This window comes from Pseudomonas sp. MF06569, from assembly GCF_059862735.1.
The window spans coordinates 57,672-115,342 of the sequence record NZ_JCBCUZ010000008.1 but is presented as its reverse complement, the minus strand read 5'-3'; the positions used below and the strand labels follow the sequence as shown (position 1 = coordinate 115,342).

Genomic DNA, 57,671 nt, shown 5'->3' with positions numbered 1-57,671 from the left:
TTGGCCGCACGTAAACGGGCAGCCAGAGGCTGGGCAATCGGGGCACTTCGAAACAGATCCATGGGCAGCGCTTGAAACCTCTTCCAGGGCTTATTCCTGGATGACATCAGCCCCTTTCGGGATATCGAACTTGAATTTGGACGCAGGAATCGGCTCGTTGACCTTGACCCCGGTGAACAGGATGTTGGTGCGCTGACCCACGCTGTCGATCAACTGCATGTCGTTGATCTTGCCGCCGCGAAAGGACAGGCGCAGGGAGTCGAACAGGGTGTCCTTGGTCTTGGGCTTGAGGGTGAAGTCCATGACGTCACCGGCCTGTTTGGAGGTGATGTCAAAGCTGTCACTGATTTTCGACACATCACCCGACAGCAACAAGGCTGGGGTCTGGGTCAGGCGCTGATCCAGCTTTTTGATCGTGACCTGCTCCAGATCCGGGTCCCAGAGCGAGACTTTCTGGCCATCGGAGACCATCAGTTGTTCTTGCGGTGCGTCGGTGTGCCAGTAGAACAAGCCCGGACGCTTTACCGACATTTCACCGGCAGTTTCCTGCAACTGGGTGCCGCTACCGTCAAGGGTCAGCTGGGAAAAACGGGCGGTGATGGTGTCGGAGCCCAACAGTTGGCCAAGACGTTTCACACTCTCGGCGTCGGCATGGGCCGACAGCGAAGAAAAAGCCAGTACCGGTAGCAACAGCATGCTGACAAAACGCATGGAGATCCTCATTGATTAGTTAGATGCCGTGGGGCAGATCAATCGCGCATCGGGGCTGGCGCCAGTACTTCGCGCGAGCCATTAGTGTTCATCGAGGTCACGACCCCGGCCATTTCCATGGACTCAATCATTCGCGCAGCGCGGTTGTAACCGATCTTCAACTTGCGTTGTACCGCAGAAATAGAGGCACGACGGCTTTCGAGTACAAACTGTACGGCCTCGTCATAGAGCGCATCGGTTTCAGCGTCATCGCTGCCTTCGCTGCCACCATCAAAACCGCTGCCAGGCTCTTCGACGCCGGCAAGGATGTCTTCGTTGTAGTCCGGGGAGCCTCGCAGCTTCCAGGCTTCGACCACACGGTGTACTTCGTCGTCGGAAACAAACGCGCCGTGCACCCGAATCGGCAGGCTGGTGCCGGGCGGCATATACAGCATGTCACCGTGGCCCAGCAGTTGCTCGGCGCCACCCTGGTCGATGATGGTGCGCGAGTCGATCTTGCTCGATACCTGGAACGCCATACGGGTCGGGATGTTGGCCTTGATCAGGCCGGTAATCACGTCCACCGACGGGCGCTGGGTAGCGAGGATCAAGTGGATACCCGCCGCCCGTGCTTTCTGGGCAATACGGGCGATCAGCTCTTCAACCTTCTTGCCGACGATCATCATCATGTCGGCAAATTCGTCGACCACTACCACGATGGTTGGCAACTTCACCAACAGCGGGGCTTCGTCGTGAATGCTTTCACGCTTGTAAAGCGGGTCAACCAGGGGCTCGCCAGCGTCCTGGGCGTCCTTGACCTTCTGGTTGAAGCCGGCGAGGTTACGCACGCCCATCTTGGCCATCAGCTTGTAGCGGCGTTCCATCTCGGCAACGCTCCAGCGCAGGGCGTTGGCGGCATCCTTCATGTCCGTCACTACCGGGCACAGCAGATGCGGGATGCCTTCGTAGATCGACAATTCAAGCATCTTCGGGTCGATCATGATCAATTTGGCGTCTTCAGGGCCAGACTTGAACAGAATCGACAGGATCATGGCGTTAACGCCTACAGACTTACCGGAACCGGTTGTACCGGCCACCAGCAAGTGCGGCATTTTCGCCAGATCGGTGATCACCGGACGCCCGCCGATATCATGGCCCAGGGCCAGGGCCACTGGAGACTTGGCATTGTCGTATTCAGGGGTCGACAGCACTTCGGAGAAGCGCACGATCTGACGATCCTCGTTGGGAATCTCGATACCGACCGTGGTCTTGCCCGGAATAACCTCAACCACCCGCACGCTGGTCACAGCCAGAGAACGCGCCAGGTCTTTGGCCAGGTTTGAAATGCGGCTGACCTTTACCCCGGCAGCAGGCTGGATTTCGTAGCGGGTAATGACCGGGCCGGGGTGAATGGAGTCCACCGTGACCTCAACCCCGAACTCCTTGAGCTTGATTTCAAGCAAATGGCCAACGGCCGCCAGGGATTCAGGGGAATAATTGAGTTGCTTCTTTTCAGCAGGGTCAAGAATCGAGATCGGCGGCAACGTGCCTTCAACCGCGCTGTCCACAAACAGCGGCGCCTGCTTCTCTTTCTGTACACGCTTGCTCGGTTCAGGTGCCTTGGGCGGCGCTGGCGCGATAACTGCCGGTACGTGCTTTTCACGCTCGGACATGTGCTTGGTCAGCGCCTGCTCACGTTCAATCAGACGCTCTTTGGCCTTGGCCTGCTCCCGCTTGTCGGAAACGCTTGGGGCAACCACTTCATTGACCCGGCTGTCGACTTCGCGCAGTTGGGCAGCAAGCTGTTTGCGCTCGTTGCGCTCGGACCACCAGCGATTGGCCGCACCCTGGATGAGTTCAAACAGGTCAAGGGTGATCTTGCCCGTCACATCCATGACCTTGAACCATGAAAGGTCCGTAAAGACCGTCAGGCCAAACAGGAACAACGCAATCAGCAACAGGGTACTGCCCTGGATATTCAGCGCATTCTTGGCCAGATCACCCAGGCTTTCGCCCAGCGCACCGCCCGCGCCTGCAGGCAGGGCCACGGCAGAGTGAAAATGAATATGGGCAAGGGCTGCGCCCGAGATCACCAGGAACACCAGACCAACCAGGCGCCACGAGAACAGCCACCCGCTCCACTGCCAGGGCTGATGCCGCTCGCGGAAGATCTGGTACGCCTTGACCGCCAGCAGCAACGGAAAGATGTAGGCAAAATAGCCAAGCACCATAAACAGGATGTCTGCACTGTAGGAGCCGGCTGGCCCACCAAAGTTCTGCACATCCACGACACGGCTGTTATGGCTCCAGCCGGGATCGTCCTTGCCGTAGGTCAACAGGGCCATGATCAGGAACAGGCACAGGGCGCCGATAGCGATCAATGCACCTTCCTTGAGTCGGTAGTGCAATTGCTGACGCCAGAGAGGAACTGCTTTGGGTGCTGCTGTGGATTTCTTCAAAACGGGTCTTTTCCTGCGCCTGTGGCGCGCCCAACTATTAATTGACTAATGTGACTGCAAAATACTGTTCGTATCGAACAGGCGACACGCTCAAACGTGAAATGAAACCAGCCTTGTATTATTTTGCCAGCAGTAACCTGCTGCAAGGTGGGTGTAGCTTAGATCAGCTCAAACAGGCCAGCCATTGTACGGGTTTGAGCCGTTGATGCCATGCTGGCTCAAGGTGCGGTCCGATTCGTCCCGAAACTGGCCGGGAAGCGCCAATTTGAGCATGTATTACCTTTTGTGACAAAGACTTATACCACCGTCAAAACAGAGCTCGCATTTCATTGGCAGATCGACTGAGACCGCACTTGCGCGACAGAGTTGCAGCCGCCCTTCCCTTCTTCTGTAAGACTGATTGCCATGCTGACCTGGTTAAAACGCGACACCCTGACATTTCCGCCCTTGGCAAAAGCCATGCGCGAACCCAATGGCCTTCTGGCCGCAGGTGGCGACCTGTCGGCAGACCGACTGATCCAGGCCTACCGTCACGGCTGCTTTCCGTGGTTCAGCGAAGGCCAGCCGATCCTCTGGTGGTCACCTGACCCGCGCACAGTGCTGTTTCCTGAAGAGCTGCACGTGTCCCGCAGCCTGGGCAAGCTGTTGCGCCAGCAGCGCTATCAAGTCAGCTTTGACCGTGACTTTGCCGCCGTGATTCAAGCCTGTGCAGCACCGCGCGACTATGCGGACGGCACGTGGATTACCGACAACATGCAAAACGCCTACATCGAACTTCACGCTCGCGGCCATGCCCATTCGGTTGAGGTCTGGGATGACGGCGAACTGGTGGGCGGGCTGTACGGCCTGGCAATGGGCCAGTTGTTTTTTGGCGAGTCCATGTTCAGCCGTGCCGACAACGCGTCAAAGTTCGGATTTGCAACTCTGGTCAAACACCTCAAGGCCTGGGGCTTTGTGCTGATTGACTGCCAGATGCCGACTGATCACCTGCAGAGCCTGGGCGCACGTTCAATCCCGAGTCAGCAATTCGCCGATTATTTGCACCAGCACCTGGATCAACCCACAACTGCACAGTGGGTTTTATAGGCGACTTTTACACACTGGCTTACACTTAATTTAAAGATTTCCCGAGGGCCCATCATGACCGAGCTGGCGCGTCTGAAGTTTTATGCCACTCAACCTCACGCTTGCAGCTACTTGCCTGACGAACAGGCCACCACGCTGTTCCTCGACCCCAGTCAGCCGATGGATGTGCAGGTTTATGCCGATTTGTCCGAAATGGGTTTTCGGCGCAGTGGCGACCATCTGTATCGCCCCCATTGCCTGAAGTGCGATGCCTGCACCCCCGCGCGCATTCCTGTCGTCCGGTTCAAGCCCAATCGTCAGCAAAAACGCATTTTCAAGCGCAACGCCGATTTACAGGTCCGACCGGTAAAACCTGGTTTCAGCGAAGAGAACTTTGACCTTTACCAGCGCTATATCGAGCAACGGCATGCCGACGGCGACATGTACCCACCCAGCCGCGATCAATTTTCGACATTCCTGGTACGCGACCTCGCATTCTCCAAGTTCTACGAGTTCCGCCTGGACGGGCGCTTGCTGGCTGTTGCCGTCACGGACGTGCTCCCCAACGGCCTGTCTGCCGTATACACCTTCTACGACCCTGACGAAGAGCGGCGCAGCCTGGGGCGTTACGGCATTCTCTGGCAAATTGCAGAAGCGCAGCGCCTGGGGCTGGATGCGCTGTACCTGGGGTACTGGATCAAGAACTGCAAAAAGATGAATTACAAGACCGAATACAGGCCCATTGAGCTGCTGATTAATCAGAGATGGAGCTCTCTTGATTGAACCCTTGGCTTAAACCCCATTTTTCGGGCACAATGCACGCCGCTTTTGCCTGGCGCAGTTGCACCGGGCCATTCATTGGACACCGAGGGCTTTACTGCATGTCGAAAGAAGACAGCTTCGAAATGGAAGGCACTGTCGTCGACACCCTGCCCAACACCATGTTTCGTGTGGAGTTGGAAAATGGGCACGTCGTAACCGCGCATATTTCCGGCAAGATGCGCAAGAACTACATTCGTATTCTTACCGGTGACAAAGTGCGCGTCGAGCTGACGCCCTATGACTTGAGCAAAGGGCGCATCACTTACCGCGCTCGCTAATCAAGTCAATACAAAACGCCCGGCTCTGCCGGGCGTTTTTGTTTGTCTGCGATTTGAGTCTGTACCCAGGACCTGTGGGAGCGGGCTTGCCCGCGATGCAAGCGGCGCGATATTCCAGCTTAACCGCAAAGCCCGCTCCCACAAGGTGTGTGTGGCCAGGCGAATATCCCGTACCCACAATGAGTGCTGCACACTTCAAACTTCTAAACCTGTAACTTCCCTGTCATATTAATGACCTGCCCGGCGAACCACTCCAATAACTTTCAAACTTCCTGAACCGATGCTGTACCAGCCACACTTATCGGGTTTTAAAGTTGACGCGCCACCACCCACTGAGTAGATTGCACAGGTCGGTCATTCAGGCCGCCTATAAACTTCACAAAAGAAGCCAATGGACACAGTATCTAGTCGCTGTCCGGTCACTGTTAAAACGGAGATCCGGACGCCCAACCCAGACATTGACGGGACTCGCCTGCACGGCGGGGTCAACTGCGCTAGAGCCTGACGCTCCAACGTAACGACCTCACCGGCAGCAGTCCGGTCACGAGGTGTGTTATGACCTTTAAAACCCATGTTCTACCCGGCGTTCGCGCCTTTGCCTCCAGCATGCGCGTGAAACTGTCCCGCGAGCCCACCTATGCTCGCTCGGCAAAATCCCCCTTCTCCATCCCCGTAACCGGTGTAAAACCTGCGCACCGCCAGGTGCAATGGCGCGTCAGTCCGGCCACCGGCCAACTGGAACAGCGCTGGAGCATGGCCGACTCTCAGGACCCGCAGAGTCGCTTTTTGCGCTAAGTTCCACCCCATTAAAACAGTTGTTAATGAACTGGAGTTCCTTATGGAAGAAGCCAGTAGTTACCCGCTGCGCGAGTATTAATTACCTCGCCGCCGCGGGAATATAAAGCGCACTTAACACTTCAACTAAACCGATTGCGAAGTTTGCGACTCGGCATATATTGGCTCGCCTCTTAAAAGGCAAATCAACATATGCTTGGTCAAGAGTTGGCGACAGGAGTACTCATCATGAGCGCCGTAAAAAACACTGAAGTTCGGGACAAGAACAACGCCAGCGACAATAACAAACTGTCCATGCGTGCCGCTCGGGAAGCCCAGAACGGTCTCTCTGCCACCCTGGCCAATGTACGCGCCACCACCGCAGGCCTGATCGAGCAGGACGCCGCCGAACGCCTGCAAAGCGATGGCTACAACGAGGTGGCTCACGACAAGCCACCTCACGCCCTGGTGCAATTTCTGCTGGCCCTGCACAACCCCTTCATCTATGTGCTGCTGACCCTGGGCGTTATCAGCTTTGTCACCGACTACTGGCTGCCGGAGCGCGATGGCGAAGAAGGCGACCTGACCAAAGTCATCATCATTGGCTTGATGGTCGGCCTCAGCAGCCTGCTGCGTTTTTGGCAGGAACACCGCTCTGCCAAGAGCGCCGAAGCTCTCAAGGCCATGGTCCGCACCACCGCCACCGTCGTTCGGCGGGACACAGCCAGCGGCAAAACCTCTGTCCATGAGGTGCCGATGCGCGAATTGGTCGCCGGGGATATCGTGCAGCTGTCAGCGGGCGACATGATCCCGGCGGACATCCGCCTGATCGAGTCCCGGGACCTGTTTATCAGCCAGGCCGTGCTCACCGGCGAAGCCTTGCCCGTGGAGAAATACGACACCCTGGGGGATGTGACACAAAAGTCCGCCTCCAGCACCGCGGCCGACCAGAGCAATCTGCTGGACTTGCCCAACATTTGCTTCATGGGCACCAACGTGGTCAGCGGCACCGCCCGGGCCGTAGTGGTGGCCACCGGTCCGCGCACCTACTTCGGCTCGCTGGCCAAAGCAATCGTCGGCTCTCGCACCCAAACCGCGTTCGACCGCGGGGTCAACAGCGTCAGCTGGCTGCTGATCCGCTTCATGCTGGTCATGGTGCCCATCGTGTTTTTTCTCAATGGGTTCTCAAAGGGCGATTGGGGCGATGCCTTCCTGTTTGCCCTGGCAGTGGCGGTTGGCCTGACTCCGGAAATGCTGCCAATGATTGTCAGCGCCAACCTGGCCAAGGGTGCGACCGCCATGGCCAAGCGCAAAGTGGTGGTCAAGCGTCTGAATGCAATCCAGAACCTGGGCTCGATGGACGTGCTGTGCACCGACAAGACCGGCACCCTGACCCAGGACCACATCATCCTTGAGCATCACGTTGATCCAAGCGGCCAACGCGATGAGTCGGTACTGGCTCTGGCCTGGCTCAACAGCCATCACCAAAGCGGCATTCGCAACCTGATGGATCAGGCCGTGGTGCAGTTTTCACGGCAGGATCCCAAGTTCAATGCGCCGCTCAACTACAGCAAAGTCGATGAGCTGCCTTTTGACTTCGTGCGTCGGCGCCTGTCGATCATCGTCAAGGACACCCGAGGGGACCACCTGCTGGTGTGCAAGGGCGCCGTCGAAGAAATGCTCGGCATCGCCACCCATGTCATGGAAGGCGACACCCGCGTTGCACTGGATGCCACACGCCGCGAGCAATTGCTGGCACTGGCCACCGAGTACAATGAGGATGGCTTCCGCGTACTGCTGATAGCCACCCGCGAAATCCCCGAGGCCCAGGCGCAAAAGCAATACAACACTGCAGACGAGCGGGATCTGGTGATCCGCGGCTTGCTGACCTTTCTCGATCCACCAAAAGAGACGGCCGGCCCGGCAATTGCCGCCCTGCAAGATATTGGTGTAGCGGTCAAGGTGCTGACCGGTGACAACGCGGTTGTCACCAGCAAGATCTGCCGTCAGGTGGGCCTGGAACCCGGCACACCGCTGCTGGGCCCGCAGATCGAGACGATGGACGACGCCGCACTCCAACTGGAGGTCGAACAGCGCACGGTGTTCGCCAAGCTCACCCCACTGCAGAAATCCCGGGTGCTCAAAGCCCTGCAAGCCAACGGCCACACCGTGGGCTTCCTTGGCGACGGCATCAACGACGCCCCCGCCCTGCGCGACGCCGATGTTGGCATCTCGGTGGACAGCGGCACGGACATCGCCAAAGAGTCGGCTGACATCATCCTCCTGGAAAAGAGCCTGATGGTGCTCGAGGAAGGCGTGCTCAAAGGACGTGAGACCTTCGGCAATATCATGAAGTACCTGAACATGACTGCCAGCTCCAACTTCGGCAACGTGTTCTCGGTGCTGGTGGCCAGCGCCTTCATCCCTTTTCTGCCGATGCTGTCGATCCACCTGCTGCTGCAAAACCTGATGTACGACATCTCTCAGCTGGCCTTGCCGTGGGACAAGATGGACAAGGAATACCTGCAAAAACCACGCAAGTGGGACGCCAAGAACATCGGGCGCTTCATGATCTGGATCGGGCCAACTTCGTCGATCTTCGACATCACCACGTTCGCCCTGATGTGGTACGTGTTCTCGGCCAACAGCGTGGAAATGCAGACCCTGTTCCAGTCCGGCTGGTTTATCGAGGGGTTGCTGTCGCAAACCCTGGTGGTCCACATGCTGCGTACCCGCAAGATCCCGTTCTTCCAGAGCACTGCCGCATGGCCTGTCACCATGATGACCATCATTGTGATAGTGCTCGGGATCTACGTGCCGTTCTCGCCATTGGGCACCATGGTCGGCCTGGAGCCGCTGCCGCTGTCGTACTTCCCTTGGCTGGTTGCCACCCTGTTCAGCTATTGCTGCGTCGCGCAACTGATGAAAACCATCTACATCCGTCGTTTCAAGCAGTGGTACTGACTTGAACCGCCATGGGCTGGCGCAACACTGCGCCAGCCCATGCCTTCGTATTACGACCTCGTAAAACCTGACTATTTGTACTGTGGAGATTCCTCATGTCGGGAACCACTCTGTTACTCAACCTCGCGGGCGCCATCGCACTTTTGCTATGGGGCACCCACATGATTTCTACAGCCCTGCTGCGCGGTTTCGGCACCCAACTGCGCAACTGGATGGGGCGCAATCTGAATAACCGCTGGATGGCGCTGATTTCCGGAATGGGTATCACCGGCGTATTGCAAAGCAGTACGGCAGTCAGCCTGATGGCAACCTCGTTTACCGCCGCAGGCACCTTGAGCCTGGCGCCAGCCCTGGCCGTGATGCTGGGGGCCAACATCGGCTCGACCCTGGTGGTGCAGCTGCTGAGCTTCGATACCTCCCTGGCGATGCCTGTCATTTTGCTGGTGGGCTTTATCATCTTTCGCCTGCGCGATGATTCGCGCCATGAAAGCGTTGGCTGCGCATTGATTGGTCTGGGCCTGATGCTGCTGGCCCTGGGCTTGCTCAGCGCCAGCCTGGGTCACATGGAAGAAACCTCGGTGTTTCGCGCCGTGATGCAAAGTCTGGAAGGTGATGTGGTCATTGCAGTGCTCGCCGCCGTGCTACTGACCTGGATCTGCCACTCCAGTGTCGCGGTTGTGCTGCTTATCGCTTCGCTGGCGGGCGCAGGCATGATGACCCCGGTCACCGCCATCGCCCTGATGCTCGGCGCCAATATCGGCGGCGCCTTGCCGTCTGTGATGAGCGCCAGTTCGCCAGTCGCGCGACGCCTGCCGGTGGGCAACCTGCTGATCCGCCTGCTGGGCACCCTGGTCTTGCTGCCATGCCTGCCGCTGATGGCCACCTGGCTGGCTGGCACCGATATCGGTCTCGCGCACTGGGTTGTTTACCTGCATACCGCGTTCAGCCTGGTGCTGGCAGTGGTGTTTATCGGCCTGACCGAACCTTGCGCTCGCCTGCTGACCCGCCTGTTTCCACAACAAGAACCGCCAGCAGACCCGGGCATGCCGCAGTATCTGGACGAAGCCGGGCTGGAAGTGGCCAATATCGGACTGTCCAACAGTGTGCGTGAAGCCTTGCGCCTGGCGGACATGACATCCCTGATGCTTAACCAGGTCTTGCAGCTGTTCGAGAAACCCGACCAGCGCACGATGGACAACGTGCGCCAGCTGGATCACTCCATCGATCTGCTAAGTGCGGCGATCCGCGCTTATCTTGCCGACATCGGCCAGGATGGCCTGAGCGATGCCGATGCCGACCGCGCCCAGGAAATCCTGATGTTCGTGATCAATCTGGAACATGCCGGTGACATCCTGAACAACCTGGCGCAGCTCGCTATTCGCAGGACTCGCCGGGGTGAACGCTTCTCTTCGTTCGAGCTGATTCACATCCAGGCCATGCACCTGGCCCTGCTGGACAGCCTGAACCTGGCCATTACCGCGTTTTTGCGCGAAGACGTAGCCGCTGCCGATGCACTGATCAGCCACAAAGAGACCATGCGCAAGCTGGAAGCAAGAGCCAGCCGCGAACACTTTCGCAAGCTGCAGAATGACAAGACGGCATGGGCAGAATCCGGAGACATCTTCCAGCGCGTGCTGCGCGACTACCGTCGCGTTCATCACCATATTGCCGCCCTGGGCTACCCGGTACTGGAGCGCAACACCGCGCTGAGCCCGACCACCTGATTACAGACAGCAAAAAGGCGCCCGAAGGCGCCTTTTTTTTACTGCGATGTCACATCAAGCCATTTCGACTGAGGTTTCATACTCGAAGGTCAATTCGCCATTCTCCAGGTCGATGTGTACTACACCGCCATGGTCGGCCAGTTCCCCAAAGAGAATTTCCTCGGCCAACGGACGCTTGATCTTGTCCTGGATCAAGCGCGCCATTGGGCGTGCGCCCATCAGAGCGTCATAGCCACCCGCCGCCAACCAGCCGCGAGCCGCATCCGACACTTCAAGCTGCACATGCTTGTCTTCCAGCTGGGCTTGCAGTTCGGTAAGGAACTTGTCCACCACGTGCTTGATAACCTCGTGACTGAGGCGACCAAACTGGATGATGGTGTCCAGGCGGTTACGGAACTCGGGGGTGAAGCTCTTCTTGATCGCTTCCATCGCATCGGAAGCATGATCCTGATGCGTAAACCCGATCGAAGCCCGAGAAGCCGTTTCAGCCCCCGCGTTGGTGGTCATGATGACGATCACATTGCGAAAGTCAGCCTTGCGCCCGTTGTTATCGGTCAGCGTGCCGTGATCCATGACCTGCAACAGCAGGTTAAAGACTTCAGGGTGGGCCTTCTCGATTTCGTCGAGCAGCAACACGCAATGAGGCTGCTTGGTGATGGCTTCAGTCAGTAAACCGCCCTGATCGAAACCGACATAGCCCGGAGGCGCACCAATCAGACGCGATACGGTGTGACGCTCCATGTACTCGGACATGTCGAAACGGATCAGCTCGATCCCCAACGCCTTGGCCAACTGGCGCGCGGCCTCGGTTTTACCGACACCGGTCGGCCCTGCGAACAGGAACGAACCCACAGGCTTGTCTGGCGACTTGAGCCCGGCACGGGACAACTTGATCGCCGTGGACAACGAATCGATTGCCGCGTCCTGGCCGAATACGGTCAGACGCAGGTCGCGCTCAAGGTTGCGCAACAGTTCCTTGTCAGAGACAGAGACATGTTTTGGCGGAATACGGGCGATTTTCGCCACGATATCTTCCACCTGCGCCACTTCAATGCGCTTGACCCGGCTCTCGACCGGCTGCAGACGCTGGTAGGCGCCCGCCTCGTCGATCACATCGATGGCCTTGTCCGGCATGTGACGGTCATTGATATAGCGCGAAGCCAGCTCAGCCGCTGCACGCAGGGCCTCATCGCTGTATTCGATACCGTGATGCTGCTCGAAACGACCTTTAAGCCCGCGCAGAATGCCAATGGTGTCTTCAACCGAAGGTTCGGACACATCGACTTTCTGGAAACGTCGCGCCAGGGCACGGTCTTTCTCGAAAATTCCGCGAAATTCCTGGAATGTAGTGGAGCCGATGCACCGAATGTCGCCCGAAGACAACAAGGGCTTGAGCAGGTTGGAGGCATCCATCACGCCGCCAGAAGCCGCGCCAGCACCGATAATGGTGTGAATTTCGTCGATAAACAGAATCGCTTGCGGACGCTTTTTCAGCTCGCCGAGCAACGCCTTGAAGCGCTTCTCGAAGTCACCGCGGTATTTGGTACCCGCCAGCAACGCGCCCAGATCAAGGGAGTAGACGATGCTGTTAGCCAGCAGGTCAGGCACTTGATTGTCGACGATGCGCTTGGCCAGACCTTCGGCAATCGCGGTTTTACCCACACCTGCCTCACCGACCAGCAACGGGTTGTTTTTGCGACGACGGGCCAGGATCTGAGCAACGCGCTCAACTTCCATTTCGCGCCCTACCAGCGGATCGATGCGACCCTGGCGGGCCAGCTCGTTCAGATTGCTGGCGTAGGCATCCAGAGGATTGCTTGAAGACGACGACTCGCCGCCCTCTTCATCCTGCATCTCATGATCGCTGTCAGTGTGATCACCATGCCCCGGGACCTTGGAAATGCCGTGGGCAATAAAGTTGACCACATCAATGCGCGCCACGCTCTGCTGCTTGAGCAGGAACACAGCCTGGCTTTCCTGCTCGCTGAAGATGGCAACCAGTACATTGGCCCCCGTCACTTCACGCTTGCCGGAACTCTGCACGTGGAATACGGCACGCTGCAAGACACGCTGAAAACCCAGGGTTGGCTGCGTTTCGCGGTCTTCGTCGTGGACAGGGATAAGGGGTGTCGTGGAGTCAATAAACTCTTGCAGGTCATGCTTGAGTTTGTCGAGGTTTGCGCCACAGGCGCGTAGAACGGTTGCGGCCGCCTCATTATCCAAAAGCGCTAAAAGGAGATGCTCAACCGTCATGAACTCATGACGTTTGGAGCGGGCTTCCTTGAAGGCAAGATTGAGGGTGACTTCGAGCTCGCGATTTAACATGGCTTCACCTCATACCCAAGTGGTCGGCGTTAACCGTCCTTCTCGATTTCACAGAGTAGCGGATGCTGGCTTTCGCGTGCGTACTGGTTTACCTGCGCCGCCTTGGTCTCGGCAATGTCGCGGGTATAGATGCCGCACACAGCCCGTCCTTCTGTATGGACGGCCAGCATGACCTTGGTCGCCAATTCGCGATTCAAGTTAAAAAACGCCTCAAGGATTTCGACAACAAAATCCATGGGAGTGTAGTCATCATTAAACAAAACCACCTTGTACATCGGCGGCGCCTGAAGCGCAGGCTTAGCCTCTTGCACAGCCAAGCCAGCGGAATCTTCGTCATCAAAATCCGGATGATCCTGATTGAATGTTAGTCGAGTCTGGCTGATTGCATGCATGGAAAAAAAGGTTCGTCGTAGGTTGTACAGATACAGTGATGGAGGCACACGTCTCAAATTTCAACCGCGCCGCCGCGTGACCTTGACTATCGGTAAAACGGTGTTACAACCATTAGTGCCCACAGTGGGAAAAATGGTCCGCACAGTCAACCATAATTACTGGTTTCTGTGCGAGTGAACTGGATGATACTCCAGTGATGGAGTTGTTTGCAGCAGAGGGATATGAGTATGCAAGGCAAGGTCAAGTGGTTCAACAACGCGAAAGGCTTCGGCTTTATTAATACGCAGGCCAAGGAAGGCATCGATGAACACGGAAACCCAATCGACTTTTTTGCACATTTTTCAGCAATCCAGATGGATGGTTACAAGACCCTCAAGGCTGGCCAGCCTGTAAGCTTCGAAATAACCCAGGGCCCCAAGGGCCTGCATGCTGTGGCGATTACTAACGCCGAGGCGCCTGCCATTGCCCCGGTGGCTGCGCAAGAGATAACCAGCCTCTCGGTCTGACCGGACCGACCCGCAGCAAAAAAACCGGCCGATTCAATCACTCGAATCGCCCGGTTTTTTTATGCCTGGTGCACAGGGGCAATACCGGGCGTTGACGGGGACATCATGCCGATCCCGAGTGCCAGCCAGCTGATTCGGCACGGAGATCAAATGTTCCAGGCCCACGACAAAAGCCTCTTCAACTTCCCTGAAAACCCCGCAAACACAGGCTAAAGCGCCAACAATAAGGGCATTTTGACGCAGGGACTTAGACCAATTGATGATTCGTGATAGGCCGCCCCCCTCGCAGCAACCTTAGTGACCTATGTATACTGCGCCGGTGACCACGGAGTCACAGTGAAACACCTACTGGAATGAGTCTTTCAGGCCTAGAAAGGCTGAGCCGTTACCCCGGTTCGACCGCTTGACGCTCTACTGATGCATTCAATCACCGCGAAGAACCTCGACTTTCGGCTCATTGTTCACTGTGAACGAAAGCGCCTACCCTGCGCATCTCGAGTATCTGAGCACGCTCAGCAAAGAAGAGAGTTAATCCGAAATGCCCAACCGTTCGAAGATCATCTACACCTTCACCGACGAAGCTCCGGCGCTCGCCACCTATTCACTGCTGCCTATCATCGAGGCGTTTACCGCCAGCGCCGATATCGCCGTTGAAACGCGCGACATCTCTCTGGCAGGCCGCATCCTCTCAAGCTTCCCCGAGCAATTGGGTGACAAGGCTGTAGCAGACCACCTCGCCGAACTGGGCGCCCTGGCCGTTACTCCTGAAGCCAACATCATCAAGCTGCCTAACATCAGCGCCTCGGTCCCGCAATTGCAGGCCGCGATCAAGGAACTGCAAGCGCAGGGCTTTGATATCCCGGATTACCCGGAAACCGTGACCACTGACGCTGACAAAGAAGTCAAAGCGCGTTACAGCAAAGTCATGGGCAGCGCCGTAAACCCGGTTCTGCGCGAAGGCAACTCTGACCGCCGCGCACCGCTGTCGGTCAAGAACTACGCTCGCAAGCACCCGCACAAAATGGGCGCCTGGGCGAAAGACTCCAAGTCCCACGTCGCTCACATGAGCGAAGGCGACTTCTACGCCAGCGAAAAAGCCGCCCTGATCGAAGCACCGGGCAGCGTTAAAATCGAACTGATCGCTCAAGACGGCACCACCACCGTCCTGAAAGAAAAAACCGCCGTCCAGGCCGGTGAGATCATCGACTGCTCCGTGATGAGCAAAAAAGCCCTGCGCCAGTTCGTAGCGGCCGAAATCGAAGACGCCAAGAAACAGGGCGTACTGTTCTCGGTTCACTTGAAAGCCACCATGATGAAGGTCTCCGACCCGATCATGTTTGGTCAGATCGTGGCTGAGTTCTACAAGGATGCGCTGGAAAAACACGCCGACGTCCTGAAAGAAATCGGTTTCAACCTGAACAACGGTATCGGCGACCTGTACGCCCGCATCAAGGCGCTGCCAGCCGAGAAGCAAGCTGAAATCGAAGCCGACATCGAAGCCGTGTACGCCAACCGCCCTGCGCTGGCCATGGTCAACTCCGACAAAGGCATCACCAACCTGCACGTGCCGAGCGACGTTATCGTTGACGCCTCGATGCCGGCCATGATTCGTGATTCCGGCAAAATGTGGAACACCGAAGGCCAGTTGCAAGACACCAAGGCCGTGATCCCGGATCGCTGCTACGCCACCATCTACCAGGCGACCATCGAAGACTGCAAGCAACACGGCGCCTTCGATCCGACCACCATGGGCAGCGTGCCAAACGTTGGCCTGATGGCGCAAAAAGCCGAAGAATACGGTTCCCACGACAAGACCTTCCAGATCAAGACCCCGGGCGTAGTACGGGTAACTGACAGCAACGGCAACGTGCTGATGGAACAGAACGTCGAAGAAGGCGATATCTGGCGCATGTGCCAGGCCAAAGACGCGCCGATCCGCGACTGGGTCAAACTGGCCGTCAACCGCGCCCGCGCCAGCAACACCCCGGCCGTCTTCTGGCTTGATCCAAAGCGAAGCCACGACGCTGAAATGATCAAAAAGGTAGAAACCTACCTGAAGGATCACGACACCAGCGGCCTGGACATCCGCATCATGGCCCCGGTAGACGCCATGAAGTTCACCCTGGAGCGCACCCGCAAGGGTCTGGACACCATCTCGGTAACCGGCAACGTTCTGCGTGACTACCTGACCGACCTGTTCCCGATCATGGAACTGGGCACCAGCGCCAAGATGCTGTCGATCGTTCCGCTGATGAATGGCGGCGGTCTGTTCGAAACCGGCGCAGGCGGTTCGGCCCCCAAGCACGTTCAACAGCTGCTGGAAGAGAACTTCCTGCGCTGGGACTCGCTGGGTGAATTCCTGGCACTGGCTGCTTCCCTGGAGCACCTGGGCACTACCTACAACAACCCGAAAGCGTTGGTGTTGGCCAAGACCCTGGACCAGGCTACCGGCCAGTTCCTCGACAACAACAAATCGCCATCGCGCAAAGTCGGCAACATCGACAACCGCGGTAGCCACTTCTACCTGGCGCTGTACTGGGCTCAGGCCCTGGCTGCCCAGACTGAAGACAAAGAGTTGCAAGCCCAGTTTGCTCCAGTAGCAAAAGCCATGGCCGAGGACGAGGCAAAAATCGTTGCCGAACTCAACGCCGTGCAGGGCAAGCCTGTCGATATCGGTGGCTACTACCACGCCGATGCCGACAAGGTCAGCAAGGTAATGCGCCCTAGCGCCACGCTGAACGCGATCATCGCCTCACTGGTGTAAGAGCAACAGGCAACACCACAGACCCCGGCCCACGACGCCGGGGTTTGTGTTTTTACGGCCTACACAAACCCTGTGGGAGCGGGCTTGCCCGCGATCGCATCACCGCGTAAAAAGCACAGACCTAAGCGCCTGCATCGCGAGCAAGCCCGCTCCTGCAGGACATATGCACCCACCAACAACCCGAGACCCACCCCATGGAATGGAAACCCCACATCACCGTCGCCACTGTCGTCGAAGACAATGGCCGCTTCCTGATGGTTGAAGAGCTCAAGCGCGACCGCGCCGTGCTCAACCAACCGGCCGGGCATCTGGACCCGAACGAAAGCCTGATCGAGGCCGCCATCCGCGAAACCCTCGAAGAAACCGGTTATGACGTCGAACTGACCGGCGTGATCGGCATTTACCTGTATACCGCCCCCAGCAATGGCGTGACCTACCAGCGTATCTGCTTTGCCGGCAAGGCCATCAAGCACCACCCTGAATACCAACTGGACACGGGCATTATCGGCCCGCAGTGGCTGACCCGGGACGAGCTGATAGCCCAGCGTGAACGCTGGCGCAGCGAGCTGACCCTGCAGTGCATCGACGATTATCTGGACGGTAAACTGTTCGACCTGACGTTAATCCGCCCTTCGGTTTAGCCTTGAGCGCTCGGGCCTGCTAGAATCGCGTCCTTTTTCAAGACACTCATTGAAACCTTATGCGTGATCCAGCCCTAGTCGCCCCCGAAAAGCAGCGCGTCATCGTCGGCATGTCCGGCGGTGTCGATTCTTCCGTTTCCGCCGTTCTGCTCATGGAGCAGGGCTACCAGGTGGAAGGCCTGTTCATGAAGAACTGGGAGGAAGACGACGGAACGGATTACTGCACCGCCATGGATGATCTGGCAGACGCCCAGGCCGTGTGCGACAAAATTGGCATCAAGCTGCACACCGCCAATTTTGCTGCCGAGTACTGGGACAACGTGTTTGAGCACTTCCTGGCCGAATACAAGGCCGGTCGCACGCCGAACCCGGACATCCTGTGCAACCGCGAAATCAAGTTCAAGGCGTTCCTCGACTACGCCGTAATGCTCGGTGCCGACTTGATCGCCACCGGCCATTACGTGCGCCGTCGCGACATCGATGGCCGCACCGAACTGCTTAAGGGCCTGGACCCTAACAAGGACCAAAGCTACTTCCTGCACGCCGTTGGCGGCGAGCAAATCGCCAAGACCCTGTTTCCGGTCGGCGAACTGGAAAAACCCGAAGTGCGCAGGATCGCTGAAAAGCACGATCTGGCCACCGCGAAGAAAAAAGACTCCACCGGGATCTGCTTTATCGGCGAGCGCCGCTTCAGCGACTTCCTCAAGCAATACCTGCCGGCGCAGCCTGGCGAGATCAAAAACACCGAAGGTGAAGTGATCGGCCGCCACCACGGCTTGATGTATCACACCATCGGCCAGCGCCAGGGCCTGGGCATTGGCGGCCTGAAAGACGCCAGCGACGAGCCGTGGTACGTGCTGATCAAGGACCTGGAACACAACGAACTGATCGTTGGCCAGGGCAATGATCACCCGTGGCTGTTCTCCGGCGCCCTGCTCGCCTCCGAAATCTACTGGGTCAACCCGATCGACCTGAGCACCCCGTTGCGCCTGACGGCCAAGGTTCGCTATCGCCAAAGCGATCAACCCTGCACCCTGGAAAAAACCGCTACGGGCTATCGCGCCACCTTCGACGACCCGCAACGGGCGGTCACTCCCGGCCAGTCCGTGGTGTTTTATGACGGCGAAGTCTGCCTGGGCGGCGGTGTGATCGAAGTGGCCGAGCCATGGTCCAGCAAGGGCAACCGGACATGAACCCCACTCAGGAGCAACTGGTAGCCCTGGGGGGCGTGTTTTTGGCCGCCGTACTGGTGGACAAGATCGCCAAGACCGGACAGGTCAGCGAGGCCGACCTGAGCTGCATGCTCGGCAGCCTGCTGGTGCGCGACCCCAAGGACACGCTTGAAGTGTTTGGCGGTGACGACATCAACCTGCGAGAAGGCTATCGAGCCCTGATCGGCGCCCTTGAGCGCGACCCCAACACCCTGCAGCGCGAACCCCTGCGCTACGCGTTGTCGATGCTGGGACTTGAACGCCAACTGGCCAAGCGCAATGACATGCTGGAGCTGATCGGCAAACGCCTGCCGCAGATCCAGTCCCAGGTCGAGCACTTCGGCCCGGCCCACGAAAACGTGGTGGCCGCCTGTGGCGCGCTGTACCAAGACACCCTGAGCACTTTGCGTCAGCGAATCCAGGTACACGGCGACATGCGCAACCTGCAACAACCGAACAACGCATCAAAAATTCGCGCCCTGCTGCTGGCCGGTATCCGCTCAGCGCGGCTTTGGCGTCAATTGGGTGGCCACCGCTGGCAGCTGGTCATCAGCCGCCGCAAGCTGCTCAAAGAGCTTTATCCAATGCTGCGCGGCAACTGAAGCACGCCAGCTGGCACAGGTTTGAAAATCGATACGCGTATGACGCCGGTCACTTGGCAACGGACCGGCCGTTTTTTTCATGTATGATACGCGCCCCATTTCGTTGCCCGACTGTCCGAGAACACCCCATGAAGCTTTCTTCGCTCACTGCGGTTTCCCCTGTTGACGGCCGCTACGCCGGCAAAACCCAGGCCCTGCGCCCAATTTTCAGCGAATACGGCTTGATCCGTGCTCGCGTCCTGGTTGAAGTTCGCTGGCTCCAGCGCCTGGCTGCTCACGCTGCCATCCCTGAAGTCCCGGCTTTTTCCGAGCAAGCCAACGCCGTTCTGAATGAACTGGCCGAAAACTTCTCTCTGGAACACGCCGAGCGCGTCAAAGAGATCGAGCGCACCACCAACCACGACGTCAAAGCCATTGAGTACCTGCTCAAGGAACAGGCTGCCAAGCTGCCTGAACTGGCCAACGTCAGTGAGTTCATCCACTTTGCCTGCACCAGCGAGGACATCAACAACCTGTCCCACGCCCTGATGCTGCGCGAAGGCCGTGATGACGTGATGCTGCCGCTGATGCGTCAAACCGCCCAAGCCATCCGCGAACTGGCCATCAAGTTCGCTGACGTGCCCATGCTGTCGCGCACCCACGGTCAACCGGCTTCGCCGACCACCCTGGGCAAAGAACTGGCCAACGTGGTTTACCGCCTGGAGCGTCAGATCGCTCAGGTTGCAGCCGTACCGCTGCTGGGCAAAATCAACGGCGCCGTAGGTAACTACAACGCCCACCTGTCGGCTTACCCGCAGATCGACTGGGAAGAAAACGCCCGCGCCTTTATCGAAGACGAACTGGGCCTGGGCTTCAACCCGTACACCACCCAGATCGAGCCGCACGACTACATCGCCGAGCTGTTCGATGCAATCGCCCGCTTCAACACCATCCTGATCGACTTCGATCGCGATATCTGGGGCTACATCTCCCTGGGCTACTTCAAGCAGCGCACCATTGCCGGCGAAATCGGTTCCTCGACCATGCCGCACAAGGTCAACCCGATCGACTTCGAAAACTCCGAAGGCAACCTGGGTATCGCCAACGCCCTGTTCCAGCATTTGGCCAGTAAGTTGCCAATTTCCCGCTGGCAGCGTGACCTGACCGACTCCACCGTACTGCGCAACCTCGGCGTGGGCTTTGCCCATAGCGTGATCGCGTACGAAGCCAGCCTCAAAGGCATCAGCAAGCTTGAGCTTAACGCTCAGAAAATCGCTGCTGACCTGGACGCTTGCTGGGAAGTCCTGGCTGAGCCGATCCAGACCGTAATGCGTCGCTACAACATCGAAAACCCGTACGAGAAGCTCAAAGAGCTGACCCGCGGCAAGGGCATCAGCCCTGAAGCACTGCAAACTTTCATCGACGGCCTTGAAATGCCGGAAGCGGCCAAAGCCGAGCTGAAACTGCTGACCCCTGCCAACTACATTGGCAACGCGGTCGAGCAAGCCAAGCGCATCTGATCGCTGCAACGACCTATTAACGCCCGGCCGTGCCGGGCGTTTTTATTCCCGATTACAAAGTGCATTTTTTCAATAGGTTACACATGAATCCTGATATTCCTCTTCAACTTCTGGGCGGCATCACTGCACGCGAGTTCATGCGCGACTACTGGCAGAAAAAACCGCTGCTGGTCCGTCAGGCCATTCCTGACTTCGAAAGCCCGATCGACGCCGACGAACTGGCCGGTCTGGCCCTTGAAGAAGAAGTCGAATCGCGCCTGATCATCGAACACGGCGAGCGCCCATGGGAATTGCGCCGCGGCCCGTTCGCTGAAGACGAATTCGGCAAACTGCCTGAGCGCGAATGGACCCTGCTGGTGCAAGCGGTCGACCAGTTCGTACCTGAAGTCAACGAGCTGCTGGAAAACTTCCGTTTCCTGCCTAGCTGGCGCATCGACGACGTCATGATCAGCTACGCCGCCCCAGGTGGCAGCGTGGGCCCGCACTTTGACAACTACGATGTGTTCCTGCTGCAAGGCCACGGCCAGCGTCACTGGCAGATCGGCCAGATGTGCGACTCCGAGAGCAAGCTGCTGGAGCACGCCGACCTGCGCATCTTGGCCGACTTCCAGGCCACCGACGAGTGGACCCTGGAGCCCGGCGACATGCTCTACCTGCCGCCGCGCCTGGCCCACTGCGGCGTCGCCGTGGACGACTGCCTGACCTACTCGGTGGGCTTCCGCGCACCGAGCGCCGCTGAAGTGCTGACCCACTTCACCGACTTCCTCAGCCAGTACCTGCCGGACGAAGACCGCTACACCGACGCCGACGCGCAGCCGGTGAGCGACCCGCACCAGATCCAGCACGACGCCCTGGGCCGTCTCAAGAGCCTGCTGACCGAGCACATGAGCGACGAGCGCATGCTGCTGACCTGGTTCGGCCAGTTCATGACCGAGCCACGTTATCCGGAACTCGTGGTCGGCCCTGAACTCGAAGAAGAAGACCTGCTGGGCAGCCTGGAACAGGGCGCGATCCTGATCCGCAACCCGAGCGCCCGCCTGGCCTGGTCCGAAGTCGATGAGGACCTGCTGCTGTTCGCCAGCGGCCAGAGCCGCCTGCTGCCGGGCAAGCTGCGCGAGCTGCTGAAAATGATCTGTGCCGCCGATGCGCTGCACAGTGACAACCTCGGCACATGGCTGGCCGATGAAGATGGACGCAACCTGCTCTGTGAGCTGGTTAAACAAGGAAGCCTGGGGTTCGCTGATGAATAGCATTCACGTACGTGTCGCCGACTGGCAAAAGGACAACGCCGAACTTCGACGCATTCGTGAGGCGGTGTTTATTGCCGAACAATCTGTACCTCCAGAACTGGAATGGGATGCAGACGATGCCGATGCCGTGCATTTTCTGGCCTATGAAGGCGACTTTCCGATTGGCACCGCCCGGCTGCTGCCGGACGGCCATATCGGCCGCGTGTCAGTCCTCAAGGACTGGCGCGGCCTGAAAGTCGGCGACGCGTTGATGCAAGCCACGATCGAGGAAGCTGAAAAACGCGGCCTCAAGCAGCAAATGCTCAGCGCACAAGTGCATGCCACGCCGTTCTATGAGCGCCTGGGCTTCAAGATTGTCAGCGACGAATTCCTGGAAGCAGGGATTCCCCACGTTGATATGGTGCGCGGGAGCTGATCGTCACGCCCCCCCACAAGAACCAGGCAACCCCAAAACGCCCTGCCATCCCCGGATCGCAGGGCGTTTTGCTATCTGCCACACTCTTCCCATCGCCCTCTCGAGCACCGCGGAGAAAACACAGATGCCACTACGCCCTTTTATCGCCAGTCTGTTGCTGATAGTCAGCGCCAGCGCGATCGCCGAAACCCAGGTTATTACCCTGCAAAACCGCACCAGCGCCAGCCTGCTGCCGATAGCCCGGGACTATATCGGCATCACCGGAAAAGTCAGCGCCTACGGCAATCAACTGATCGTCGACGCCCCGGCAGCGAGAATCCAGAGCCTGCAAGAGCTGCTGGCCAAGCTCGACAAGCCGGCCCGGCGCTTGCTGATCAGTGTTGATACCAGCGATAACAGCCCGCCCGACAGCAATGCCCGGGTCTACAGCACCGCCAGCCGGGAAGGTGGCACCCAACAGATTCAAGCCACAGAAGGCGTACCCGCCCTGATCCAGACGGGCAGCACCGTGCCGCTGACCAGCAGCCAGACCGATGCCTATGGCCGCATGCTGAGCCAGACCGATTACCGCGATGTAACCCATGGGTTTTACGTCACCGCGAACGTCACGGGAAACACCGTACATCTGGCCATCCGTACAAATCGTGACCGAATGAGCCAGGAGCGTTCTGATGTAGTGGAAACACAAAGTACCGACACAGAAGTCAGCGCCCCCCTGGGCCAATGGATAACCCTGGCCGGCATCAGCGGCCGCAATATATCCCGCCAACCGCCCACAACCCGCACCTACTCTACTCAAAGCCGGGATGACATGACTGTACGAGTGAAAGTCGACGCACTCGACCAAAAGGGCCAAAACTGACTGGCGAGTCGTTTTTCCGCAATTATGTAGTGTTATAAAAAAAGCACTACAAAACATTTGACGCCTCAAAAATGCAAGGGCATGATGGCCCCGCTCCCGCTGATCAGAGGCCCTGCAAAGGCCCTGGGGCCAGTACCGCCCATAGCGAGCAGCCATTCACGCACTCACTTCAAACAACATTGTTGTGTGCCTGGTGGAGCAACCATTTTTCAACCCAGACCTATGCGACGAGGTTTATCTCCATGGCACTGACACGCGAACAGCAAATTGCAGCCCTTGAAAAAGACTGGGCCGAAAACCCACGCTGGAAAGGCGTGACTCGCGATTACTCCGCTGCTGACGTGGTCCGCCTGCGCGGCTCGGTTCAACCCGAGCACACCTTTGCAAAAATGGGTGCCGACAAGCTGTGGAAACTGGTGACACAGGGCGCACACCCGTCCTTCCGTCCTGAGAAAGATTTCGTCAACTGCATGGGCGCCCTGACCGGGGGCCAAGCGGTTCAACAGGTTAAAGCCGGTATCCAGGCTATTTACCTGTCGGGTTGGCAAGTGGCGGCAGACAACAACTCTGCCGAATCCATGTACCCGGATCAGTCGCTGTACCCGGTGGACTCCGTTCCAACCGTGGTCAAGCGCATCAACAACTCGTTCCGCCGCGCTGACCAGATCCAGTGGAAAGCCGGTAAAAACCCGGGCGACCAGGGCTATATCGACTACTTCGCACCGATCGTGGCAGACGCTGAAGCCGGTTTCGGCGGTGTTCTCAACGCTTACGAACTGATGAAAAGCATGATCGAGGCAGGCGCCGCAGGCGTTCACTTCGAAGATCAGCTGGCATCGGTTAAAAAATGCGGGCACATGGGCGGCAAGGTACTGGTACCGACCCAGGAAGCTGTGCAAAAGCTGACCGCTGCTCGTCTGGCCGCCGACGTTGCAGGCACACCGACGATCATTCTGGCCCGCACCGACGCCAACGCCGCCGACCTGCTGACCTCTGATTGCGACCCGTACGATCAGCCGTTCGTAACTGGCGAGCGCACCAAGGAAGGCTTCTACAAAGTACGCGCAGGCCTGGATCAAGCCATCGCTCGCGGCCTGGCGTATGCGCCTTATGCCGACCTGATCTGGTGCGAAACTGCCAAGCCTGACCTGGACGAAGCCCGTCGCTTTGCCGAAGCGATCAAAAAGGAATACCCGGACCAACTGCTGTCGTACAACTGCTCGCCTTCCTTCAACTGGAAGAAAAACCTGGACGACGCGACCATCGCCAAGTTCCAGCGCGAACTGTCGGCAATGGGCTACAAGCACCAGTTCATCACCCTGGCGGGCATCCACAACATGTGGCACAGCATGTTCAACCTGGCGCACGACTACGCCCGCAACGACATGACTGCCTACGTAAAACTGCAAGAGCAGGAATTCGCTGACGCCGCCAAGGGTTACACCTTTGTGGCTCACCAGCAGGAAGTGGGCACCGGCTACTTCGACGACATGACCACCGTGATCCAGGGTGGCTCGTCTTCGGTCACTGCCCTGACCGGTTCGACTGAAGAAGAACAGTTCCACTGATAGTGGAACCACGGCCATTGCCCGGCTCGTAAAGCAAAAACGCAATGCCTCGCACATGACGCCCCGACTGGCTCGGGGCGTTTTTTTGCCTGCGGAATGATATACATCTCTGCGTAGCAGCTGCCGAAGGAACGAGGCTGCGTCCGGCTGCGCAGCGACCGTAAATCCTAAGTCCTGGGTTTAACTGACCCACTGGAGTATCAGGCTTTACGACGGCTTCGCCGCCGAACGCAGCCTTCGTTCCTCGGCAGCTGCTACGGGACCATCACTCTCCATCGACAAAACCCTGACCCAGATCCATAACCGAAAACAGAAACCGGGTTAAAAAGCCAAGTTCAAAACTTGCGAAGTGCGCTTATATAAGCCAACTTCAACCGGAACAAAGCACCGCGCCGCACTTAAACAATATTGATTATCATTTAGAGTTGCTGTTGATGATTACCGGTGCCGTAAAACATAATCAACAAAACTCGCTGTAATGCCCGTACCACAAGGCTTACAGCACATTCCAGGAAGGCCATACCACTAAAGGACTGAATTAATTCATCTTAGAAAATTTACTTGCTGGGTGTTTAGCCATAAAATCCCGGCAATCAATAGCACTGCGACATAACGTCACTGCTTTATTACCTTTTTAAGCTCAGAGACCTTTGCTCTCTGTTAAGGATTTCCAGCATGCCCGAAGCGACAGGACTCATAGCCCACAACTGGGGCTTTGCCATTTTCCTTCTCGGCGTTGTCGGCCTTTGCGCCTTCATGCTCGGTGTCTCCAGCCTCCTCGGGTCAAAAGCCTGGGGTCGCAGCAAAAACGAACCGTTCGAGTCCGGCATGCTACCCACCGGTGGCGCCCGCTTGCGGCTCTCAGCCAAATTCTATCTGGTCGCGATGCTGTTCGTGATCTTCGATATCGAAGCCCTCTATCTCTTTGCATGGTCTGTGTCTGTTCGCGAAAGCGGCTGGACCGGATTCGTCGAAGCTCTCGTTTTCATAGCAATTCTGTTGGCAGGCCTTGTCTACCTATTTCGGGTGGGTGCTCTTGATTGGGCACCGGAAGCTCGTCGTAAGCGGCAGGCCAAGCTGAAACAATGAGGCTTTGGCAATGCAATACGAACTCACCAGGATCGACCCGGATGCTCCTAACGAGCAATACCCGATCGGCACACGGGAAACCGTTGCCGATCCGTTAGAAGATCAAGTCCACAAAAACATCTTCATGGGCAAGCTGGAAGACGTGCTGAACGGCACGGTCAACTGGGGGCGTAAAAACTCCCTGTGGCCGTACAACTTCGGCCTGTCCTGCTGCTACGTGGAAATGACTACCGCCTTCACGGCGCCCCACGACATCGCACGCTTTGGCGCCGAAGTTATCCGGGCATCGCCGCGTCAGGCGGATTTCATGGTTATTGCCGGTACCTGCTTCATCAAGATGGCGCCGATCATTCAGCGTCTCTATGAGCAAATGCTTGAGCCTAAGTGGGTTATTTCCATGGGTTCTTGCGCCAACTCCGGTGGCATGTACGACATCTACTCCGTGGTTCAAGGGGTCGACAAGTTCCTGCCCGTGGACGTTTACGTGCCAGGCTGCCCACCCCGCCCTGAGGCTTTTCTGCAAGGTTTGATGCTCTTGCAAGAGTCGATTGGCCAGGAGCGTCGCCCACTTTCCTGGGTTGTCGGCGAGCAAGGCGTTTACCGCGCCGAGATGCCGTCCCAAAAGGAACAGCGCCGTGAACAGCGTATTCAGGTAACCAACCTGCGCAGCCCCGACGAAGTCTGATCCAGCACCGTTTCTATCAATAGAACGAAACCCTGGCTTCATTCTTTACGTTGACCGAAAGCGATAAAAAAACCATGACTACAGGCTCCGCTCTGTACATCCCGCCTTACAAGGCTGACGACCAAGATGTGGTTGTCGAACTCAATACCCGCTTTGGCCCTGAGGCGTTTACCGCCCAGGCCACGCGCACCGGCATGCCGGTGCTTTGGGTTACCCGCGCAAAACTGGTTGAAGTCCTGACCTTCCTGCGCAACCTGCCAAAACCTTACGTCATGCTCTATGACCTGCACGGTGTAGACGAACGTCTGCGTACCAAGCGTCAGGGCCTGCCATCGGGTGCGGACTTCACCGTCTTCTATCACCTGATGTCGCTTGAACGTAATAGTGACGTAATGATCAAGGTCGCCTTGTCCGAGAGCGACCTCAGCGTACCGACCGTGACCGGTATCTGGCCGAACGCCAACTGGTACGAGCGCGAAGTCTGGGACATGTTCGGCATCGACTTCAAAGGCCACCCTCACCTGTCGCGCATCATGATGCCGCCGACCTGGGAAGGTCACCCGCTGCGCAAGGACTTCCCGGCCCGTGCCACCGAGTTCGACCCGTACAGCCTGACGCTGGCCAAGGTGCAACTGGAAGAAGAAGCCGCACGCTTCCGTCCAGAAGACTGGGGCATGAAGCGTTCGGGCGAAAACGAGGACTACATGTTCCTCAACCTGGGTCCGAACCACCCTTCGGCCCACGGTGCCTTCCGTATCATCCTGCAGCTGGACGGTGAAGAGATCGTCGACTGCGTGCCAGACGTCGGCTACCACCACCGTGGTGCCGAGAAAATGGCAGAGCGCCAGTCCTGGCACAGCTTCATCCCGTACACCGACCGTATCGACTACCTCGGCGGCGTGATGAACAACCTGCCGTACGTGCTCTCGGTCGAGAAGCTGGCCGGCATCAAGGTTCCGGATCGGGTCGATACCATCCGCATCATGATGGCCGAGTTCTTCCGCATCACCAGCCACCTGCTGTTCCTGGGTACTTACATCCAGGACGTGGGCGCCATGACCCCGGTGTTCTTCACCTTCACCGACCGTCAGCGCGCCTACAAAGTGATCGAAGCCATCACCGGTTTCCGTCTGCACCCGGCCTGGTACCGCATCGGCGGCGTTGCACACGACCTGCCCCGCGGTTGGGAAAAGCTGGTTCAGGAATTCATCGACTGGATGCCAAAGCGTCTGGACGAGTACCAGAAAGCCGCTCTGGACAACAGCATCCTGCGTGGCCGTACCATCGGCGTTGCCGCCTACAACACCAAAGAGGCCCTGGAATGGGGCGTCACCGGTGCTGGCTTGCGTTCGACCGGTTGTGATTTCGACATCCGTAAAGCGCGCCCGTATTCCGGCTACGAGAACTTCGAGTTCGAAGTCCCGCTGGCAGCCAACGGCGATGCCTACGATCGTTGCATCGTGCGTGTCGAAGAAATGCGTCAGAGCCTGAAAATCATCGAGCAGTGCATGCGCAACATGCCGGCAGGCCCGTACAAGGCGGATCACCCGCTGACCACGCCGCCGCCTAAAGAGCGCACGCTGCAGCACATCGAGACCTTGATCACGCACTTCCTGCAAGTTTCGTGGGGCCCGGTCATGCCGGCCAACGAATCCTTCCAGATGATCGAAGCGACCAAGGGCATCAACAGTTATTACCTGACGAGCGATGGCGGCACCATGAGCTACCGCACCCGGATTCGTACTCCAAGCTTCCCGCACCTGCAGCAGATCCCTTCGGTGATCAAAGGTGAAATGGTCGCGGACTTGATTGCGTACCTGGGTAGTATCGATTTCGTTATGGCCGACGTGGACCGCTAAGCATGAACAGCACGCTTATCCAGACAGACCGTTTCGCCCTGAGCGAAACTGAGCGCTCGGCCATCGAGCACGAGATGCATCACTACGAAGATCCACGCGCAGCGTCGATCGAAGCCCTGAAGATCGTTCAGAAGGAACGCGGCTGGGTGCCGGACGGCGCGATTTACGCCATTGGCGAACTGCTGGGCATCCCTGCCAGCGACGTTGAAGGTGTGGCCACGTTCTACAGCCAGATCTTCCGCCAGCCCGTTGGCCGTCACATCATCCGCGTGTGCGACAGCATGGTCTGCTACATCGGCGGCCACGAATCCGTGGTTGGCGAAATCCAGAACAAGCTGGGCATCGGCCTGGGCCAGACCACTGCAGACGGCCGCTTCACGCTGCTGCCGGTGTGCTGCCTGGGCAACTGCGACAAGGCGCCGGCGTTGATGATCGACGACGACACATTCGGTGACGTGCAGCCTGCTGGCGTCGCCACGTTGCTGGAGGCCTACCCATGAGCCTGACTTCTTTCGGCCCTGCCAACCTGATCAAGCGTTCGGCAGAAACCCACCCCCTGACCTGGCGTCTGCGTGACGACGGCGAGCCGGTGTGGCTCGACGAATACCAGGCCAAGGACGGTTACGCCGCTGCGCGCAAGGCATTCGCTGACATGGCCCAGGACGACATCGTCCAGACCGTGAAAGACGCTGGCCTCAAGGGTCGCGGTGGTGCGGGCTTCCCCACGGGCGTGAAGTGGGGGCTGATGCCAAAAGATGAGTCCATGAACATCCGTTACCTGTTGTGTAACGCCGATGAAATGGAACCCAACACCTGGAAAGACCGCATGCTGATGGAGCAACTGCCCCATCTGCTCATCGAAGGCATGCTGATCAGTGCCCGTGCGCTCAAAACCTACCGCGGCTATATCTTCCTGCGTGGCGAATACACCACGGCTGCAGTGCACCTGCGCCGTGCTGTCGAAGAAGCCAAGGCAGCAGGCCTGCTGGGCAAGAACATTCTGGGCTCGGGGTTTGACTTCGAACTGTTCGTTCACACCGGCGCCGGGCGTTACATCTGCGGCGAAGAAACCGCACTGATCAACTCCCTCGAAGGCCGTCGCGCCAACCCGCGCTCCAAGCCGCCGTTCCCGGCTGCCGTGGGCGTATGGGGCAAGCCGACCTGCGTGAACAACGTTGAAACCCTGTGCAACGTACCGGCCATCATCGGCAACGGCGTTGACTGGTACAAATCCCTCGCCCGCGAAGGCAGCGAAGACCACGGCACCAAGCTGATGGGCTTCTCCGGCAAAGTGAAGAACCCTGGCCTGTGGGAACTGCCGTTCGGCGTGACCGCTCGCGAGCTGTTCGAAGACTACGCTGGCGGCATGCGCGACGGCTTCAAGCTCAAGTGCTGGCAGCCAGGCGGCGCCGGTACCGGATTCCTGCTGCCGGAGCACCTGGACGCACAAATGTACGCCGGTGGTATCGCCAAGGTCGGCACCCGTATGGGTACCGGCCTGGCAATGGCCGTCGACGACAGCGTCAACATGGTCTCCCTGCTGCGCAACATGGAACAGTTCTTCGCTCGCGAATCGTGCGGTTTCTGCACCCCTTGCCGTGATGGTCTGCCGTGGAGCGTCAAGCTCCTGATGGCGATTGAACACGGCGAAGGTCAGCCCGGCGATATCGAGACCCTGCTGGGTCTGGTCGGCTTCCTCGGCCCTGGCAAGACGTTCTGTGCTCACGCACCGGGTGCCGTGGAGCCTTTGGGCAGCGCGATCAAGTATTTCCGTCCAGAGTTCGAAGCCGGCATTGCGCAAGCAAAACCCGGTGTACCGCCTCTGGCACGCCCGATTGTAATCGGCGCGTAACGCTCTGTAGGAGAGCGGTCCGTGCCGCTCTTTGATCGTTCGATAACGCCGTGAGGCTGAGTTGTTTCGAACGCATAACAAGATTCCATTAGCCACGCCCGCTGACACCGGGCCAACGAAGACCTTTGAACAATGGCCACTATCCACGTAGACGGCAAAGATCTCGAAATCGATGGGGCAGACAACCTGTTACAGGCGTGTCTGTCGCTGGGCCTCGATATCCCGTATTTCTGCTGGCACCCTGCCCTGGGCAGTGTTGGCGCTTGCCGCCAATGCGCCGTCAAGCAGTACACCGACGAGAACGACAAGCGTGGTCGTATCGTCATGTCATGCATGACCCCGGCCACCGACGGTAGCTGGATCTCCATCGACGACGAAGAGGCGAAAGTGTTTCGCGCCAGCGTTGTTGAATGGCTGATGACCAACCACCCGCACGACTGCCCGGTGTGCGAAGAAGGCGGTCACTGTCACCTGCAAGACATGACCGTGATGACCGGCCACAACGAGCGCCGTTATCGCTTCACCAAGCGTACCCACCAGAACCAGCAACTGGGCCCGTTCATTTCTCACGAGATGAACCGCTGCATCGCCTGCTATCGCTGTGTACGCTTCTATAAAGACTACGCTGGCGGCACTGACCTGGGCGTATTCGGTGCCCACGACAACGTGTACTTCGGTCGCGTTGAAGACGGCGTGCTCGAAAGCGAGTTCTCGGGCAACCTCACCGAAGTCTGCCCGACCGGTGTGTTCACCGACAAAACCCACTCCGAGCGCTACAACCGCAAGTGGGACATGCAGTTTGCACCGAGCATCTGCCACGGTTGCTCCAGCGGCTGCAACATCAGCCCGGGCGAGCGTTATGGCGAACTGCGTCGCATCGAAAACCGCTTCAACGGTTCGGTCAACCAGTACTTCCTGTGTGACCGTGGCCGTTTCGGCTATGGCTACGTCAACCGCACCGATCGTCCACGTCAGCCACTGCTGGCCGACGGCACCAAGCTAAGCCTGGACAACGCGCTGGATAAAGCCGCTGACCTGCTGCGCGGTCGCAACATTGTCGGTATCGGTTCGCCACGGGCCAGCCTCGAAAGCAACTACGCGTTGCGCGAACTGGTCGGCGCCGAGCACTTCTACTCGGGCATCGAAGCCGGTGAGCTGGAGCGCATCCGCCTGGTGCTGCAAGTATTGAAAGACAGCCCGCTGCCAGTGCCGAACATGCGCGAGATCGAAGATCACGACGCCATTTTCGTCCTCGGCGAAGACCTGACCCAGACCGCCGCCCGCATGGCGCTGTCGCTGCGTCAATCGGTCAAGGGCAAGGCTGAGGACATGGCCGACGCCATGCGCGTTCAGCCGTGGCTCGATGCTGCCGTGAAAAACATCGGCCAGCACGCGCTGAACCCGCTGTTTATCGCAAGCCTGGCTGAAACCAAGCTCGATGACGTGGCTGAAGAATGCGTACACGCTGCGCCGGATGACCTGGCCCGTATCGGTTTCGCCGTGGCTCACGCCATCGATGCCAGCGCCCCTGCCGTTGCCGGCCTGGACGCTGAGGCACTGGAGCTGGCCAAGCGCATCGCCGACGCCCTGCTCGCGGCCAAACGCCCACTGATCATTGCCGGTACTTCCCTGGGCTCCAAGGCCCTGATCGAAGCCGCAGGCAACATCGCCAAAGCCCTGCACCTGCGCGAAAAAGCCGGTTCCATCAGCCTCGTCGTGCCGGAAGCCAACAGCCTCGGCCTGGCCATGCTGGGCGGCGATTCGGTAGACGCAGCCCTGCAAGCGGTGATCGACGGTAAAGCCGACGCCATCGTGGTACTGGAAAACGACCTGTTCACCCGCGTCGACGCCGTCAAGGTCAACGCCGCGCTGGACGCTGCCAAAGTGGTGATCGTTGCCGACCACCAGAAGACTGCGACCACCGACCGTGCCGATCTGGTACTGCCGGCAGCCAGCTTCGCTGAAGGCGACGGTACTCTGGTCAGCCAGGAAGGCCGCGCCCAGCGCTTCTTCCAGGTGTTCGACCCGACTTATCTGGACGCCAACATCCTGGTTCACGAAGGCTGGCGCTGGTTGCATGCCCTGCGCAGCACCCTGCTGAACAAGCCGGTTGACTGGACCTTGCTCGACCACGTCACGCAAGCCACTGCTGCAAGCACACCGGCACTGGCCCGCATCGTTGATGCCGCGCCGTCTGCTGCGTTCCGCATCAAGGGCATGAAACTGGCTCGCGAACCGCTGCGCTACAGCGGCCGTACCGCCATGCGTGCCAACATCAGCGTGCACGAACCTCGTACCCCGCAAGACCCGGATACCGCGTTCGCCTTCTCCATGGAAGGTTACTCGGGCTCCGTCGAACCGCGCCAGCAAGTGCCGTTCGCCTGGTCGCCGGGCTGGAACTCGCCACAAGCGTGGAACAAGTTCCAGGACGAAGTGGGTGGTCATATCCGCGCTGGCGACCCGGGCACCCGCCTGATCGAAAGCACAGGTGATTCGCTGAGCTGGTTCGCCAACATCCCGGGCGCATTCAACCCGGCACGTGGCACCTGGCAAGTCGTGCCGTTCTTCCACCTGCTGGGCAGCGAAGAGAACTCTTCCAAAGCCGCGCCGGTTCAAGAACGCATTCCGGCTGCCTACATCGCACTGGCCAAATCCGAAGCCGACCGTCTGGGTGTCAATGATGGCGCGCTGCTCAGCCTGAACGTTGCCGGCGTGACCCTGCGTCTGCCGCTGCGTATCAATGAAGAGCTGGGTTCAGGTCTGGTGGCATTGCCAGCAGGCCTCGCCGGTATCCCGCCTGCGATCTTTGGCCTTACCGTTGACGGTTTGCAGGAGGCAGCCCAATGACCTGGTTCACCCCTGAAGTGATCGACGTGATTATCTCGGTGCTCAAAGCCGTGGTCATCCTGCTCGCCGTTGTGGTGTGCGGCGCGCTGCTCAGCTGGGTCGAGCGTCGCCTGCTGGCCTTGTGGCAAGACCGTTACGGTCCGAACCGCGTGGGCCCGTTCGGCGCGTTCCAGATCGCCGCCGACATGATCAAGATGTTCTTCAAGGAAGACTGGACCCCACCGTTTGCCGACAAGGTGATCTTCACCCTGGCACCGGTTGTGGCCATGAGCGCCTTGCTGATCGCCTTCGCGATTATCCCGATCACCCCGACCTGGGGCGTGGCGGATCTGAACGTCGGTATCCTGTTCTTCTTCGCGATGGCCGGCCTGTCGGTCTATGCGGTGTTGTTTGCAGGCTGGTCGAGCAACAACAAGTTCGCGCTGCTGGGTGCCTTGCGCGCCTCGGCACAGACGGTTTCCTACGAAGTGTTCATGGGCCTGGCGCTGATGGGCATCGTGGTGCAGGTTGGCTCGTTCAACATGCGCGACATCGTTGAATACCAAGCGCAGAACCTGTGGTTCATCATTCCGCAGATCTTCGGTTTCCTGACCTTCTTCATCGCAGGCGTGGCCGTGACTCACCGTCACCCCTTCGACCAGCCAGAAGCAGAACAGGAACTGGCCGATGGTTACCACATTGAATACGCCGGCATGAAATGGGGCATGTTCTTCGTTGGTGAATACATCGGGATCGTGTTGATCTCGGCGTTGCTGGTGACTTTGTTCTTCGGTGGCTGGCACGGGCCTTTCGGCATCCTGCCGCAGATCCCGTTTATCTGGTTCGCCCTGAAGACCGCGTTTTTCATCATGATCTTCATCCTGTTGCGCGCTTCTATTCCGCGCCCACGGTATGACCAAGTGATGGACTTCAGCTGGAAGTTCTGCCTGCCGCTGACCCTGATCAATTTGCTGGTGACCGCCGCAGTCGTGTTGTTGAACACGCCTGCCGGCGCGGTTCAGTGAGGATAGAGACCCATGTTCAAGTACCTGTTTGACATCGTGCATGGCACCTACACCCAGCTTCGCAGCTTGGTGATGGTGTTTGGCCATGCCTTCCGCAAGCGTGACACGCTGCAATACCCGGAAGAACCGGTCTACCTGCCACCGCGCTACCGTGGCCGGATTGTCCTGACCCGCGACCCGGACGGCGAAGAGCGTTGTGTAGCCTGTAACCTGTGCGCCGTCGCGTGCCCGGTAGGCTGCATCTCGCTGCAAAAAGCCGAAACCGAAGATGGTCGTTGGTACCCGGAGTTCTTCCGCATCAACTTCTCACGCTGCATTTTTTGCGGCCTGTGTGAGGAAGCCTGCCCGACCACCGCGATCCAGCTGACACCGGATTTCGAGATGGCCGAGTTCAAACGTCAGGATCTGGTGTACGAGAAAGAAGATCTGCTGATCTCCGGTCCCGGTAAGAACCCTGATTACAACTTCTATCGTGTTGCGGGTATGGCCGTTGAGGGCAAGCCGAAAGGCGCTGCCCAGAACGAAGCCGAGCCGATCAACGTGAAGAGCTTGCTGCCTTAAGGAAGAACGATGGAATTCGCTTTCTATTTCGCATCGGGTGTCGCTGTCGTGTCCACGCTACGCGTGATCACCAACACCAACCCTGTGCACGCCCTGCTCTACCTGATTATTTCGCTGATTGCCGTGGCGATGACGTTCTTTAGCCTCGGTGCACCCTTTGCCGGTGTGCTCGAAGTGATCGCCTACGCCGGTGCCATCATGGTGCTGTTTGTGTTCGTGGTGATGATGCTCAACCAGGGCCCTGCCTCGGTGACGCAAGAACGCCATTGGCTCAAGCCGGGCATCTGGATCGGGCCGAGCATTTTGTCGGCCATCCTGCTGGCCCAATTGCTGTACGTGCTGTTCGCTCACCAGAGCGGTGCGGCAATCGGTCAAACCACCATTGATGCCAAAGCCGTGGGCATCAGCCTGTTCGGCCCGTATCTGCTGGTGGTCGAACTCGCCTCGATGCTGCTGCTTGCTGCAGCTGTGACGGCGTTCCACTTGGGCCGCACTGAGGCGAAGGAGCAATAACATGCCAGGAATACCTCTCGAACATGGTCTCGCGGTAGCGGGCATCCTGTTCTGCCTCGGTCTGGTCGGCCTGATGGTACGTCGCAACATTCTCTTCGTATTGATGAGTCTGGAAATCATGATGAACGCCGCTGCACTGGCCTTCATCGTTGCCGGTGCACGCTGGGCGCAGCCGGATGGACAAGTGATGTTCATCCTGGTGATCACCCTGGCAGCCGCTGAGGCCAGTATTGGCCTGGCGATCCTGCTGCAGCTGTATCGCCGCTTCCATACGCTTGATATCGATGCTGCCAGTGAGATGCGCGGATGAACCTTCTCTTTCTGACTTTCGTATTCCCCCTGATCGGCTTTTTGCTGCTGTCGTTCTCCCGTGGACGCTTCAGCGAAAACCTCTCGGCCTTGATCGGCGTTGGCTCCATTGGCCTGTCGGCCATCGTGGCCGCGTATGTGATCTGGCAATTCAACGTCGCACCGCCACCCGGCGGCGAGTACACGCAAGTGCTGTGGCAGTGGATGTCGGTGGAAGGCTTCAAGCCCAACTTCGCCCTGCACCTGGACGGCCTGTCGGTCACCATGCTCGGCGTGGTGGTTGGCGTGGGCTTCCTGATTCACGTGTTTGCTTCGTGGTACATGCGCGGCGAAAACGGCTACTCGCGTTTCTTTGCCTACACCAACCTGTTTATCGCCAGCATGCTGTTCCTGATCCTGGCCGATAACCTGTTGTTCGTGTACTTCGGCTGGGAAGGCGTGGGCCTGTGCTCGTATCTGTTGATCGGTTTCTACTACAGCAACCGCAACAACGGTAACGCCGCACTCAAAGCCTTTATCGTGACCCGCGTCGGCGACGTGTTCCTGGCCATCGGCCTGTTCATCCTGTTCCAGCAACTGGGCACGCTGAATATTCAGGAACTGCTGGTTCTGGCACCTCAGAAGTTCCAGGCCGGTGATTTCTGGATCGTACTGGCGACCCTGATGCTGCTGGGTGGCGCTGTCGGTAAATCTGCGCAACTGCCGCTTCAAACCTGGCTGGCAGACGCCATGGCCGGTCCTACCCCGGTGTCGGCCCTGATCCACGCCGCAACCATGGTAACGGCCGGTGTGTACCTGATTGCCCGTACCCACGGTCTGTTCACCCTGGCGCCTGAAGTGCTGCACCTGGTCGGCATCGTCGGCGGTGTGACCCTGGTCCTGGCCGGTTTTGCTGCACTGGTACAAACCGACATCAAACGTATCCTTGCCTACTCGACCATGAGCCAGATCGGCTACATGTTCCTGGCATTGGGCGTAGGTGCCTGGGACGGCGCGATCTTCCACCTGATGACCCACGCCTTCTTCAAGGCGCTGTTGTTCCTTGCATCGGGTGCGGTGATCGTTGCCTGCCATCACGAGCAGAACATCTTTAAGATGGGCGGCCTGTGGAAAAAACTGCCTCTGGCCTACGCCAGCTTTATCGTCGGTGGCGCGGCGCTGTCTGCCTTGCCATTGCTGACGGCCGGTTTCTACTCCAAGGACGAAATCCTCTGGGAAGCCTTCGCCAGCGGTAACAACGAACTGTTGTATGCCGGTCTGATCGGTGCGTTCATGACCTCGCTGTACACCTTCCGCCTGATCTTCGTCACGTTCCACGGTGAAGCCAAGACTGAAGCGCATGCGGGCCACGGCGTAACCTACTGGCTGCCATTGAGCGTACTGATCGTACTGTCGACCTTCATCGGCGCCATGATCACCCCGCCACTGGCCGGTGTACTGCCACAAAGCGTTGGCCATGCTGGCGGTGAAGCCAAGCACAGCCTGGAAATCGCCTCGGGCGCCATCGCCCTGGCCGGTATCCTGCTCGCCGCCCTGCTGTACCTGGGCAAGCGTCGCTTTGTAACCGCAGTCGCCAACAGCGGCATCGGTCGCTTCCTGTCGGCCTGGTGGTTCGCTGCCTGGGGCTTCGACTGGCTGTACGACAAACTGTTCGTCAAACCGTACCTGTTGATCTGCCGCTTGCTGGCCAAAGATCCTCTGGACCAGACCATTGGTTTGATCCCGAAGATGGCCAAGGCCGGGCATAACGCCCTGAGCCGCAGCGAAACCGGTCAACTGCGTTGGTACGCTGCATCCATGGCCGCCGGTGCTGTACTGGTCATGGGCGCCATCGTGTTGGTAGCGGTCTGATATGAACCTTCGACTTTGCGAAAGGAATTGAGCCCGTCATGATTCTGCCTTGGCTAATCCTGATCCCCTTTATCGGCGGCCTCCTGTGCTGGCTGGGTGAGCGTTTCGGCTCCACCCTGCCCCGCTGGATTGCATTGCTGACCATGTCCCTTGAGCTTGCCCTCGGCCTTTGGCTGTGGTCCCAGGGGAACTACTCATTTGCACCGGCGCCTGGCGCCGATCCGACCTGGGCCCTTGAGTTCCAGCACACCTGGATTGCACGCTTCGGTATCAGCGTGCACCTGGCGCTGGACGGCCTGTCGCTGCTGATGATCCTGCTGACCGGCTTGCTCGGTGTGCTGTCGGTTCTGTGTTCCTGGAAAGAAATTCAGCGTCACGTGGGCTTCTTCCACCTGAACCTGATGTGGATCCTGGGCGGCGTGGTTGGCGTGTTCCTCGCCATCGACCTGTTCATGTTCTTCTTCTTCTGGGAAATGATGCTGGTGCCGATGTACTTCCTCATCGCGCTCTGGGGTCATAGCTCATCGGACGGCAAGAAAACCCGTATCTACGCCGCGACCAAGTTCTTCATCTTCACTCAGGCTTCCGGCCTGATCATGCTGGTGGCGATCCTGGGTCTGGTGCTGGTCAACTTCAACAACACCGGCGTGATTACCTTCAGCTACGCCGAGTTGCTGAAAACCAAGATGTCGCTCACCACTGAGTACATCCTGATGCTGGGCTTCTTCATTGCCTTTGCCGTGAAGCTGCCGGTTGTACCGTTCCACTCCTGGCTGCCGGATGCTCACGCACAGGCACCTACCGCAGGTTCGGTCGATCTGGCCGGTATCCTGTTGAAGACCGCTGCGTATGGTCTGCTGCGTTTCGCCTTGCCGCTGTTCCCGAATGCTTCGGCCGAGTTTGCGCCGATTGCCATGGCCCTGGGCCTGATCGGGATTTTCTACGGTGCATTCCTGGCCTTCGCACAAACCGACATCAAGCGTCTGATCGCGTTCTCCAGTGTTTCGCACATGGGCTTCGTACTGATCGGTATCTACTCCGGCAGCCAGCTGGCCCTGCAAGGCGCCGTGATCCAGATGCTGGCCCACGGTGTTTCGGCTGCCGCGCTGTTTATCCTCAGCGGTCAACTGTACGAGCGTCTGCATACCCGTGACATGCGTGAGATGGGTGGTTTGTGGTCCAAGATCGCTTACCTGCCCGCCATCAGCCTGTTCTTCGCGGCAGCGTCCCTGGGCTTGCCGGGTACCGGTAACTTTGTGGGTGAGTTCCTGATCCTGATTGGCTCGTTCGCCAGCTTCCCATGGATCACGGCCATTGCAACGACCGGTCTGGTATTTGGTTCGGTCTACTCGCTGATCATGATTCACCGTGCCTATTTCGGCCCGTCCAAGTCCGACGCTGTACTGGCCGGCATGGATGCACGTGAACTGATCATGGTGCTCGGTCTGGCGGTATTGCTGATTTTCATCGGCGTGTACCCACAACCGTTCCTCGATACCTCGGCTGCCACCATGCATGGCGTGCAGCAATGGCTCGGCACCGCCTTCACTCAACTCGCTTCGGCCCGGTAAGAGCGCTATGGAATTCACGATCCAACACTTTATCGCGCTTGCTCCACTGCTGATTACCAGCCTCACCGTTGTTGTGGTGATGCTGGCAATCGCGTGGCGCCGCAACCACTCACAGACCTTCCTGCTTTCGGTGGCGGGTCTTAACCTGGCCCTGTTGTCGATCTTCCCGGCGTTGAAAGTTGCTCCACTGGCTGTCACCCCGCTGTTGATGATGGACAACTTCGCCTTTCTGTATATCGGGCTGATCCTGGCCGCGACCCTGGCCTGCGTCACCCTGGCTCACGCCTATCTGGGCGAAGGCGGCACGGGCTACCCGGGCAACCGTGAAGAGCTTTACCTGCTGATGCTGCTGGCTGCGACCGGCGGTATCGTGCTGGTCAGCGCACAACACCTGGCGGGCCTGTTTATCGGTCTGGAACTGCTCTCGGTACCGGTTTACGGCCTGGTGGCGTATGCCTTCTTCAACAAGCGCTCCCTGGAAGCCGGCATCAAGTACATGGTGCTGTCGGCAGCCGGTTCCGCGTTCCTGTTGTTCGGCATGGCCTTGCTGTACGCCGAAGCCGGCAGCCTGAGCTTCAGCGGCATTGGTCTGGCCCTGGCAGCCACTGGCGTACCTGCGCCGCTGGCACAACTGGGTCTGGGCATGATGCTGGTGGGTCTGGCATTCAAACTGTCCCTGGTTCCTTTCCACCTCTGGACGCCAGACGTGTACGAAGGTGCCCCGGCTCCGGTCGCCGCCTTCCTGGCTACCGCGTCGAAAGTGGCCGTGTTTGCCGTGATGGTGCGTCTGTTCCAGATCACACCTTCGGCGACTACCGGTGTGATGAGCGATGTACTGACCGTGATCGCGATTGCCTCGATCCTGTTCGGTAACTTGCTGGCCCTGACCCAAAACAACCTCAAGCGACTGCTGGGTTACTCGTCCATCGCCCACTTCGGCTACCTGCTGATCGCCCTGGTGGCGAGCAAGGGCATGGCCATGGAAGCGATCGGTGTTTACCTGATCACCTACGTGCTGACCAGCCTGGGTGCATTCGGTGTCATTACCCTTATGTCCTCGCCGTACAAAGGCCGTGACGCAGACGCCCTGTACGAGTATCGCGGCCTGTTCTGGCGCCGTCCGTACCTGACGGCGGTCATGACCGTGATGATGCTGTCGCTGGCGGGCATTCCGCTGACTGCGGGCTTTATCGGCAAGTTCTACATCATTGCCACGGGCGTTGAAGCTCACCAATGGTGGCTGGTCGGTTCCCTGATCCTGGGTAGCGCCATTGGCGTGTTCTACTACCTGCGTGTGATGGTGACCCTGTACCTGGTCGAGCCGAAACTGCATCGCCACGATGCTCCGCTGAACTGGGAACAAAAAGCCGGTGGCGTCATGTTGCTGGCGGTTTCGGTCATGGTGTTCTTCCTGGGTGTATACCCGCAGCCAATGCTGGAACTGGTGCAACACGCGGCGCTGAGCTTTGCTGGCTAAGCGTTAAGCGCTGTACCCGAAACCCCGTGAAGGCCCGGCCTTCACGGGGTTTTTTGTTGGATTTGTAGCCGCCGGCTACGGGTCGTCAACACGAAAACAGGCTGCCTCGACACGCATTGCTTTTGATCTGTGCGCACCGTCTGCAGGCCCAGGATGGCCAGCAGATCCCGAAACAGAACTGATGAGAAGCCATCGCAGAGATGACATAGTCGGCAATACCGCAAATGGAGTTGGCCCCCCAATGAAGAAATACGTCCTCTATCCGCTCATGGCATTGCTCGCAGGATGCAGCACGGGGCCCTATCTGTATCCGGAATCCGCAACGGGTAAAAACGCCGTGCTTCATCGCACCTGCCCTGGTCCGGAAGCAGCGATGAGCTTTGCCCCCCTCTCGGAAGAACTCAATTGGGTGCATGTACTGGTCTATGTAGCGCCGCCGGGCACATCGAGCTGGCCGGGTAACCTGCGCTCAGTTGATACCGAGCTTCGGCTATTTGGCCGACTCTACATACCTCCACGCTTGCGCAACCTGAACACCCCGGATCAACGCCGAGCAGCCTACAAACAAACCGACCCGCCTCTGTGGGTGAGTGCCGCCTCCCCCAGGGTGAGCGTAACGCTGGCGACGGGTGAAACCTATCAAGTCAGTATCGATCAATTGGAAACCGGCTTTGACCCGCAGGAACACACCAGCAGCAGCCGTAAGGGAACGCCACTGGGCAAGGGCGACATGGATGACTTCACACTCACCTTCCCGGATATTTACGTGAATGGTGAAAAAGTGCCCATGGCACCCATCCACTTTAAAAAACGTGAAGAACGCTATGCGCCAGTATTCAACTGCTGAGTAAAAACCTGCCATGCCCGAACAACGGCAATGCTGTTCGACTGGCACCTGCGCATGTCTTACCGAATAACTGCCTGCCAAATGGAGTCATGCCATGGAACGCGAGAAAATTGATGCCGCATTAAAAGAACATGTCGTCCCGGTACTTCGCAGCATGGGGTTCAAGGGATCTTTTCCTCACTTTCGCCGTAACACGGGACAGCAAATTGACCTGCTAACGTTTCAGTTTGATAAACATGGAGGCGGTTTTGTCATTGAAGTCGCTGTCAGTCCGACTGAGGGAGTCACCCTGCATTGGGGCGAGCAGATCCCCGCGGCAAAAGTGGTCGCCACGCACCTGCATCCCAATAAACGCATTCGGTTGGGCGCGGCCATGGAAGGAGACCACTGGTTCAGATATGACGATAAAGGCACCCGCACTACCCGATTCGAAGATACGGCCCGGGAGGTACTGCCTTACCTGAGCGCTGAAGCGACTGAGCATTGGGCCAAAGGCCCGCTCTGTGACAACTCAACCTCGTAAGCCTTTCGACCCGGGATGAGTTTCTCAGACGTGACGTGCGGTGATACACAGGGGAACGCTTTTTGGGGGACTTTTTGGGCGTCTGGAAAAGTGATCTGCCGCAAGGGCGAAACCGATATTTCCGTTAAACAAGCGATATCAAGCAGACCCCTGTAGCCGCTGACGAGGAACGAAGGCTGCGTCCGGTTGCGAAGCGACCGTAAAATCTGAGTCCGGGGTTTACCTGAACGACCGCTGTGTCTGGTTTTACGACTGCTACGCAGCCGGACGCAGCCTCGCACGGCTCGTCAGCGACTACAGATTGAGCAGCGCACACTTACACCAAACAGGCCGGCCGGTCGGCCGCCTCGTGGCGCAGTGTTTTTGATCTGCCCGCCCTCCCGGGAGGCCGAGAGGAGGTTCTGCGCAGTGGGTCTCCCGGCATGGATGCCGGGAGAGCCGCGATGGGCCATGGATGGCCCGTGGCGGCGTGCCCACGGAGCAGAGCCGGAGCGAGGGAACCTGAGCGAAGCGAAGGCCGTACGATGGGGCGAGGACTTTTTGGTTCCTTTTTGGTCCTTCAAAAAGGGACTCGCTGTAAGAGCGAAACCCATAGTCCGGTTAGACCTAGATGCCGGATATGTACTCAACGTGCCAGTTAAACAAACAAGATCAAGCAGGCCGCAACCGCCAGCCCAGCACATCCAGCAGGTCACAACCATCACGCAGTAAATGAGCGGCGACAGTGGCCAGATGCTTGAGATCAACGGCATCGGCCTGCTGTACTTCGCGGCTGGAGAACGATTCCATCAGTTGAGTTACAGCCAGAACGCGGGCGACTGCGTTGGCATGGAGTACATCGAGTGGGGCGTTGCGGTCGATCAGCAAGGCGGGGATGGTGCAGTCAATGGCGGTAAGCGGAATGTACGGTGAATTCGTCATATGTAAGTCTCTTAAAGTTGGATTTAGCCATCCGTTTTTGTCGCCAAACAAAAAAGGTGGCCGCTGTACGCGGGTTGGCGAACCGGTAACTTTAAGAAAACCCGGCAGACCCGAAGATCTCCCACGTACAGCTGCCATAAAACATTGCGAGCAAAATACACGCTCAACCGTATATAGCAATTATGTACTTATTTAAAGTTACTCCGGATCGCCAAATCCGTTCGCCTTATCGGCGAGCACCGACTATAGGCCCCGCACCAAGCCCCCAGCAATTGCCAACCCTGTGCGAAAAATCCCGAAAAAACGTGAGCTTGTAGCATCGCGAGCAAGCCCGCTCCCACTCAATTGCCTGCAATACAGACGGAGCGGTGTAACGGTAAGAATGCGTCACAGAACCTTGCGCAAAACCCTGTAGCCGCTGACGAGGAACGAAGGCTGCGTCCGGTTGCGAAGCGACCGTAAAATCTGAGTCCGGGGTTTACCTGAACGACCGCTGTGTCTGGTTTTACGACTGCTACGCAGCCGGACGCAGCCTCGCACGGCTCGTCAGCGACTACAGATTGAGCAGCGCACACTTACACCAACCAGGCCGGCCGGTCGGCCGCCTCGGCGCGAAATGCTTTTGATCTGCCCGCCCCTTCGGGAGGCCGAGAGGAGGTTCTGCGCAGTGGGCATTCCGGCATGGATGCCGGGATAGCCGTGTTGGGCCAGGGATGGCCCGTCACGGCGGGCCCACGGAGCGGGACCGGAACGAGGGAACCTGAGCGAAGCGAAGGCCGTACGCTGGGGCGAGGACTTTTTGGTTCCTTTTTGGTCCCTCAAAAAGGGACTCGCTGTAAGAGCGAAACCAATAGTCCAGTTAGACCTGATGCCGGATATGTACTCAACACATCAGTTAACCAAGTGATATCAAGAAGACCGCAACCATCACGCAGCAAATGAGCGGCAACAGTGGCCAGATGCTTGAGATCAATAGAATCGGCGTGAAACACATCGCGAGCAAGCCCGCTCCCACTCAATTTATGCTGCCCGCACGTTGCGAGTGATTCTCGGCTTGTATAGGCTGGCGCGCCGCCCGCCCATCGACCTGGAAGCTTCATTAATGCGCTCTGCTCTTTCTTCACTTTTACCCTTGGCGCTGATCTGCAGCGCCCCCGCCTATGGCAGTGCCCTGGAACTGGGCGAGGTTCAGGTACGCAGCGAAGAAAGCAGTGAGCTTGAGGCCGCAAAGGCCGCACTTGAGCAAATACCCGGCGCCAGCAACCTGATCGACATGACCCGCGTCGAAAACGGCCGCACTGCCAGCAATGCCGATGTGCTGGCCTATCAACCGGGTATCTATGCGCAATCAGCGGGCAATGACGGGGCCAAGGTCTCGGTACGCGGCTCGGGTATCAACCGCGCGCCCAGCGCCCACGGTTCAGGCCTGTATGTCATGTTCGACGGATTACCGCTGACCGGCCCCGGCGGTACGCCCTATGAACTGTTTGAACCCTTGTGGCTAAGCCGCGCCGAAGTGCTGCGCGGCGCCAACGGTTTCGAGACCGGCTCGCTGGCCCTGGGCGGGTCGATCAACTATGTCACCCATACCGGGTACGATGCGGCGCCCTTGCAAGTGCGCTATGAAGCCGGCAGCTACGGCTATCAGAAACGCCAGATCAGCTCCGGGCAGGTGCTGGGGGATCTGGACTACTACGTCTCCCTCACAGATTCCAACACCGACGGCTATCAGGACCACACCCAGGGCAGCAGCAAAGGCATTGCCGCCAACGTCGGCTATCGCTTCAGCCCGCAACTGGAAACCCGCTTCTACCTGCGCTATCGCGAAACCGATAACGAACTGGCCGGGCGCGTGACCAAAGACAGCATCAAGCATCATCCCCGGGCAGCCAACCCGGCCTACGTCAGCGGTGACTACACCCGCCCGCAACCCGGCAGTACCTGGCTGGGCAACAAGACCACGATGTACCTGGATGACGATTCGCAACTGGAAGTGGGCCTGGTCTATCACGACTACCCGATGGATCTGCGCGAAGGCCCCAATCGCCTGAAAGTTGCCTACACCGATGTCAGCGGCACGCTGAACTACAAGCGTAGCGACACCCTGTTCGGGCTTGAAAGCAACACCACTGTGGGCCTGCGCAACACCAAGCACCTGCCTAACAGCGGTGCGTCGGAATATGTACGCATCCCTCGAGGCAATACGGCGACTTACGCACCCGGCACCAAGATGCGCGACTTCAGCTACCAGGGTTCGGACAGCGTGCTGCACGCCAGCAATGATCTGGAGCTGATGCCTGACCTGTGGCTGACCACCGGCATGGCGTTGATCTATACCCGCCGCGAGAGCGATGTGAGCTACCCCGAGAGCGGTGGCAAGGTCAGCCAGCATGACTGGGACTACGCCCCGCGCGTCGGCCTGCGCTATGAGTTCAACCCGAACCTGCAGGTATACGCCAACCTGAGTCGCTCGGTCGAACCACCGCACCCTTGGTCGATGATCTGGAGTTCCCCTTATGTGTTCCCGGTTGGCAGCGGTGCGGCAACCGGCCGCCAAAGCACACCTATCGACCTGCAAAACCAGACCGCCACAACCCTGGAACTGGGCACCCGTGGCGAGTCATGGCTCGGCCAGTGGGATCTGGCCTGGTATTACTCGGCCGTGCGCCATGAGCTGTTGACCGTTGAGTTGCAAGCAGCGACGCAAAACCTGGGACCGATTGTGGGCGAATCCAACGCCAGCCCAACCGTGCACCAAGGCATCGAAGCAGGCCTCAACAGCCTCCTGTGGGAAGGTCGAGCCGCAGGCAAAGTATCCCTGCGTCAGGCCTACACGTTCAGCGACTTCCACTACCGTGATGACGACCGCTTTGGCGATAACAAATTGCCGGGCATCCCACAACACTACTACCAGGCCGAAGTCCGCTATGACCACCCGCAAGGCTTCTATGCCGGGGTAAACACCCAGGTGGCTTCGCGGATGGCGGTGGATTACGCCAACTCGTACTACGCGTCGTCGTACATGCTGTTTGGCGCAACGCTGGGCTACAACTCCCCCAAGCAGGACTGGCAAACCTGGCTCGACCTGCGCAACCTCACCGGTGAGCGCTACGCCGCCACCATTACCCCCGGCTATGACGACAAAGGCCTGGATGCGGCACGCTCCACGCCTGGGGAAGGCATGGGCGCCTACATAGGGGTTTCCTACAGCTTGCGTTAATCCTCCGTCTGGATATCGGCAGGCAACCGCACCTTGCGGCGGGTGCCGCTGAACAATCCCCAGCTGGACAGGAACAGGGCGGCGATCAACGGCCCGATCACAAAGCCATTGAGGCCAAAGATCGCCATGCCGCCCAGGGTCGAAATCAGGATCAGGAAGTCCGGCATTTTGGTGTCTTTACCCACCAGGATCGGGCGCAGCACGTTGTCCACCATGCCGATCACGAATACCCCGTACAGCGCCAGCACCACCCCTTCCCAGACCGCACCGGTCACTACAAAGTAAACCGCGACCGGCGCCCAGACGATCCCGGCGCCTACGGCTGGCAGTAAAGACAGGAACATCATCAGTACCGCCCAGAACAACGCGCTGTGAATACCCAGCACCCAGAAGATCACGCCACCCAGCGCGCCCTGGGTGATCGCCACGGCCAGGTTGCCTTTGACCGAAGCCCGTACCACTCGGCGCAGCTTGAGTTGCAACAGGCGTTTTTGCTGTTCCGCCAGCGGTACCGCGTTGCGAATGTTGCGCACCATTTGCTGGCCATCACGAATAAAGAAGTACAGCAGGTACAGCATGATGAAAAAGCTCACCACCAGATCAAAGGTACTTTGGCCAAAACTGAAGACCTGAGTGGCAAAAAACTGGCTGCCTTCGAGTACGCCCTTGGAGATTTTTTCACTGAGACCGTCAATGCTGCCCAGGCCGAAACGATCAAGCCAGTCCTGCGCCGTGGGCGGCAAGATGTCCTTGAACTGCATGACATAACTGGCGACGTTGATCTTGCCGCTCTCAACGTCCTTGTAGAGAGTGGCCACTTCTTGCACCAGCAAGGCCGTGGTGATGACCACCGGTATGATCGCGATCACCGTACACGCACCCAACGTGGTGAACGTTGCCAGATTGCGGCGTCCCCGCATCTTGAGCAGCAACTTGCGTTGCAACGGTGCGAACAGGATCCCCAGGGCCACAGCCCAAAAAATCGCCCCGTAAAACGGCAGTAAAATCCAGATGAAGGCAATCGTGACCAAGGCCAGCAACAGGAGCAGGGTTTTGCGTTGAAGACTTGTTTCGTTCATGTGTCATCCATGTCAGTAGGCCGCGAATGCTTGGAATAGACGCAGTGTAGCCCCTGACACCGGCTGCGATAAGAAGCACTGCCCCTTCATCACTCAAGCTCAACCCCGCGACTTGCGCCAGCAGCCATGAAAACGACATCACGCAGCATTGACAACCCTGTGCGCACTCTGTAAAAAATCCGTCCAGTTGTATGACAACAGATAACAAAAATAATAATGATCAAGGAGCTCTACGGATGATTTCACCTACCTGCGCCCTCTCGCTTCTCACCCGCTCGATAAACGCCAAAAGTACCCGCTCCCTTGCGCTGCTCGGCCTCGGCAGCATGGGCCTGGCCTTGCCGTTAACGGGCATGGCAGAGGGCTTCGTGGACGACACCAAGGCCACCCTGACCCTGCGCAACGCCTATATCAACCGCAATTACACCAACCCCAACTATCCGCAAAGCAAAGCCGAAGAGTGGACGCAAAACTTCATTCTCGACGTCAAGTCCGGCTTTACCCAAGGCACGGTCGGTTTCGGGGTCGATGTGCTGGGGCTCTACTCTCAGAAGCTCGATGGCGGTAAAGGCACAGTCGGTACACAACTGCTGCCGACCCATAGCGATGGCGAGCCCGCCGATAACTTCGGCCGCCTGGGCGTGGCAGCCAAGGCCAAAATATCCAGCACGGAGCTTAAAATCGGCGAGTGGATGCCTGTATTGCCAATCCTGCGTTCGGATGACGGGCGCTCCCTGCCGCAAACCTTCCGTGGCGGCCAGATTACGTCAAAAGAAATCGCCGGGCTGAATCTCTATGGCGGTCAGTTCCGTGCCAACAGTCCGCGTAACGATGCCAGCATGGAAGAAATGTCGCTCAACGGTAAAGGCGCCTTTACCTCCGACCGTTTCAACTTTGCCGGTGGTGATTACAGCTTCAACGACAAGCGCACTCAGGTCGGCGTGTGGTACGCCCAGCTGGAAGACATCTATCAGCAGCAATTCCTGAACGTCCTGCACACCCAGCCCATCGGCGATGTGACCCTGGGCGCCAACCTTGGCTATTTCTGGGGCAAGGAAGACGGCAACAAACTGGCTGGCGATCTGGACAACAAAACCGCCTACGCCCTGCTTTCGGCCAAGTACAAAGGCAACACCCTCTATGTAGGCCTGCAGAAAATCAGCGGCGACGATGGCTGGTTCCGCGTCAACGGCACCAGCGGCGGCACATTGGCCAACGACAGCTACAACTCCAGCTACGACAACGCCAAGGAACGCTCCTGGCAACTGCGCCACGACCTGGATTTTGCAGTGCTTGGCGTCCCCGGCCTGACGATGATGAACCGCTATATCAGCGGCGATAACATCCACACCGGCGCCATTACGGATGGCAAGGAATGGGGCCGCGAATCGGAACTGGCCTACACCGTGCAAAGCGGCACGTTCAAGGACCTGAACCTGCGCTGGCGCAACGCGAGCATCCGTCGCGATTACAGCGCGCACGAATTCGACGAAAACCGCATCTTCATCAGCTATCCGCTGTCGTTGTTGTAAGCGCCCTTCTTGATCTGTGGGCGCGGGCTTGCTCGCGATGGCATCTGTGCAACGCGCCACACCGTGGTGTCTGCATCGCCGGCAAGCCAGCTCCCACAGGTATGGGACGCTCCCCCACGCGTAAAACCTTAGCTGTTACAAGTACGGATTCGGCATTGACAACCACCACAATGGCTGTGAATAATCCAAGCCAAGTCATACGACAACAGATGACAATAACAAGAAATACAGGGATTTTTGATGACAACCACACGTACTGTCCAAACCCCCTTCAATCGCCTTCTTCTCACCGGTGCAGCCGGCGGTCTGGGGAAGGTACTGCGCGAAAGCCTCAAGCCCTACGCGAAGGTGTTGCGACTCTCTGATATAGCCCAAATAGCACCCGCGGCCGATAACCACGAAGAAATAGTCCTCTGTGATCTTGCCGACAAGCACGCTGTTCACCAGATGGTTGAAGGCGTAGACGCCATCCTGCACTTTGGTGGGGTCTCGGTAGAGCGTCCGTTCGAAGAGATTCTGGGCCCCAATATCAGCGGTATTTTCCATATCTACGAAGCCGCACGCCGTCATGGTGTCAAGCGCGTGATCTTCGCCAGCTCCAACCATGTCATCGGGTTCTACAAGCAGGACCAAACCCTGGATGCCCACTCCCCGCGACGTCCGGACGGCTATTACGGTCTGTCCAAGTCCTACGGCGAAGACATGGCCACCTTCTACTTCGATCGCTACGGCATCGAAACCGTCAGCATCCGCATCGGCTCCTCGTTCCCCGAGCCGCAAAACCGCCGGATGATGAGCACCTGGCTGAGCTTTGCCGACCTCACGCAGTTGATCGAGCGCTCGCTGTACACCCCCAATGTCGGCCACACCGTGGTCTATGGCGCCTCCAACAACCTCAACGTGTGGTGGGACAACCGCTTTGCCGCCCACCTGGGTTTTGAGCCCAGGGACACCTCTGAAGTATTCCGCGCCAAGATCGACGCCCAGCCTATGCCTGCGGCCAACGATCCAGCCATGGTTTACCAGGGCGGGGCCTTCGTTGCGGCAGGTCCGTTCGGGGACGAGTAAACCGCTCCTTGGGCACACCACTGAATACGGACAAGGATCGAGCCGCCATGACTGCTGAACTGATTCTGGATGCACGCAACGCCACCGGCGAAAGCCCGGTCTGGAGCACTGCGCAACAGGCACTTTACTGGGTGGATATCCCGGAAAAACGCCTGCACCGCTGGAGCCCCGCCGATGGCAAAAACCAAAGCTGGCAAGCCTCGCAAATGCTCGCGTGCATTGCTCAGGCAGGGAATGGCAGCTGGATCGCCGGTATGGAGAACGGCCTGTTCGCCATCACGCCCCACACCGATGGCAGCCTCGACAGTCGCCTGCTGGCCAGCGTGACCCACGCCCTGCCAGGGATGCGATTTAACGATGGCCGCTGCGACCGCCAGGGACGCTTCTGGGCCGGCACCATGCTGATGAACATGGCCGCAGGGGCGCCGGTAGGCGCGATGTATCGCTACAGCGCGGGCCAGCAAGAGCCACTCACGGCGCAACTTGAAGGACTGACCGTACCCAACGGCCTGGCGTTCAGCCCGGACGGCAAAACCATGTACCTCTCGGACTCACATCCCGATGTGCAAAAGATCTGGGCGTTTGACTACGACACCGACACCGGCACGCCCCATGGCCGCCGCCTGTTCGTGGACATGACCGAACAGGCAGGCCGCCCTGATGGCGCCGCCGTCGACGCGGATGGCTGCTACTGGATCTGCGGCAACGATGCGGGGTTGATCCATCGCTTTACCCCTGAAGGCAAGCTCGACCGCTCCCTGGCCGTACCCGTCAAAAAACCCGCGATGTGCGCCTTTGGCGGCGCAGATCTGGACACCCTGTTTGTGACCTCGATTCGCCCTGCCGGGGATCTCGCCGACCAACCGCTGGCAGGCGGGGTGTTTGCCCTCAGGCCAGGCGTCAAAGGCCTGCCGGAGCCCGCCTTCAATCACTGATTGCTGATCCAACACCTTTAAATAACAAAAACAATATGTGGAGTGACCCATGGATTTCAAACGCACCTTGCTTATCGCTGCGCTCCCGCTGGCTTTCTGCCTCTCAGGCATGGCCCAGGCCGAAATCAAAATAAAATTCGCCGAGGTTCACCCCACCGGTTATCCGCCTGTGGTCGCTGAACAGGAAATGGGCAAGAAGCTTCAGGCCCAGAGCAACGGCGATATTTCCTTCAAGATGTTTGCCGGTGGCGTACTGGGCTCCGAGAAAGAGGTGGTCGAGCAACTCCAGTCCGGCGCCATACAGATGACCCGTGTCAGCCTGGGCATCCTCGGGCCGGTCGTGCCGGAAACCAATGCGTTCAACCTGCCGTTCGTGTTCCGCGACCAGGCCCACATGCGCAAAATCATCGACGGTGAAATTGGCCAGGAGATGCTGGATAAAATCACCAACTCCGACTTCAACATGGTCGCGCTGGCCTGGATGGATGGCGGAACCCGCAACCTGTACACCAAGAAGCCCGTGCGCGAAATTGCCGACCTCAAGGGCATGAAAATCCGCGTCCAGGGCAACCCGGTATTTATCCAGACCATCAACGACATGGGCGGCAATGGTATCGGCATGGCCACCGGCGAGATCTTCAGCGCCCTGCAGACCGGCGTGATCGATGGCGCAGAGAACAACCCGCCTACCTTTCTTGAACACAACCACTACCAGAACGCCAAGTACTTCACCTGGACCGATCACCTGATCCTGCCCGAGCCGATCGTGATCGCCAAATCCACCTGGACAAAGCTCAACCCGGAGCAGCAAGCCCTGGTGCAGAAACTTGCCCGCGAGGCGCAGTTTGAAGAGCGCGAGCTGTGGGACAAAAAATCCGCCGAAAGCGTCACCAAACTCAAGGCCGGTGGTGTTGAGTTCATCACCCTCACGCCAGAACAGAAAAAAGCCTTCTACGACGCGACTCAGCCGGTGCGTGACAAGTATGGCGCTGACTACAAAGACCTGATCTCCCGTATTGAAGCCGTTCAATAAGTCAGTCCGATAATGCCGCGGTGACGGGCTCCAGCCCGTTTTCCGCCGCAGTGGTGAGCCCCATGAAAAATACCGTGCTGCGCTTTAACGACATGTTGTACCGGGTGTGTATCGGGATTGCCGGCCTGTCGGTACTGACGATGACCCTGATCATTCCATGGGGCATCTTTGCCCGCTACGTGCTGGGGACCGGCTCCAGTTGGCCCGAGCCCACCGCCATTTTATTGATGGTGGTATTCACCTTCTTCGGGGCCGCCGCCAGTTACCGCGCCGGGGCCCATATGGCCGTGGCGATGGCCGTGGAACGGATGCCCGGGCACATCCGCCCCAAGGTCGCCGTGCTGGTGCAAATACTGATGGTGATCGTCTGCCTGTTCATGACCGTGAAGGGGTTCAAATTGTGTGCGACCACCTGGAATCAGTTCATTGGTGAGATGCCATCCGTGCGGGTTGGCATCTCCTATCTACCTATCCCGATTGGCGGCCTGATAACCCTTTGCTTCGTCCTGGAAAAACTGTTCCTGGGCGACCAGAGCCACCGCCGTGCCGTGCGGTTCGACATCGTAGAAGCCAGCGAAGAGGCCGTATAAATGGACGCTTTCGTATTGTTGGGCAGCTTTATCGCCCTGATCCTTCTCGGCATGCCGGTCGCCTACGCGCTGGGCCTGTCGGCACTGGTCGGCGCCTGGTGGATCGATATTCCTTTCGACGCTCTGATGATCCAGGTGGCTGGGGGCGTGAATAAATTCTCCCTGCTGGCTATCCCGTTCTTCGTACTGGCGGGGGCGATCATGGCCGAAGGGGGCATGTCACGCCGGCTGGTGGCATTTGCCGGGGTGTTGGTGGGCTTCGTACGGGGCGGGCTGTCACTGGTCAACATCGTGGCCTCGACCTTTTTCGGCGCGATTTCCGGCTCATCCGTGGCTGATACGGCGTCGGTCGGTTCGGTACTGATTCCAGAGATGGAGCGTGCCGGCTACCCCCGCGAGTTCTCCACGGCAGTGACGGTCAGCGGTTCGGTACAAGCCCTGCTCACACCGCCGAGCCACAACTCGGTGCTGTACTCGCTGGCCGCTGGCGGTACGGTGTCGATCGCTTCGCTGTTCATGGCGGGCATCATGCCGGGATTGCTGCTCAGCGCCGTGATGATGGGCCTGTGCATGATCTTTGCGCGCAAGCGCAACTACCCCAAGGGTGAAGTGATTCCGCTGCGCCGGGCGCTGAAAATCGCCGGTGAAGCGATGTGGGGCCTGATGGCCATGGTCATCATCCTCGGCGGGATCCTGACAGGCATCTTCACCGCCACCGAGTCGGCAGCCGTTGCGGTGGTCTGGTCGTTCTTCGTCACCATGTTCATTTATCGCGACTACAAATGGCGCGACCTGCCCAAGCTGATGCACCGGGCGGTACGCACCATTTCCATCGTGATGATCCTGATCGGTTTTGCAGCCAGCTTCGGTTACATCCTGACGCTGATGGAAATCCCGATGAAGATCACCACAGCGTTCCTGACGCTGTCGGATAACCGTTACGTGATCCTGATGTGCATCAACGTCATGTTGCTGCTGCTGGGCACCGTGATGGACATGGCGCCACTGATTCTGATCCTGACGCCAATCCTGCTGCCCGTGATCATCGGCATCGGCGTTGATCCCGTGCATTTCGGCATGATCATGCTGGTCAACCTGGGGATCGGACTGATTACACCGCCGGTAGGTGCAGTGCTGTTCGTGGGCGCTGCCGTGGGTAAAGTCACCATCGAAAACACGGTTAAAGCCCTGCTGCCGTTCTACGTGGCGCTGTTCATGGTGCTGATGCTGGTGACCTACGTTCCGGCCATCTCGCTGTGGTTGCCAAACCTGGTGCTGTAACCCGTCCCCTGCCCGTGGGAGCGGGCTTGCTTGCGATGCAGACGACGCGGTGTACCTGATACACCGCAGCGATCCCATCGCGAGCAAGCCCGCTCCCACAATGCTTATCCAAGAGGCTTTATTTCCAGCCAAGGAGGCTGGTTACTTATGTCTGCTCCTGCTTTGTTCCCCCGCCATATCGCCGTGTTGATTCTGGTCCTGCTGGCCTGCGCATTCGCGGGCAACCATATCGCCGCCCGCATCGCCTTCGACCACGACACAGGCCTGCTACTGGCCATTCTGTGCCGCGCTGGCGTGACCTTGCTGGTGTTGACCAGCCTGGTGCTGTGGCAACGCGAACGCCCGCGCCTGACCCCTGCCAACTGGCGCTGGCAAGTGCTGCTGGGGCTGCTGATCGCGGCACAAAGTTTCTTTATCTATTCGGCCGTGGCACGGATTCCCGTGGCACTGGCGCTGTTGATTGCCAACGTGGCGCCGATCCTGCTGGTGCTGCTGACCTGGGCCCTGGGCGGTGCAGCCCCGACACGGCGAGCGGCGCTGCTCATGGGGTTGATCATGTGCGGCCTGGTCTTTGCGCTGGACGTCCCTGAGCGCCTGTCCAATCAGGGCACCACCGAAGCGCAATGGCTCGAAGGCATTCTGTTCGGGTTCGCCGCGGCCTCCGTGTTCGCCTGTGCGCTCTGGATTACCGATCACAAGCTGTCGAGCCTGCGTGGCACGGTGCGCAGCATGCTGACCATGCTGATTGTATTTTGCGCAGCGGCCCTGGCCGGGGTCAGCGGTGTGCTGCCCGGCGGCGTGTCGCTGCCCTCCTCGTCCACCGGCTGGACAGCTCTGGCCTGCCTGGTGGCGCTTTATGGGCTAGGGTTCTGCCTGTTGTTTATCTGCATGACGCGCCTGAACATGGCCCGCAACGCACCCGTGATGAACGTTGAGCCAGTGGCAAGCCTGCTGTTTGGCTGGCTGATCCTGGACCAGTTGCTCAGCAGCGGCCAAATCATCGGCGGCCTGATCGTGGTCGCGGGTATCGTGATGCTGACCTGGCGCCGTGCCACCGATTGATCTGTCATTCCCTAACGGTAGAGCCCCATGCCCACAGAAACATTGACCCTTGAAGACGGCCTGACCCGTCTGACTCTGGCACCGCACATAGGCGGCAGCATTCTTGACTGGAGCATCATTGCCAGCGGCCAGCCCTTGTTTCGCCCAAGTGCAGCCGATGCCCTGGACAGCAACTCGGCCAACCAGCTGGCCTGTTATCCACTGGTGCCCTGGTCGAACCGGATCGGGGATGGCGGCTTCGAAGGCGCAGGCCATTGGTTCGCCTTGCAGCCCAACAATCCTCCAGGCCTGCTGCCCATCCACGGCAGTGCATGGCAGCAGGCCTGGAGCGTGACCGAGCACAGCCCGCACCATGCCTGCCTGCAACTCGACAGCACCGTCCCCTTTGCCTACCGTGCGCAACTGCGTTACAGCCTGAGCGACGGCCAACTGCGTATCGAGCTGAGCGTGACCCATCAGGACGAGCACGCGGCCTGGCATGGCCTGGGGCTACACCCGTATCTGCCGCGCACCGCCAACACACGATTGCAGGCAAAGTCAGCTCAGGTCTGGCTGTGCGATGACCAGGGCCTGCCCACGGAGCTTGCGCCCCTGCCGATCGAATGGGACTTCAACCAGAGCAACGCCTTGCCGCACACCCGGCTCGACAATTGTTTCACCGAGTGGGATGGCAACGCAGTGATCAGCCAGCCGGACCTGGGCTATACGCTGGGCTGTCAGGCAACGGGCAGCCCTTACTGCCTGGTGTATTGCCCGCCGGGAGAGGACTTTTTCTGCTTCGAACCCGTCAGCCACCCGGTCAATGCCCATCACCTGCCCGGCCACCCCGGGCTGACGTTATTGCATAAGGGCCAATCAACGAACATCAGTGTCAGCTTCAAACTCAACCCATAGATCCAGGTCAATAATCCCGCACTCAGGCTCGATTAATATCGCGCCTTTTTGCGAATGACCTGACTATGCGCCTTGCACCGCCCGAACTCCTCGCCCCTGCCGGCACCCTCAAAAACATGCGTTATGCCTTCGCCTATGGCGCCGACGCGGTGTATGCAGGCCAGCCGCGCTACAGCTTGCGGGTACGCAATAACGAATTCGACCACGCCAATCTGGCCATCGGGATCGCCGAAGCCCAGGCGCAGGGCAAACGCTTTTACGTGGTGGTCAATATTGCCCCCCACAACGCCAAGCTGCGCACCTTCCTCAAGGATCTGGAACCGGTAATCGCCATGGGCCCGGATGCCCTGATCATGTCCGACCCGGGGCTGATCATGCTGGTGCGCAAAAACTTCCCCCATGTCCCGATTCATTTGTCGGTACAAGCCAATACGGTCAACTGGGCCAGTGTCGAGTTCTGGCGCCAGCAAGGCCTGAGCCGGATCATCCTGTCCCGCGAGCTGTCGCTGGAAGAGATTGAAGAGATTCGCCAGCAAGTGCCGGACATGGAACTGGAGATCTTCGTCCACGGCGCATTGTGCATGGCCTACTCGGGCCGCTGCCTGTTGTCGGGCTACATGAACAAGCGCGACGCCAATCAAGGCAGTTGCACCAATGCCTGCCGCTGGAAATACGACGCCAAACCGGCCACGGAAAACGAACTGGGCAATATCGTCAATGTGGTCGAGCCGACCCTGGGCGTGGGTGCGCCCACCGACGAAGTGTTCGTGCTCAACGAGTCCCAACGCCCGGACGAACAGATGACGGCGTTCGAAGACGAGCACGGCACTTACATCATGAACTCCAAGGATCTGCGCGCCGTGCAGCATGTGGCGCGGCTGACCGGGATGGGCGTGCACTCGCTGAAAATCGAGGGCCGAACCAAGTCGCACTTCTACTGTGCGCGGGCGACTCAGGTGTATCGCAAGGCGATTGATGATGCGGTGGCAGGCCGTGAGTTTGACCGCAGCCTGATGACGGACCTGGAGTCACTGGCCCAGCGCGGTTACACCGAGGGTTTTTTGCGGCGCCATGTCCACGATGAATATCAAAACTACCTGCATGGCAGCTCGCTGTCGCACCGCCAGCAGTTTGTCGGGGAGTTGACCGGCGAACGGCGCAACGGCCTGGCCGAGGTCAAGGTCAAAAACCGCTTTGCCCTGGGTGACCATCTGGAGTTGATGACCCCCCACGGCAACTACCACTTTGATCTCGACCGGTTACACAACAGCGCGGGGTTGCCGACCCAGGTTGCACCGGGTGACGGCCACACGGTGTACCTGCCGATCCCCGAGCAGGTGGACTTGAAGTACGGGTTGTTGATGCGGGACTTGACGGTAAGTGAAGTGATGGAGCGCTCGGCGTGAGCGCTGTGGGAGCCGGCTTCCTCGCGAGAGCATCGCCCGGTTTTGTCTGACGACCGAGCCGTCAGCATCGCGAGCAAGCCCGCTCCCACAGACTGGGTGATTGCGATTAATCGCGGAACACTTCATCCAGCAGGTTGTGCATCGCCGTAAAGGCACGGCTGGAAGTTTTGGCGTCGTACATCATCTTGCCCGGCACATTGGCGTGGGGATCGGTGAAGGAATGCACCGCGCCGCCGTAGCTGGTCAATTGCCAGTCCACGCTTGCCGCATTCATCTCGGCCTCAAAAACCGGTAGCTGTTCGTTTGGCACCAACGGATCAGAAGCGCCGTGCAACACCAGCACCGCACCCTTGATGCTCTGGGCATCGATCGGATTGGGCGTGTCGAGGTTGCCGTGGAAGGACACCGCCGCTTGAAGTGGTGCACCGCTGCGCGCCAGTTCAAGTGAGCAGCAGCCGCCAAAACAGAAGCCAAAGGTGGCCAGCTTGTTGCTGTCGACCTGGGCCAGGCCCTGATTTTTCAGCATGTCGTACGCTGCCCACATCCGCTTGCGCAACAGGGCGCGGTCATTCTTGAGCGGCATCATTGCAGCGCCCGCCTCGTCGGCATTGCCCGGACGGATGGCCTGGCCGTACAAATCCGCGATCAGTACCACGTAGCCTTGCTCTGCAACCGACTTGGCGATCTCTTCGGCACCCGCACTGATGCCCATCCAGTTAGGCGCCATCAGCAAGCCCGGCAGTGGATCTTCTCGGCTCGGGTCAAACGCGAGGCGGCCTTCGTAAGGTTGGCCGTCGATTTGATAGGCCACAGAACTGACCGTAATTGATTTCATTAAAAACTCCTGAGC

49 protein-coding genes (1 of these 49 only partly in view) are annotated in these 57,671 nt (G+C 58.7%); 41 read left to right on the top strand and 8 right to left on the bottom strand.

The genetic code is table 11. The annotated features are described in order from the left end of the window. The 3 genes in view from AC19YQ_RS10670 to ftsK are tightly spaced (at most 38 nt apart) and all read right to left on the bottom strand, a layout consistent with a single transcriptional unit that may run on beyond the window. A protein-coding gene (locus AC19YQ_RS10670) for a replication-associated recombination protein A (RefSeq protein WP_048350824.1) crosses the window boundary here: on the bottom strand, positions 1-62 show its start. 1,264 nt of this gene lie to the left of the window's left edge; the window shows 62 of its 1,326 coding nt (coding positions 1-62); it begins with the start codon at positions 60-62; the stop codon falls past the left edge of the window. 28 nt (positions 63-90) lie between these two features. Beyond that, on the bottom strand, positions 91-711 hold the full coding sequence (gene lolA / locus AC19YQ_RS10665) for an outer membrane lipoprotein periplasmic chaperone LolA (protein WP_133078174.1): 621 nt from the start codon (positions 709-711) through the stop codon (positions 91-93). A 38-nt stretch (positions 712-749) separates the two neighbouring features. Beyond that, the gene (ftsK, locus tag AC19YQ_RS10660) at positions 750-3,191 is read right to left on the bottom strand and encodes a DNA translocase FtsK (RefSeq protein ID WP_500595132.1); all 2,442 of its coding nucleotides are present in this window, start codon (positions 3,189-3,191) and stop codon (positions 750-752) included. A gap of 363 nt (positions 3,192-3,554) precedes the next feature. Between ftsK and aat the strand changes: the two genes are divergently transcribed. From aat to AC19YQ_RS10630, 6 genes are all read left to right on the top strand, one after another. Next, complete coding sequence (gene aat, locus AC19YQ_RS10655) at positions 3,555-4,235, top strand: leucyl/phenylalanyl-tRNA--protein transferase (RefSeq protein WP_500595090.1); 681 nt, start codon at positions 3,555-3,557, stop codon at positions 4,233-4,235. A gap of 54 nt (positions 4,236-4,289) precedes the next feature. Next, positions 4,290-4,997, top strand: a complete 708-nt coding sequence (locus AC19YQ_RS10650; RefSeq protein WP_500595089.1) for an arginyltransferase — start codon at positions 4,290-4,292, stop codon at positions 4,995-4,997. Positions 4,998-5,095: 98 nt separating this feature from the next. Further along, positions 5,096-5,314 (top strand): translation initiation factor IF-1, encoded by a 219-nt coding sequence (infA, locus tag AC19YQ_RS10645; RefSeq protein ID WP_002553999.1) that lies wholly within the window; start codon positions 5,096-5,098, stop codon positions 5,312-5,314. Between the two features lie 555 nt (positions 5,315-5,869). After that, entirely contained in the window at positions 5,870-6,109 is a 240-nt protein-coding gene (locus tag AC19YQ_RS10640; RefSeq protein ID WP_046809210.1) for a hypothetical protein, read from the top strand. 228 nt (positions 6,110-6,337) lie between these two features. After that, the gene (mgtA, locus tag AC19YQ_RS10635; protein WP_500595088.1) at positions 6,338-9,052 is read left to right on the top strand and encodes a magnesium-translocating P-type ATPase; all 2,715 of its coding nucleotides are present in this window, start codon (positions 6,338-6,340) and stop codon (positions 9,050-9,052) included. A gap of 95 nt (positions 9,053-9,147) precedes the next feature. Continuing rightward, positions 9,148-10,776: a Na/Pi cotransporter family protein gene (locus tag AC19YQ_RS10630; RefSeq protein WP_500595087.1), complete on the top strand. Its 1,629-nt coding sequence runs from the start codon at positions 9,148-9,150 to the stop codon at positions 10,774-10,776. A 54-nt stretch (positions 10,777-10,830) separates the two neighbouring features. Here AC19YQ_RS10630 and clpA read toward each other — a convergent pair whose 3' ends face one another. After that, the gene (gene clpA, locus AC19YQ_RS10625) at positions 10,831-13,101 is read right to left on the bottom strand and encodes an ATP-dependent Clp protease ATP-binding subunit ClpA (protein ID WP_019828501.1); all 2,271 of its coding nucleotides are present in this window, start codon (positions 13,099-13,101) and stop codon (positions 10,831-10,833) included. Positions 13,102-13,130: 29 nt separating this feature from the next. Then, a complete protein-coding gene (clpS, locus tag AC19YQ_RS10620; protein WP_019828502.1) occupies positions 13,131-13,493 on the bottom strand; it encodes an ATP-dependent Clp protease adapter ClpS in 363 nt (120 codons plus the stop codon). 228 nt (positions 13,494-13,721) lie between these two features. On the opposite strand from clpS, the gene AC19YQ_RS10615 reads away from it, so the two are divergent. The 25 genes from AC19YQ_RS10615 to AC19YQ_RS10495 all read left to right on the top strand — a co-directional run bounded on the left by AC19YQ_RS10615 (position 13,722) and on the right by AC19YQ_RS10495 (position 41,800). Next, positions 13,722-14,000, top strand: a complete 279-nt coding sequence (locus tag AC19YQ_RS10615) for a cold shock domain-containing protein (protein ID WP_339474366.1) — start codon at positions 13,722-13,724, stop codon at positions 13,998-14,000. A 538-nt stretch (positions 14,001-14,538) separates the two neighbouring features. Next, positions 14,539-16,764: an NADP-dependent isocitrate dehydrogenase gene (locus AC19YQ_RS10610; RefSeq protein WP_500595086.1), complete on the top strand. Its 2,226-nt coding sequence runs from the start codon at positions 14,539-14,541 to the stop codon at positions 16,762-16,764. 194 nt (positions 16,765-16,958) lie between these two features. Beyond that, entirely contained in the window at positions 16,959-17,405 is a 447-nt protein-coding gene (locus AC19YQ_RS10605; protein WP_500595085.1) for an NUDIX hydrolase, read from the top strand. Positions 17,406-17,464: 59 nt separating this feature from the next. Then, on the top strand, positions 17,465-18,598 hold the full coding sequence (gene mnmA, locus AC19YQ_RS10600) for a tRNA 2-thiouridine(34) synthase MnmA (protein WP_133078166.1): 1,134 nt from the start codon (positions 17,465-17,467) through the stop codon (positions 18,596-18,598). Further along, positions 18,595-19,218, top strand: coding sequence for a high frequency lysogenization protein HflD (gene hflD, locus AC19YQ_RS10595; protein WP_261741601.1), 624 nt, complete (start codon positions 18,595-18,597; stop codon positions 19,216-19,218). The genes mnmA and hflD overlap by 4 nt, the downstream gene beginning before the upstream one ends. Positions 19,219-19,346: 128 nt before the next feature. Then, entirely contained in the window at positions 19,347-20,717 is a 1,371-nt protein-coding gene (gene purB, locus AC19YQ_RS10590) for an adenylosuccinate lyase (RefSeq protein WP_019828509.1), read from the top strand. 83 nt (positions 20,718-20,800) lie between these two features. Continuing rightward, on the top strand, positions 20,801-21,967 hold the full coding sequence (locus tag AC19YQ_RS10585) for a ribosomal protein uL16 3-hydroxylase (RefSeq protein ID WP_133078164.1): 1,167 nt from the start codon (positions 20,801-20,803) through the stop codon (positions 21,965-21,967). Beyond that, positions 21,960-22,382: a GNAT family N-acetyltransferase gene (locus AC19YQ_RS10580; RefSeq protein WP_133078163.1), complete on the top strand. Its 423-nt coding sequence runs from the start codon at positions 21,960-21,962 to the stop codon at positions 22,380-22,382. Before AC19YQ_RS10585 ends, AC19YQ_RS10580 begins: the two co-directional genes overlap by 8 nt. Before the next feature lie 124 nt (positions 22,383-22,506). Then, a complete protein-coding gene (locus AC19YQ_RS10575; RefSeq protein WP_500595084.1) occupies positions 22,507-23,244 on the top strand; it encodes a secretin N-terminal domain-containing protein in 738 nt (245 codons plus the stop codon). Between the two features lie 242 nt (positions 23,245-23,486). Continuing rightward, on the top strand, positions 23,487-24,812 hold the full coding sequence (gene aceA, locus AC19YQ_RS10570) for an isocitrate lyase (protein ID WP_003446991.1): 1,326 nt from the start codon (positions 23,487-23,489) through the stop codon (positions 24,810-24,812). Between the two features lie 675 nt (positions 24,813-25,487). After that, a complete protein-coding gene (locus AC19YQ_RS10565) occupies positions 25,488-25,901 on the top strand; it encodes an NADH-quinone oxidoreductase subunit A (RefSeq protein WP_048358577.1) in 414 nt (137 codons plus the stop codon). Positions 25,902-25,911: 10 nt separating this feature from the next. Further along, on the top strand, positions 25,912-26,586 hold the full coding sequence (locus AC19YQ_RS10560; RefSeq protein ID WP_016780200.1) for a NuoB/complex I 20 kDa subunit family protein: 675 nt from the start codon (positions 25,912-25,914) through the stop codon (positions 26,584-26,586). A 74-nt stretch (positions 26,587-26,660) separates the two neighbouring features. Further along, positions 26,661-28,445, top strand: a complete 1,785-nt coding sequence (gene nuoC, locus AC19YQ_RS10555; RefSeq protein WP_019828515.1) for an NADH-quinone oxidoreductase subunit C/D — start codon at positions 26,661-26,663, stop codon at positions 28,443-28,445. Between the two features lie 2 nt (positions 28,446-28,447). Beyond that, entirely contained in the window at positions 28,448-28,945 is a 498-nt protein-coding gene (nuoE, locus tag AC19YQ_RS10550; RefSeq protein ID WP_016780198.1) for an NADH-quinone oxidoreductase subunit NuoE, read from the top strand. Then, positions 28,942-30,297: an NADH-quinone oxidoreductase subunit NuoF gene (gene nuoF / locus AC19YQ_RS10545; RefSeq protein ID WP_086796175.1), complete on the top strand. Its 1,356-nt coding sequence runs from the start codon at positions 28,942-28,944 to the stop codon at positions 30,295-30,297. The genes nuoE and nuoF overlap by 4 nt, the downstream gene beginning before the upstream one ends. Before the next feature lie 132 nt (positions 30,298-30,429). After that, entirely contained in the window at positions 30,430-33,144 is a 2,715-nt protein-coding gene (nuoG, locus tag AC19YQ_RS10540) for an NADH-quinone oxidoreductase subunit NuoG (protein ID WP_500595083.1), read from the top strand. Next, a complete protein-coding gene (gene nuoH, locus AC19YQ_RS10535) occupies positions 33,141-34,148 on the top strand; it encodes an NADH-quinone oxidoreductase subunit NuoH (RefSeq protein ID WP_019828518.1) in 1,008 nt (335 codons plus the stop codon). Before nuoG ends, nuoH begins: the two co-directional genes overlap by 4 nt. Positions 34,149-34,160: 12 nt before the next feature. Beyond that, positions 34,161-34,709: an NADH-quinone oxidoreductase subunit NuoI gene (nuoI, locus tag AC19YQ_RS10530; protein ID WP_016780194.1), complete on the top strand. Its 549-nt coding sequence runs from the start codon at positions 34,161-34,163 to the stop codon at positions 34,707-34,709. Between the two features lie 9 nt (positions 34,710-34,718). Beyond that, on the top strand, positions 34,719-35,222 hold the full coding sequence (gene nuoJ, locus AC19YQ_RS10525) for an NADH-quinone oxidoreductase subunit J (protein WP_019828520.1): 504 nt from the start codon (positions 34,719-34,721) through the stop codon (positions 35,220-35,222). Between the two features lies 1 nt (position 35,223). Next, a complete protein-coding gene (gene nuoK / locus AC19YQ_RS10520; RefSeq protein WP_019412103.1) occupies positions 35,224-35,532 on the top strand; it encodes an NADH-quinone oxidoreductase subunit NuoK in 309 nt (102 codons plus the stop codon). Further along, the gene (gene nuoL / locus AC19YQ_RS10515) at positions 35,529-37,382 is read left to right on the top strand and encodes an NADH-quinone oxidoreductase subunit L (RefSeq protein ID WP_500595082.1); all 1,854 of its coding nucleotides are present in this window, start codon (positions 35,529-35,531) and stop codon (positions 37,380-37,382) included. Before nuoK ends, nuoL begins: the two co-directional genes overlap by 4 nt. Before the next feature lie 38 nt (positions 37,383-37,420). Further along, a complete protein-coding gene (nuoM, locus tag AC19YQ_RS10510) occupies positions 37,421-38,953 on the top strand; it encodes an NADH-quinone oxidoreductase subunit M (protein WP_339474152.1) in 1,533 nt (510 codons plus the stop codon). Between the two features lie 7 nt (positions 38,954-38,960). Continuing rightward, the gene (gene nuoN / locus AC19YQ_RS10505) at positions 38,961-40,430 is read left to right on the top strand and encodes an NADH-quinone oxidoreductase subunit NuoN (RefSeq protein WP_046809322.1); all 1,470 of its coding nucleotides are present in this window, start codon (positions 38,961-38,963) and stop codon (positions 40,428-40,430) included. 241 nt (positions 40,431-40,671) lie between these two features. Then, a complete protein-coding gene (locus tag AC19YQ_RS10500) occupies positions 40,672-41,277 on the top strand; it encodes a hypothetical protein (protein ID WP_500595081.1) in 606 nt (201 codons plus the stop codon). A gap of 94 nt (positions 41,278-41,371) precedes the next feature. Then, a complete protein-coding gene (locus AC19YQ_RS10495; RefSeq protein ID WP_500595080.1) occupies positions 41,372-41,800 on the top strand; it encodes a DUF4304 domain-containing protein in 429 nt (142 codons plus the stop codon). 651 nt (positions 41,801-42,451) lie between these two features. Here AC19YQ_RS10495 and AC19YQ_RS10490 read toward each other — a convergent pair. Continuing rightward, positions 42,452-42,721, bottom strand: a complete 270-nt coding sequence (locus AC19YQ_RS10490; RefSeq protein ID WP_500595079.1) for a short-chain dehydrogenase — start codon at positions 42,719-42,721, stop codon at positions 42,452-42,454. A gap of 1,102 nt (positions 42,722-43,823) precedes the next feature. Here AC19YQ_RS10490 and AC19YQ_RS10485 point away from each other — a divergent pair. Further along, positions 43,824-45,941, top strand: a complete 2,118-nt coding sequence (locus AC19YQ_RS10485) for a TonB-dependent receptor family protein (protein ID WP_500595078.1) — start codon at positions 43,824-43,826, stop codon at positions 45,939-45,941. Here AC19YQ_RS10485 and AC19YQ_RS10480 read toward each other — a convergent pair. Next, the gene (locus tag AC19YQ_RS10480; protein ID WP_339474160.1) at positions 45,938-47,020 is read right to left on the bottom strand and encodes an AI-2E family transporter; all 1,083 of its coding nucleotides are present in this window, start codon (positions 47,018-47,020) and stop codon (positions 45,938-45,940) included. The genes AC19YQ_RS10485 and AC19YQ_RS10480 overlap by 4 nt on opposite strands. Before the next feature lie 236 nt (positions 47,021-47,256). Here AC19YQ_RS10480 and AC19YQ_RS10475 point away from each other — a divergent pair, with 236 nt between their 5' ends. The 9 genes from AC19YQ_RS10475 to trhP all read left to right on the top strand — a co-directional run bounded on the left by AC19YQ_RS10475 (position 47,257) and on the right by trhP (position 56,821). Beyond that, complete coding sequence (locus tag AC19YQ_RS10475; RefSeq protein ID WP_445261360.1) at positions 47,257-48,552, top strand: OprD family porin; 1,296 nt, start codon at positions 47,257-47,259, stop codon at positions 48,550-48,552. Between the two features lie 240 nt (positions 48,553-48,792). Continuing rightward, positions 48,793-49,620: an NAD-dependent epimerase/dehydratase family protein gene (locus AC19YQ_RS10470; RefSeq protein ID WP_500595077.1), complete on the top strand. Its 828-nt coding sequence runs from the start codon at positions 48,793-48,795 to the stop codon at positions 49,618-49,620. Between the two features lie 47 nt (positions 49,621-49,667). Beyond that, positions 49,668-50,555, top strand: a complete 888-nt coding sequence (locus AC19YQ_RS10465; RefSeq protein WP_500595076.1) for a glucurono-1,5-lactonase — start codon at positions 49,668-49,670, stop codon at positions 50,553-50,555. A 49-nt stretch (positions 50,556-50,604) separates the two neighbouring features. Beyond that, a complete protein-coding gene (locus AC19YQ_RS10460; protein ID WP_133078151.1) occupies positions 50,605-51,588 on the top strand; it encodes a TRAP transporter substrate-binding protein in 984 nt (327 codons plus the stop codon). 62 nt (positions 51,589-51,650) lie between these two features. Then, complete coding sequence (locus tag AC19YQ_RS10455) at positions 51,651-52,178, top strand: TRAP transporter small permease (protein ID WP_339474164.1); 528 nt, start codon at positions 51,651-51,653, stop codon at positions 52,176-52,178. Further along, on the top strand, positions 52,179-53,459 hold the full coding sequence (locus AC19YQ_RS10450; RefSeq protein WP_339474165.1) for a TRAP transporter large permease: 1,281 nt from the start codon (positions 52,179-52,181) through the stop codon (positions 53,457-53,459). It abuts the gene before it with no gap. A 147-nt stretch (positions 53,460-53,606) separates the two neighbouring features. Beyond that, entirely contained in the window at positions 53,607-54,521 is a 915-nt protein-coding gene (locus AC19YQ_RS10445; RefSeq protein ID WP_133078147.1) for an EamA family transporter, read from the top strand. A gap of 27 nt (positions 54,522-54,548) precedes the next feature. Beyond that, positions 54,549-55,415: an aldose 1-epimerase gene (locus tag AC19YQ_RS10440; RefSeq protein ID WP_500595075.1), complete on the top strand. Its 867-nt coding sequence runs from the start codon at positions 54,549-54,551 to the stop codon at positions 55,413-55,415. A 65-nt stretch (positions 55,416-55,480) separates the two neighbouring features. Next, a complete protein-coding gene (gene trhP / locus AC19YQ_RS10435; RefSeq protein ID WP_339474169.1) occupies positions 55,481-56,821 on the top strand; it encodes a prephenate-dependent tRNA uridine(34) hydroxylase TrhP in 1,341 nt (446 codons plus the stop codon). Between the two features lie 106 nt (positions 56,822-56,927). Here trhP and AC19YQ_RS10430 read toward each other — a convergent pair whose 3' ends face one another. Next, complete coding sequence (locus tag AC19YQ_RS10430) at positions 56,928-57,656, bottom strand: dienelactone hydrolase family protein (protein ID WP_133078144.1); 729 nt, start codon at positions 57,654-57,656, stop codon at positions 56,928-56,930. Positions 57,657-57,671 lie beyond the last annotated feature (15 nt).

What these genes read in the sequence shown, in the direction of transcription:
- lolA (WP_133078174.1), bottom strand. Translation starts at nt 711, where the DNA reads ATGCGTTTTGTCAGCATGCTGTTGCTACCGGTACTGGCTTTTTCTTCG.
- aat (WP_500595090.1), top strand. Translation starts at nt 3,555, where the DNA reads ATGCTGACCTGGTTAAAACGCGACACCCTGACATTTCCGCCCTTGGCA.
- AC19YQ_RS10650 (WP_500595089.1), top strand. Translation starts at nt 4,290, where the DNA reads ATGACCGAGCTGGCGCGTCTGAAGTTTTATGCCACTCAACCTCACGCT.
- infA (WP_002553999.1), top strand. Translation starts at nt 5,096, where the DNA reads ATGTCGAAAGAAGACAGCTTCGAAATGGAAGGCACTGTCGTCGACACC.
- AC19YQ_RS10640 (WP_046809210.1), top strand. Translation starts at nt 5,870, where the DNA reads ATGACCTTTAAAACCCATGTTCTACCCGGCGTTCGCGCCTTTGCCTCC.
- mgtA (WP_500595088.1), top strand. Translation starts at nt 6,338, where the DNA reads ATGAGCGCCGTAAAAAACACTGAAGTTCGGGACAAGAACAACGCCAGC.
- AC19YQ_RS10630 (WP_500595087.1), top strand. Translation starts at nt 9,148, where the DNA reads ATGTCGGGAACCACTCTGTTACTCAACCTCGCGGGCGCCATCGCACTT.
- clpA (WP_019828501.1), bottom strand. Translation starts at nt 13,101, where the DNA reads ATGTTAAATCGCGAGCTCGAAGTCACCCTCAATCTTGCCTTCAAGGAA.
- clpS (WP_019828502.1), bottom strand. Translation starts at nt 13,493, where the DNA reads ATGCATGCAATCAGCCAGACTCGACTAACATTCAATCAGGATCATCCG.
- AC19YQ_RS10615 (WP_339474366.1), top strand. Translation starts at nt 13,722, where the DNA reads ATGCAAGGCAAGGTCAAGTGGTTCAACAACGCGAAAGGCTTCGGCTTT.
- AC19YQ_RS10610 (WP_500595086.1), top strand. Translation starts at nt 14,539, where the DNA reads ATGCCCAACCGTTCGAAGATCATCTACACCTTCACCGACGAAGCTCCG.
- AC19YQ_RS10605 (WP_500595085.1), top strand. Translation starts at nt 16,959, where the DNA reads ATGGAATGGAAACCCCACATCACCGTCGCCACTGTCGTCGAAGACAAT.
- mnmA (WP_133078166.1), top strand. Translation starts at nt 17,465, where the DNA reads ATGCGTGATCCAGCCCTAGTCGCCCCCGAAAAGCAGCGCGTCATCGTC.
- hflD (WP_261741601.1), top strand. Translation starts at nt 18,595, where the DNA reads ATGAACCCCACTCAGGAGCAACTGGTAGCCCTGGGGGGCGTGTTTTTG.
- purB (WP_019828509.1), top strand. Translation starts at nt 19,347, where the DNA reads ATGAAGCTTTCTTCGCTCACTGCGGTTTCCCCTGTTGACGGCCGCTAC.
- AC19YQ_RS10585 (WP_133078164.1), top strand. Translation starts at nt 20,801, where the DNA reads ATGAATCCTGATATTCCTCTTCAACTTCTGGGCGGCATCACTGCACGC.
- AC19YQ_RS10580 (WP_133078163.1), top strand. Translation starts at nt 21,960, where the DNA reads ATGAATAGCATTCACGTACGTGTCGCCGACTGGCAAAAGGACAACGCC.
- AC19YQ_RS10575 (WP_500595084.1), top strand. Translation starts at nt 22,507, where the DNA reads ATGCCACTACGCCCTTTTATCGCCAGTCTGTTGCTGATAGTCAGCGCC.
- aceA (WP_003446991.1), top strand. Translation starts at nt 23,487, where the DNA reads ATGGCACTGACACGCGAACAGCAAATTGCAGCCCTTGAAAAAGACTGG.
- AC19YQ_RS10565 (WP_048358577.1), top strand. Translation starts at nt 25,488, where the DNA reads ATGCCCGAAGCGACAGGACTCATAGCCCACAACTGGGGCTTTGCCATT.
- AC19YQ_RS10560 (WP_016780200.1), top strand. Translation starts at nt 25,912, where the DNA reads ATGCAATACGAACTCACCAGGATCGACCCGGATGCTCCTAACGAGCAA.
- nuoC (WP_019828515.1), top strand. Translation starts at nt 26,661, where the DNA reads ATGACTACAGGCTCCGCTCTGTACATCCCGCCTTACAAGGCTGACGAC.
- nuoE (WP_016780198.1), top strand. Translation starts at nt 28,448, where the DNA reads ATGAACAGCACGCTTATCCAGACAGACCGTTTCGCCCTGAGCGAAACT.
- nuoF (WP_086796175.1), top strand. Translation starts at nt 28,942, where the DNA reads ATGAGCCTGACTTCTTTCGGCCCTGCCAACCTGATCAAGCGTTCGGCA.
- nuoG (WP_500595083.1), top strand. Translation starts at nt 30,430, where the DNA reads ATGGCCACTATCCACGTAGACGGCAAAGATCTCGAAATCGATGGGGCA.
- nuoH (WP_019828518.1), top strand. Translation starts at nt 33,141, where the DNA reads ATGACCTGGTTCACCCCTGAAGTGATCGACGTGATTATCTCGGTGCTC.
- nuoI (WP_016780194.1), top strand. Translation starts at nt 34,161, where the DNA reads ATGTTCAAGTACCTGTTTGACATCGTGCATGGCACCTACACCCAGCTT.
- nuoJ (WP_019828520.1), top strand. Translation starts at nt 34,719, where the DNA reads ATGGAATTCGCTTTCTATTTCGCATCGGGTGTCGCTGTCGTGTCCACG.
- nuoK (WP_019412103.1), top strand. Translation starts at nt 35,224, where the DNA reads ATGCCAGGAATACCTCTCGAACATGGTCTCGCGGTAGCGGGCATCCTG.
- nuoL (WP_500595082.1), top strand. Translation starts at nt 35,529, where the DNA reads ATGAACCTTCTCTTTCTGACTTTCGTATTCCCCCTGATCGGCTTTTTG.
- nuoM (WP_339474152.1), top strand. Translation starts at nt 37,421, where the DNA reads ATGATTCTGCCTTGGCTAATCCTGATCCCCTTTATCGGCGGCCTCCTG.
- nuoN (WP_046809322.1), top strand. Translation starts at nt 38,961, where the DNA reads ATGGAATTCACGATCCAACACTTTATCGCGCTTGCTCCACTGCTGATT.
- AC19YQ_RS10500 (WP_500595081.1), top strand. Translation starts at nt 40,672, where the DNA reads ATGAAGAAATACGTCCTCTATCCGCTCATGGCATTGCTCGCAGGATGC.
- AC19YQ_RS10495 (WP_500595080.1), top strand. Translation starts at nt 41,372, where the DNA reads ATGGAACGCGAGAAAATTGATGCCGCATTAAAAGAACATGTCGTCCCG.
- AC19YQ_RS10490 (WP_500595079.1), bottom strand. Translation starts at nt 42,721, where the DNA reads ATGACGAATTCACCGTACATTCCGCTTACCGCCATTGACTGCACCATC.
- AC19YQ_RS10485 (WP_500595078.1), top strand. Translation starts at nt 43,824, where the DNA reads ATGCGCTCTGCTCTTTCTTCACTTTTACCCTTGGCGCTGATCTGCAGC.
- AC19YQ_RS10480 (WP_339474160.1), bottom strand. Translation starts at nt 47,020, where the DNA reads ATGAACGAAACAAGTCTTCAACGCAAAACCCTGCTCCTGTTGCTGGCC.
- AC19YQ_RS10475 (WP_445261360.1), top strand. Translation starts at nt 47,257, where the DNA reads ATGATTTCACCTACCTGCGCCCTCTCGCTTCTCACCCGCTCGATAAAC.
- AC19YQ_RS10470 (WP_500595077.1), top strand. Translation starts at nt 48,793, where the DNA reads ATGACAACCACACGTACTGTCCAAACCCCCTTCAATCGCCTTCTTCTC.
- AC19YQ_RS10465 (WP_500595076.1), top strand. Translation starts at nt 49,668, where the DNA reads ATGACTGCTGAACTGATTCTGGATGCACGCAACGCCACCGGCGAAAGC.
- AC19YQ_RS10460 (WP_133078151.1), top strand. Translation starts at nt 50,605, where the DNA reads ATGGATTTCAAACGCACCTTGCTTATCGCTGCGCTCCCGCTGGCTTTC.
- AC19YQ_RS10455 (WP_339474164.1), top strand. Translation starts at nt 51,651, where the DNA reads ATGAAAAATACCGTGCTGCGCTTTAACGACATGTTGTACCGGGTGTGT.
- AC19YQ_RS10450 (WP_339474165.1), top strand. Translation starts at nt 52,179, where the DNA reads ATGGACGCTTTCGTATTGTTGGGCAGCTTTATCGCCCTGATCCTTCTC.
- AC19YQ_RS10445 (WP_133078147.1), top strand. Translation starts at nt 53,607, where the DNA reads ATGTCTGCTCCTGCTTTGTTCCCCCGCCATATCGCCGTGTTGATTCTG.
- AC19YQ_RS10440 (WP_500595075.1), top strand. Translation starts at nt 54,549, where the DNA reads ATGCCCACAGAAACATTGACCCTTGAAGACGGCCTGACCCGTCTGACT.
- trhP (WP_339474169.1), top strand. Translation starts at nt 55,481, where the DNA reads ATGCGCCTTGCACCGCCCGAACTCCTCGCCCCTGCCGGCACCCTCAAA.
- AC19YQ_RS10430 (WP_133078144.1), bottom strand. Translation starts at nt 57,656, where the DNA reads ATGAAATCAATTACGGTCAGTTCTGTGGCCTATCAAATCGACGGCCAA.